At 71.8% G+C, this 56,251-nt stretch carries 54 protein-coding genes and 2 pseudogenes (1 of these 56 cut by a window edge); 33 read left to right on the plus strand and 23 right to left on the minus strand.

All coding sequences use genetic code 11. The features are described from left to right. Positions 1-861 precede the first annotated feature (861 nt). A pseudogene (locus ACGFXC_RS33495) lies at positions 862-2,553 on the plus strand (Helicase associated domain protein); the annotation flags it as partial. Positions 2,554-2,930: 377 nt separating this feature from the next. Next, positions 2,931-3,353: a hypothetical protein gene (locus tag ACGFXC_RS33500; RefSeq protein ID WP_393718664.1), complete on the plus strand. Its 423-nt coding sequence runs from the start codon at positions 2,931-2,933 to the stop codon at positions 3,351-3,353. Between the two features lie 48 nt (positions 3,354-3,401). Here the strand turns inward: ACGFXC_RS33500 and ACGFXC_RS33505 are convergent, their stop codons facing one another. Together ACGFXC_RS33505 and ACGFXC_RS33510 are read right to left on the minus strand one after the other, a co-directional pair. After that, positions 3,402-3,722, minus strand: coding sequence for a hypothetical protein (locus ACGFXC_RS33505; RefSeq protein WP_393718665.1), 321 nt, complete (start codon positions 3,720-3,722; stop codon positions 3,402-3,404). Positions 3,723-3,732: 10 nt separating this feature from the next. Then, positions 3,733-4,263: a hypothetical protein gene (locus tag ACGFXC_RS33510; protein ID WP_393718666.1), complete on the minus strand. Its 531-nt coding sequence runs from the start codon at positions 4,261-4,263 to the stop codon at positions 3,733-3,735. 330 nt (positions 4,264-4,593) lie between these two features. Between ACGFXC_RS33510 and ACGFXC_RS33515 the strand changes: the two genes are divergently transcribed. Next, positions 4,594-6,123, plus strand: coding sequence for a serine/threonine-protein kinase (locus ACGFXC_RS33515; protein ID WP_393718667.1), 1,530 nt, complete (start codon positions 4,594-4,596; stop codon positions 6,121-6,123). Positions 6,124-6,267: 144 nt separating this feature from the next. On the opposite strand, the gene ACGFXC_RS33520 is transcribed toward ACGFXC_RS33515, so the two are convergent. From ACGFXC_RS33520 to ACGFXC_RS33550, 7 genes are all read right to left on the minus strand, one after another. After that, on the minus strand, positions 6,268-6,717 hold the full coding sequence (locus tag ACGFXC_RS33520) for a hypothetical protein (protein ID WP_393718668.1): 450 nt from the start codon (positions 6,715-6,717) through the stop codon (positions 6,268-6,270). A 63-nt stretch (positions 6,718-6,780) separates the two neighbouring features. Further along, positions 6,781-8,184, minus strand: coding sequence for a hypothetical protein (locus tag ACGFXC_RS33525; RefSeq protein WP_393718669.1), 1,404 nt, complete (start codon positions 8,182-8,184; stop codon positions 6,781-6,783). Next, positions 8,097-8,450, minus strand: coding sequence for a hypothetical protein (locus ACGFXC_RS33530; protein WP_393718670.1), 354 nt, complete (start codon positions 8,448-8,450; stop codon positions 8,097-8,099). Before ACGFXC_RS33530 ends, ACGFXC_RS33525 begins: the two co-directional genes overlap by 88 nt. Positions 8,451-8,876: 426 nt before the next feature. After that, on the minus strand, positions 8,877-9,062 hold the full coding sequence (locus ACGFXC_RS33535; RefSeq protein ID WP_393718671.1) for a hypothetical protein: 186 nt from the start codon (positions 9,060-9,062) through the stop codon (positions 8,877-8,879). Positions 9,063-11,217: 2,155 nt separating this feature from the next. Then, on the minus strand, positions 11,218-11,808 hold the full coding sequence (locus ACGFXC_RS33540) for an SMI1/KNR4 family protein (RefSeq protein WP_393718672.1): 591 nt from the start codon (positions 11,806-11,808) through the stop codon (positions 11,218-11,220). 1,044 nt (positions 11,809-12,852) lie between these two features. Next, complete coding sequence (locus ACGFXC_RS33545) at positions 12,853-13,431, minus strand: hypothetical protein (protein ID WP_393718673.1); 579 nt, start codon at positions 13,429-13,431, stop codon at positions 12,853-12,855. Positions 13,432-13,463: 32 nt separating this feature from the next. Then, on the minus strand, positions 13,464-13,712 hold the full coding sequence (locus ACGFXC_RS33550; RefSeq protein ID WP_393718674.1) for a hypothetical protein: 249 nt from the start codon (positions 13,710-13,712) through the stop codon (positions 13,464-13,466). Between the two features lie 185 nt (positions 13,713-13,897). Between ACGFXC_RS33550 and ACGFXC_RS33555 the strand changes: the two genes are divergently transcribed. The 4 genes from ACGFXC_RS33555 (at position 13,898) to ACGFXC_RS33570 (ending at position 16,538) form a co-directional block, all read left to right on the plus strand. Beyond that, positions 13,898-14,419, plus strand: coding sequence for an SMI1/KNR4 family protein (locus ACGFXC_RS33555; protein WP_393718675.1), 522 nt, complete (start codon positions 13,898-13,900; stop codon positions 14,417-14,419). A gap of 146 nt (positions 14,420-14,565) precedes the next feature. Then, positions 14,566-15,414 (plus strand): IS5 family transposase, encoded by an 849-nt coding sequence (locus ACGFXC_RS33560; protein ID WP_393718676.1) that lies wholly within the window; start codon positions 14,566-14,568, stop codon positions 15,412-15,414. Beyond that, on the plus strand, positions 15,411-15,809 hold the full coding sequence (locus ACGFXC_RS33565) for a hypothetical protein (RefSeq protein WP_393718677.1): 399 nt from the start codon (positions 15,411-15,413) through the stop codon (positions 15,807-15,809). The genes ACGFXC_RS33560 and ACGFXC_RS33565 overlap by 4 nt, the downstream gene beginning before the upstream one ends. Before the next feature lie 171 nt (positions 15,810-15,980). Beyond that, the gene (locus tag ACGFXC_RS33570) at positions 15,981-16,538 is read left to right on the plus strand and encodes a helicase associated domain-containing protein (protein ID WP_393718678.1); all 558 of its coding nucleotides are present in this window, start codon (positions 15,981-15,983) and stop codon (positions 16,536-16,538) included. Between the two features lie 252 nt (positions 16,539-16,790). On the opposite strand, the gene ACGFXC_RS33575 is transcribed toward ACGFXC_RS33570, so the two are convergent. Beyond that, positions 16,791-16,952 carry a hydrophobic protein gene (locus ACGFXC_RS33575; RefSeq protein ID WP_393718679.1) on the minus strand — a complete coding sequence of 54 codons (162 nt, stop codon included), beginning with the start codon at positions 16,950-16,952 and terminating at the stop codon, positions 16,791-16,793. 212 nt (positions 16,953-17,164) lie between these two features. Between ACGFXC_RS33575 and ACGFXC_RS33580 the strand changes: the two genes are divergently transcribed. From ACGFXC_RS33580 to ACGFXC_RS33600, 5 genes are all read left to right on the plus strand, one after another. Beyond that, positions 17,165-17,338 carry a CsbD family protein gene (locus ACGFXC_RS33580; RefSeq protein ID WP_393718680.1) on the plus strand — a complete coding sequence of 58 codons (174 nt, stop codon included), beginning with the start codon at positions 17,165-17,167 and terminating at the stop codon, positions 17,336-17,338. Between the two features lie 478 nt (positions 17,339-17,816). Continuing rightward, positions 17,817-19,115, plus strand: a complete 1,299-nt coding sequence (locus ACGFXC_RS33585) for a glutathione-independent formaldehyde dehydrogenase (RefSeq protein ID WP_393718681.1) — start codon at positions 17,817-17,819, stop codon at positions 19,113-19,115. Positions 19,116-19,420: 305 nt separating this feature from the next. After that, complete coding sequence (locus tag ACGFXC_RS33590; protein WP_393718682.1) at positions 19,421-20,203, plus strand: PepSY domain-containing protein; 783 nt, start codon at positions 19,421-19,423, stop codon at positions 20,201-20,203. Positions 20,204-20,293: 90 nt separating this feature from the next. Next, complete coding sequence (locus ACGFXC_RS33595; protein WP_393718683.1) at positions 20,294-20,995, plus strand: response regulator transcription factor; 702 nt, start codon at positions 20,294-20,296, stop codon at positions 20,993-20,995. Next, complete coding sequence (locus ACGFXC_RS33600; protein WP_393718684.1) at positions 20,992-22,359, plus strand: sensor histidine kinase; 1,368 nt, start codon at positions 20,992-20,994, stop codon at positions 22,357-22,359. The genes ACGFXC_RS33595 and ACGFXC_RS33600 overlap by 4 nt, the downstream gene beginning before the upstream one ends. A gap of 589 nt (positions 22,360-22,948) precedes the next feature. Here the strand turns inward: ACGFXC_RS33600 and ACGFXC_RS33605 are convergent. Then, positions 22,949-23,503 (minus strand): GNAT family N-acetyltransferase, encoded by a 555-nt coding sequence (locus ACGFXC_RS33605; RefSeq protein ID WP_393718685.1) that lies wholly within the window; start codon positions 23,501-23,503, stop codon positions 22,949-22,951. 519 nt (positions 23,504-24,022) lie between these two features. Next, the gene (locus tag ACGFXC_RS33610; protein ID WP_393718686.1) at positions 24,023-24,793 is read right to left on the minus strand and encodes a transposase; all 771 of its coding nucleotides are present in this window, start codon (positions 24,791-24,793) and stop codon (positions 24,023-24,025) included. 105 nt (positions 24,794-24,898) lie between these two features. Between ACGFXC_RS33610 and ACGFXC_RS33615 the strand changes: the two genes are divergently transcribed. Both ACGFXC_RS33615 and ACGFXC_RS33620 read left to right on the plus strand, forming a co-directional pair. Continuing rightward, entirely contained in the window at positions 24,899-25,540 is a 642-nt protein-coding gene (locus tag ACGFXC_RS33615) for a hypothetical protein (RefSeq protein WP_393718687.1), read from the plus strand. Between the two features lie 499 nt (positions 25,541-26,039). After that, complete coding sequence (locus ACGFXC_RS33620; RefSeq protein ID WP_393718688.1) at positions 26,040-26,462, plus strand: hypothetical protein; 423 nt, start codon at positions 26,040-26,042, stop codon at positions 26,460-26,462. Positions 26,463-26,501: 39 nt separating this feature from the next. Here ACGFXC_RS33620 and ACGFXC_RS33625 read toward each other — a convergent pair whose 3' ends face one another. Beyond that, complete coding sequence (locus tag ACGFXC_RS33625; protein ID WP_393718755.1) at positions 26,502-27,038, minus strand: helix-turn-helix domain-containing protein; 537 nt, start codon at positions 27,036-27,038, stop codon at positions 26,502-26,504. A gap of 84 nt (positions 27,039-27,122) precedes the next feature. Between ACGFXC_RS33625 and ACGFXC_RS33630 the strand changes: the two genes are divergently transcribed. The 4 genes from ACGFXC_RS33630 to ACGFXC_RS33645 all read left to right on the plus strand — a co-directional run bounded on the left by ACGFXC_RS33630 (position 27,123) and on the right by ACGFXC_RS33645 (position 29,601). Then, a complete protein-coding gene (locus tag ACGFXC_RS33630; RefSeq protein WP_393718689.1) occupies positions 27,123-27,998 on the plus strand; it encodes a class I SAM-dependent methyltransferase in 876 nt (291 codons plus the stop codon). 165 nt (positions 27,999-28,163) lie between these two features. After that, a complete protein-coding gene (locus tag ACGFXC_RS33635; RefSeq protein WP_393718690.1) occupies positions 28,164-28,682 on the plus strand; it encodes a hypothetical protein in 519 nt (172 codons plus the stop codon). Positions 28,683-28,823: 141 nt separating this feature from the next. Next, a complete protein-coding gene (locus tag ACGFXC_RS33640) occupies positions 28,824-28,958 on the plus strand; it encodes a hypothetical protein (RefSeq protein WP_393718691.1) in 135 nt (44 codons plus the stop codon). 187 nt (positions 28,959-29,145) lie between these two features. Further along, positions 29,146-29,601, plus strand: coding sequence for a DUF6892 domain-containing protein (locus tag ACGFXC_RS33645; protein ID WP_393718692.1), 456 nt, complete (start codon positions 29,146-29,148; stop codon positions 29,599-29,601). A gap of 25 nt (positions 29,602-29,626) precedes the next feature. Here ACGFXC_RS33645 and ACGFXC_RS33650 read toward each other — a convergent pair whose 3' ends face one another. Then, a complete protein-coding gene (locus ACGFXC_RS33650) occupies positions 29,627-31,063 on the minus strand; it encodes an amidase (RefSeq protein ID WP_393718693.1) in 1,437 nt (478 codons plus the stop codon). A gap of 144 nt (positions 31,064-31,207) precedes the next feature. Between ACGFXC_RS33650 and ACGFXC_RS33655 the strand changes: the two genes are divergently transcribed. Further along, entirely contained in the window at positions 31,208-31,804 is a 597-nt protein-coding gene (locus ACGFXC_RS33655; protein WP_393718694.1) for a TetR/AcrR family transcriptional regulator, read from the plus strand. 709 nt (positions 31,805-32,513) lie between these two features. On the opposite strand, the gene ACGFXC_RS33660 is transcribed toward ACGFXC_RS33655, so the two are convergent. After that, positions 32,514-33,635, minus strand: a complete 1,122-nt coding sequence (locus tag ACGFXC_RS33660; protein ID WP_393718695.1) for a hypothetical protein — start codon at positions 33,633-33,635, stop codon at positions 32,514-32,516. A gap of 140 nt (positions 33,636-33,775) precedes the next feature. Continuing rightward, positions 33,776-34,549 carry an SDR family oxidoreductase gene (locus tag ACGFXC_RS33665; RefSeq protein WP_393718696.1) on the minus strand — a complete coding sequence of 258 codons (774 nt, stop codon included), beginning with the start codon at positions 34,547-34,549 and terminating at the stop codon, positions 33,776-33,778. A gap of 88 nt (positions 34,550-34,637) precedes the next feature. On the opposite strand from ACGFXC_RS33665, the gene ACGFXC_RS33670 reads away from it, so the two are divergent. Beyond that, positions 34,638-35,249: a TetR/AcrR family transcriptional regulator gene (locus ACGFXC_RS33670; protein ID WP_393718697.1), complete on the plus strand. Its 612-nt coding sequence runs from the start codon at positions 34,638-34,640 to the stop codon at positions 35,247-35,249. 454 nt (positions 35,250-35,703) lie between these two features. Here ACGFXC_RS33670 and ACGFXC_RS33675 read toward each other — a convergent pair whose 3' ends face one another. Both ACGFXC_RS33675 and ACGFXC_RS33680 read right to left on the minus strand, forming a co-directional pair. After that, the gene (locus tag ACGFXC_RS33675) at positions 35,704-35,964 is read right to left on the minus strand and encodes a hypothetical protein (protein ID WP_393718698.1); all 261 of its coding nucleotides are present in this window, start codon (positions 35,962-35,964) and stop codon (positions 35,704-35,706) included. A gap of 182 nt (positions 35,965-36,146) precedes the next feature. Next, positions 36,147-37,754 carry an MFS transporter gene (locus ACGFXC_RS33680; protein ID WP_393718699.1) on the minus strand — a complete coding sequence of 536 codons (1,608 nt, stop codon included), beginning with the start codon at positions 37,752-37,754 and terminating at the stop codon, positions 36,147-36,149. A gap of 471 nt (positions 37,755-38,225) precedes the next feature. Between ACGFXC_RS33680 and ACGFXC_RS33685 the strand changes: the two genes are divergently transcribed. Genes ACGFXC_RS33685 through ACGFXC_RS33695 form a run of 3 tightly spaced genes read left to right on the plus strand, consistent with a single transcriptional unit; the run spans position 38,226 to position 41,931 of the window. Next, a complete protein-coding gene (locus ACGFXC_RS33685) occupies positions 38,226-39,563 on the plus strand; it encodes a discoidin domain-containing protein (RefSeq protein WP_393718700.1) in 1,338 nt (445 codons plus the stop codon). After that, positions 39,563-40,843, plus strand: coding sequence for an MFS transporter (locus ACGFXC_RS33690; RefSeq protein ID WP_393718701.1), 1,281 nt, complete (start codon positions 39,563-39,565; stop codon positions 40,841-40,843). Before ACGFXC_RS33685 ends, ACGFXC_RS33690 begins: the two co-directional genes overlap by 1 nt. Then, complete coding sequence (locus ACGFXC_RS33695) at positions 40,840-41,931, plus strand: hypothetical protein (protein WP_393718702.1); 1,092 nt, start codon at positions 40,840-40,842, stop codon at positions 41,929-41,931. The genes ACGFXC_RS33690 and ACGFXC_RS33695 overlap by 4 nt, the downstream gene beginning before the upstream one ends. Before the next feature lie 69 nt (positions 41,932-42,000). On the opposite strand, the gene ACGFXC_RS33700 is transcribed toward ACGFXC_RS33695, so the two are convergent. The 3 genes from ACGFXC_RS33700 to ACGFXC_RS33710 form a co-directional block, all read right to left on the minus strand. Further along, positions 42,001-42,750 carry an anti-sigma factor gene (locus tag ACGFXC_RS33700; protein WP_393718703.1) on the minus strand — a complete coding sequence of 250 codons (750 nt, stop codon included), beginning with the start codon at positions 42,748-42,750 and terminating at the stop codon, positions 42,001-42,003. Then, the gene (sigK, locus tag ACGFXC_RS33705; RefSeq protein WP_393718704.1) at positions 42,747-43,334 is read right to left on the minus strand and encodes an ECF RNA polymerase sigma factor SigK; all 588 of its coding nucleotides are present in this window, start codon (positions 43,332-43,334) and stop codon (positions 42,747-42,749) included. The genes ACGFXC_RS33700 and sigK overlap by 4 nt, the downstream gene beginning before the upstream one ends. A 566-nt stretch (positions 43,335-43,900) precedes the next feature. Beyond that, entirely contained in the window at positions 43,901-44,311 is a 411-nt protein-coding gene (locus tag ACGFXC_RS33710; protein ID WP_393718705.1) for an ATP-binding protein, read from the minus strand. A 299-nt stretch (positions 44,312-44,610) separates the two neighbouring features. Here ACGFXC_RS33710 and ACGFXC_RS33715 point away from each other — a divergent pair, with 299 nt between their 5' ends. Both ACGFXC_RS33715 and ACGFXC_RS33720 read left to right on the plus strand, forming a co-directional pair. Further along, positions 44,611-46,194, plus strand: a complete 1,584-nt coding sequence (locus ACGFXC_RS33715; RefSeq protein WP_393718756.1) for a molybdopterin-dependent oxidoreductase — start codon at positions 44,611-44,613, stop codon at positions 46,192-46,194. 92 nt (positions 46,195-46,286) lie between these two features. Then, positions 46,287-46,937 carry a fasciclin domain-containing protein gene (locus tag ACGFXC_RS33720; protein ID WP_393718706.1) on the plus strand — a complete coding sequence of 217 codons (651 nt, stop codon included), beginning with the start codon at positions 46,287-46,289 and terminating at the stop codon, positions 46,935-46,937. Between the two features lie 112 nt (positions 46,938-47,049). On the opposite strand, the gene ACGFXC_RS33725 is transcribed toward ACGFXC_RS33720, so the two are convergent. Together ACGFXC_RS33725 and ACGFXC_RS33730 are read right to left on the minus strand one after the other, a co-directional pair. Continuing rightward, complete coding sequence (locus ACGFXC_RS33725; RefSeq protein ID WP_393718757.1) at positions 47,050-47,349, minus strand: putative quinol monooxygenase; 300 nt, start codon at positions 47,347-47,349, stop codon at positions 47,050-47,052. Between the two features lie 213 nt (positions 47,350-47,562). Continuing rightward, positions 47,563-48,180, minus strand: a pseudogene (locus ACGFXC_RS33730) (DUF4394 domain-containing protein); the annotation flags it as partial. Between the two features lie 529 nt (positions 48,181-48,709). Here ACGFXC_RS33730 and ACGFXC_RS33735 point away from each other — a divergent pair. From ACGFXC_RS33735 to ACGFXC_RS33770, 8 genes are all read left to right on the plus strand, one after another. Beyond that, the gene (locus ACGFXC_RS33735; protein ID WP_393718707.1) at positions 48,710-50,347 is read left to right on the plus strand and encodes a DUF4331 domain-containing protein; all 1,638 of its coding nucleotides are present in this window, start codon (positions 48,710-48,712) and stop codon (positions 50,345-50,347) included. A 106-nt stretch (positions 50,348-50,453) separates the two neighbouring features. Beyond that, on the plus strand, positions 50,454-51,806 hold the full coding sequence (locus tag ACGFXC_RS33740) for a tetratricopeptide repeat protein (protein WP_393718708.1): 1,353 nt from the start codon (positions 50,454-50,456) through the stop codon (positions 51,804-51,806). Continuing rightward, positions 51,803-53,512: a nickel transporter gene (locus tag ACGFXC_RS33745; protein ID WP_393718709.1), complete on the plus strand. Its 1,710-nt coding sequence runs from the start codon at positions 51,803-51,805 to the stop codon at positions 53,510-53,512. The genes ACGFXC_RS33740 and ACGFXC_RS33745 overlap by 4 nt, the downstream gene beginning before the upstream one ends. 77 nt (positions 53,513-53,589) lie before the next feature. Further along, the gene (locus tag ACGFXC_RS33750; protein ID WP_393718710.1) at positions 53,590-54,000 is read left to right on the plus strand and encodes a VOC family protein; all 411 of its coding nucleotides are present in this window, start codon (positions 53,590-53,592) and stop codon (positions 53,998-54,000) included. A 138-nt stretch (positions 54,001-54,138) separates the two neighbouring features. Further along, a complete protein-coding gene (locus tag ACGFXC_RS33755) occupies positions 54,139-54,639 on the plus strand; it encodes a helix-turn-helix transcriptional regulator (RefSeq protein ID WP_393718711.1) in 501 nt (166 codons plus the stop codon). Next, positions 54,639-55,307, plus strand: coding sequence for a glyoxalase (locus ACGFXC_RS33760; RefSeq protein WP_393718758.1), 669 nt, complete (start codon positions 54,639-54,641; stop codon positions 55,305-55,307). Before ACGFXC_RS33755 ends, ACGFXC_RS33760 begins: the two co-directional genes overlap by 1 nt. A gap of 94 nt (positions 55,308-55,401) precedes the next feature. After that, on the plus strand, positions 55,402-55,923 hold the full coding sequence (locus ACGFXC_RS33765) for a hypothetical protein (RefSeq protein ID WP_393718712.1): 522 nt from the start codon (positions 55,402-55,404) through the stop codon (positions 55,921-55,923). Positions 55,924-55,969: 46 nt separating this feature from the next. Further along, positions 55,970-56,251: the 5' end (the start) of an SWIM zinc finger family protein gene (locus ACGFXC_RS33770; protein WP_393718713.1), read on the plus strand. Its footprint extends 1,149 nt past the window's final position; the window shows 282 of its 1,431 coding nt (coding positions 1-282); the start codon lies at positions 55,970-55,972; its stop codon lies off the right edge, out of view.

Here is a 56,251-nt window from a genome sequence, read left to right on the forward strand (position 1 = left end):
CTTCGCTGACGCTGTAGTAGTGCACGCCCACCACCCTACTGCCGCGCCGTCCTGACCAGGCCTGCGCCGATCCGCAGGTAGGGGGGACGGCCCGACGAGTCGGCCTGCCCGCCGCGACAAAGGCTCCCACCGGCCGATCCCTGCCCCGAGCATCAACCCGCTTGCAAGCTCCAGCTCAACCACGAGCGCCACCCCGGGCGCGAGCCCCAGCCCGGGCGCGGGCCCGGACGGTACGGCCCGGCCGGGCCGGCGACGCCACAGGCGCAGCGGGAGCGGGCTCGGGGGCTTGAGCCTTCACCCCGCTCCCCGGCCGCCACCAGCTCAGGCCCGCGCGGACCCGCGCGCTGCCCCGCTCGACACAGCGGGGCATTTCGTCTTCCGGCACCGTTCGATGCTGCCCGGCAGACGCGGACGCCAGCCCTGGATCGGTCGATCCGGTCCCAGCCCGACAGCGCCCACCAGACGGCCCGTACCCGGTCCGCGAACGCCCGAACTCCCCGCCATCCAGGTGCGGAAGCCGCACCCGTCACCGCGTACGCCCCGTGCCCTTGGCCACTGCGGCCTGCCGCCGGTGGGCGAGGCACCGCAGCTTCCGCCAGGACCTGCTGGCCGGGGTCCCGGCGAGTGGGGGTGGTGGTGGAGCAGGAGCGGGCCGCCGCCGCGGACACCCCTCTCGCCACGGCCGCACGCTCGGCGCTCTGCGCGCGGGCGGCAGCCTCGGCGACAAGGTCCGGTGCGCCGGGCGCAGCGGCCCGTGCGAGCTCGTCGAGGTCGATGGCCAGGTCCGGCCGTGTGGACGGTGCGGCGGGGGCCGGATCGGCGAGGGCTGTGTAGACCAGGGCGGCCCGGCCGACGTCGCGCAGGGCCGCCGAGCTGTACGTCACCGATGCCCCGGACGCCGATCTGGTGGCCGCGGGAAAGCTGCCGAAGTCTTCGATCGACGCGGAGTTCTACGAGCTGGAGGCCGGCCGCCACGTGCCGCCGGACCGGGTGTGGTCGGCGTGGCTGTGCGGGGACTCGTCACCGAGCGGCGCGAGGTCCTACGGAAGTTCGCCAACGGCATCGACGCGAACAGCCGGCGCGTGCACCGGGCGTTCCTCGCCTCCGTGCGGGTGCTCGGGGAGGGTGTCGACATCACGGGCGAGCGGGACGTGGAGGCCATCTGCTTCGCCGACACCCACGGCTCCCAGGTCGAGATCGTCCAGAACATCAGCCGATCCCTCCGCCTCAACAAGGACGGCTCCACGAAGGTCGCGCGGATCATCGTGCCCGTCTTCCTGGGCCTCGGCGAGGACCCCAAGGACATGGTCGCCTCCGCCTCATATGCCGGCCTGGTCGCCTTGCTCCAGGGCCTGCGTAGTCACGACGAGCACCTGGTCGAGCAGCTCGCCTCCCGCGCCCTCACGAGCGGGAAGCGCAAGCTGCACGTCCGGCGCGACGAGGACGGGCGGATCGTCGGAGCCGGCGGCGGGGAGCGCGAGGACCAGGAGGACGGCGCCGACGCCGCGGCCGAGTCGGCGCTGCTGTACTTCTCCTCGCCCCGGGACGCCGCGACGGTCGCGGCGTCCCTGCGCACTCGGCTCTACCGGTCCGAGTCCCTGGTGCGGCTGGAGGGCTACCAGGCCCTCATCCCGTGGCGGGCCGAGAACGAGATCACTGGCCTGCACGCCGTCCCGTACGACACCGAGACCGAGGTCGGCGTCACCAAGGCGTTCCCGCTGGGACGGTGGGTGCACCAGCAGCGCAAGACCCTGCGCACCGGGGAGCTCGAGGACAGGCGCAAGGAGCTGTACGCCCCGGAGGCCGGGATGGTCTGGGAGCCCGGCGAGGAGGTGTGGGAGAACAAGCTCGCCGTGCTCCGCTCCTACCAGCGGACCACCGGACACCTCGCGCCCCGGCAGGACGCCGTGTGGGGCGAGGACGACGCCATGGTGCCCGTCGGCCAGTTCATGGCCAACCTCCGGTGCAAGGGCGCCAAGAACGGACTCGGGAAGGACGAGGACACCGCGACGACCCCGGGCCGCGCAGCTCGCCGCGATCGACAAGGACTGGAACTGCCCCTGGCCCTTGGACTGGCAGCGCCACTGCCGCGTCCTGGCGGACCTGGTCGACGCCGACGGCCAGCTGCCCGACATCGCCCCCGGCGTGCTGATGGACGGCGACGACATCGGATGGTGGATCCAGCAGCAGAGGCAGCCGGCTACCTGGGCGCGGCTGCTGCCTGAGCAGCAGGCACGGCTGACCGCGCTGGGCGTAGAGCCCGCCCAGGCGCTGCCCCCCTGCCCCCCGGCGGGCGCTCGTGGAGCGAAGGGGGCGGGCAAGGCGCAGCAGGCGTTCCAGCGGGAGCTGGCGGCCCTTGCACAGCGGGTCGAACGGGAAGGTACGGACCGGCCGGTGCCGCGCGCCCACGGCGAAGAGGTCACGGTCGAGGGCGAGGCGGAGCCGGTGGTGGTGAAGCTGGGCGTGTGGGTCTCCAACACCAAGTCCCGGCGCGACAAGCTCACCGCCGACCAGCTCGCCGCGCTCGCGCAGCTGGGGGTGGACTGGGCGTGACAGGTTGCCCGGCTCGTCGTTGAGCGGGAAGGTCAGCGAAGTGGAGGCCCCGGGACGTCGTGACCCCCGGGGCCTCCGTCTTGCCCGCCGGCACGGGACGGCGGTGCAACACGGAGCTGCAACGCGGGCCCCAGACCGGCTGTTGCCCGGTGTTCTCCCAGGTCAGATGTGCAACGTGCTCACGTGTTGCAGAGCTGGTGTTGCACGTCCGAGCGGGGGCGTTGCAGTCGCCGTTGCCGCGTCACCGCTTCGAGTGGCTTGTTCGTCACCGGCCCCGGGGAGCCTTGCCGGGAAGCACGCACCCCTGTGGTCCCCGTCGGCTATACCGGAGCGGGGCCGACGCCCTGCCTGCCGTAGGAGAAGGAGCCCACCGCCTCATGACCGACGCCGCGAACACCCCTCCCGCCACTCGCGCCGCCCGCGTGCTCACCACCATCTTCGTTGTCATCACCGTCGCCTACACGGGCTTAATGACCTTCATCTCGGTACCTGAGCTCACGGACTACATGAGCGGCCGGGACATCGACTTCCCGGTGTTCCTGGCCATCGCGGCCGTGGCCGGCCCCGCCCTGTTCTGGGCCTTCATCGGTCTCGGCATCGGGCTGAACAAGACGGGCTGGGCAGCCGGACTCGCCAGCACCGGCATCCTCGCCACCCTCACCTACGGGTGGCTTCTCGCCTCCTCCAACGGCCTCAGCTTCTCCTACTGGCTGTTCCTCACCCTAATCGTCGCCACCAACCTCGGCGCCTTCTGCGTCATGCCCTACGCCCTCGTCCGCGGCACCATCGGACGACGCTGACCTTCCAGGCCGTCCTGCTGCGCCTCGCCCCTCCGCGCAAGCCACCGCCTAGGACTGCTCACCGCTCTCCGCGTCCCACCTGCCGGCGAACTCCTCCAGGGCGCGGCGCTGCTGCTCCTCGCGGGCGATCTCCCGGGCGAAGCCGTCGCGGTCGATGTAGGGGTCGACGGCGGCGAGGACCAGGCGCTGGAGTTCGTCCGGCTCCAGAGCTTCGACCTCCCACTGGACCGGGTGCTCGATGTCGAAGCCGTGGCGGCGGGCGAAGGCCGGCCACCTCGGGTCGTCGCGCTTGCCCCCTCGGTCGCCGGGAGCCCGTACGCGCGGACCTGTTCGTGGGTGAGCAGCACCCGGGTCACCGAGCTCCAGCAACCCGTGCGCTCTACCCAGTCGCGTTCGATGTCCTCGCCCGAGCACTCGAAGTCGCCCACCACGACAAGGTGGGCTTGGCGTTGTTCGTGGGCGACGCGGGCGCGGACGACGTCGGCGTAGGACTGGGAGCTGAAGCGCGGACGATGAGGACGGGGATACCCGCGAACTCGAGCCAGCCGGTCAACTGCTGCCGCAGGGTGTCCTTCTCCGCAGCGACGTACAGGGCGTGCTCCTGGCCGGCGGTGCGGTCCAGGCGGAACCAGTCGGGCATCTCCCGCACGAAGGCGTCCGCGCTCGGCCAGGCCGGCGGGACATGGACTTCGCGGACGGTGTCGATCAGGTCGGGGAAGCGGCCCACGCGGCGGGCCTGGGCCAGCCGGGCGGACAGGCGGCGGTACATCGGCGGCGTGTGCGGCAGCACGCCCTCGGCGGCCAGGCGGTACATCACCTGCCTGAGCGTGACCTTCAGCGGCGCGTACCCGTCCACGATCTCCCTGGCGCGGTCCACGACGAGGGGCCACCGGATCCGTTCACGAGCCATACCGGTACATGTACCCCAGCGGCGGCGCCGACCCCCGAACACGGGACAGACCTCTTCGTCCGGCTATCGCAGACAATGAGGGGTCGTTTCCCGAAGGGGGCTTGCCCACGGCAACTGACCTGCACGAATGCAAGATCACCAGATTCGGGGGTCCCACTCCCAGTCACACCTGCGGTCCCCCGCTCCAGTCCAGTGACCCGCGCCGCCGGGTCCGGCGATCCGCACCGCCGGGCCCCAAGCTCCGCACCGCCGGAATCCGGCGGGTCGGCCATACTGGCGCACGAAGTCTCAACGGGGAGCGTGCGGCGCATGGGGTGGGGAGTGGACGGCATGAGCCTGCCGGAACGTATCGGCGGGTACGCCATCGAGCGGGAGCTGGGCTCGGGCGGAATGGGCACGGTGTATCTGGCACGGTCCCGTGGCGGACGTACCGTGGCCGTCAAGGTGGCCCGCTCGGAGCTGGCCGCCGACCCGCACTTCCGCGCGCGGTTCCGGGCCGAGGTCGAGGCCGCCCGCAAGGTTGGCGGGTTCCATACCGCGCCGGTCGTCGACGCCGACCCGGACGCGGAGACGCCCTGGCTGGCGACCGCCTACATCGCAGGGCCGACGCTGTCGGAGCTGATCGTCGAGCGCGGGCCGATGGACGAGCCCCAACTGCGGCTACTCGGCGCGGCGTTAGCGGAGGCCCTCCAGGCCATCCACGCCTGCGGCCTGGTCCACCGCGACCTGAAGCCGGGCAACATCATCATGGCCGACGACGGGCCGCGCGTCCTCGACTTCGGCATCGCCCGAGCCCTGGAGTCCTCCCGCCTTACCTCCACCGGAACGGCCTTCGGCACCCCCGGCTTCCTCGCCCCCGAACAGGCCCAGGGCCTGGAAGTGGGCAGCGCAGCCGATGTGTTCGCACTGGGTGCGGTGCTGGTGGCGGCGGCGGGCGGCAGCGCATTCGGGGCGGGCACTCCGATGGGGCTGATGTATCGCTCGGTGCACGAACAGCCGGACCTGTCCGCCCTGCCGCAGGGCATACGCCCTGCGGTCGCCGGATGCCTGGCCAAAAATCCGGCCCAACGGCCCACGCTGGAGGCGCTGTTGGACCTGTTCGCACCGGAGCCGATTCCGGAGCCTGGTCCGGAGCCGGCTCCGTACACACCGACCGTGCCCGCCCCGGCGGTGGCCGTCGCGAATGCCCCGACCGTGGGAGCCGTCCCGCACGCCGAGGCCCAGGAGGCGCTACCGGCACCCGTTCCGCCGGGGAATCCGGGGAAGAAGCGCACCGGGCTGCTCGCCGTCGGCGTCGCGGTCGCCCTGGTCGCGGTCGGCGGCGCGATCTACGGCGCGTACACCCTCACCGGCGACGACTCGGTAGGCCCCTTCCCACCAGCCACGCACAAGCTCGCTGCGAACCTCTCACTGGCGGACGGTGCGTACACACGCACTACGGAGAGCCTCCTGGAGCACGAGATCAAGGGCTCTGGGGGTGCGAAGGACTCGACGTACCTCGCCGCCTCCTATACCGGAGGCGAGAAGGCCCTGTTCCGGGAGATGCACTTCTCCGGCACATACGGCCGGTTCCAGCTCAAGCACCCGAAGCAGTACCGGGAATCCACGCTGAGGTCCATGACCGTGACCGGCAGTGAGACCGTCAACCAGCCGCCCAAGGACATCCGCCCGCCCGGCTCGGACGTCGACTTCACCTGCACGACGGTGACCGGCATGGCGACGCAAACCGTGTGCGCGTGGGTCGACGACAACACCGAGGGCGGCATCGCGTTCACATCGGGCAGCTCGTCGAACCTCGACGACGCGGCGGCGGAAGCCGCCAGGGTCCGGAAGAGCATGCGCGAACCCATCCACTCCTGACGGGTGCAGAGCCGAGCACGCGGCTCGCCACGACCCTGAGCCCGGGCCGCGCGAACGGCGCAGCCCGGGCATACGGAAGTGGCGCAAGGCGCGCCCGCCCAGTGAGCTAGACGCCCCTAGACCTGCAAGGCCCATGGCAACCGCTCACCCGGCGGCAGCGGACGGCCCCGTCCCGAACCGGGGCACGTCCTCCACTGTCACGTCCAGGCGCGGCCGTTGGAAGCGCAGCGGGTGGCGGAAGACGCCGCCGCGGTCCACGGCCCGGTCGGCGCTGACCTCCGCCACCAGGTCCGGTCGGACCAAGACCGGCTCCAGGACGTCACGGGACCCCCACGCTGCGGCGAAACGGGCCCCCGTCCATGAATGTCCGGAGCCGACGGCCGCCAGGTGCTCGGCGACGTGGCGGGCCTGCTCCAGGCGCAGCGGGACGGACCGGCCGACCGTGCGCAGTCGGCCCGCTGTGTCGTGGCGGACCAGGATGAGCAGCTGTGGGCGGGTAAGGGTGCCGGTGATGGCGCCGATGACCGTTTCGGTGGTGTCCCGTCTTCTGACCTTGGTCCACCCGCGGTATCCGGGGAGATACTTCTGGTTCATGCCCTTGCAGACCAGACCTTGTGCACAAGCGGTCATTGTCCGCGCCCGGGGAATCGGTCGGGCTCAGGCCCAGGGGTCCTCGCTCCCAAGGCCGAACGGCTCGTCGTTCAACATCTGCTCAACCGTGCGGTCAAGTCCGTTCCGGGCGACCTGCCTGATCCACGGAACATGGTCCATGGCGCCCGCCAAGGCATCCGTGAGCAGCGGGGCGAGCGTCGTCCGTAGTGTGTTCGTGACGGGTTCGTCCACGAGGCAGAGCCAGCCCAGCGCGGCGGACACTCGGATATCGGCGGGCTGCGTGGGATCGGTCCAGAGGGAGCGGGCCCAGGCGGCGGTGCCGGTGACGGCGTGTTCGCGGCCCAGCTCCGCGGTGGCGAGGACGAGGCTCGCGCGGACGCCTGGAATCGTCTCGATCGTCAGGCGGGTTCGAAGGGCGTCCGTGATGCGCTGTACGGCTCCCGAGGCGGTGGCCAGGGTGTAGCAGGTGTAGGTGCGTACGTCGGGATCCGTATCGTCGAGCAGGGGGAGGAGCAGGCCGACGTCGGCGGTTATCGCGTTGCGTGAGGCTTCGATAGACCAGTGCATCGGGTAGCCGCTGCAATCGGACCGCAGTTCCTTGGTGGCCACGGTGAGAAAGGTGTCACGTGCGGCGTGTCCCCAGTACTCATCTCGCGCCGCCGAGGCGGCCAGGCCGAGTACGCCCGCACGAGAATGCGTCGAAGGAACGGCAGCAATTCGTAGAAGGAACGGCACCGTCAGGGGAGCCACCGAGCCGACGGTACCCTGGTGAACGACGCTGCTCCTCAGCCGATCAAGGGCAAGCCCGGCCGTCTCGGCGTCCTGGGAGCGCAAGGCGGTCAGCCGTTGGGGCACATCGTGACCCGAACCGTAGGCATGGCCGAAGCGGCTCCAAGCCACCTCTTCGAAGAGGTATGCGTCCTTGACATCCTGCGCCATGCCCGAGACCACGCTACGCACGTCGAGGTTCGTGCCCTCGTACAGTTCGAATCCGTGGATCAGTACCGCCTCGTGATCGAAGACCAGACCTTCAGACGTCACGCTTGTCCCCCTGTTGTACCGGCGACCGTAAATTACCCTTGTCGTATCACGCCGCACCGACACCACCGGCGAGCATTCCCGACGCCCGACCGCGGTCAGATGGCCAACCCCAAAGTCTCTCCACAACAGACCCTCCACACCGGACACCTCGGTCCAGGTGGTCAGCCACTCCCGCGCCGTGGCAAGGTCGCGGGTGGCGGGGCAGAGGGTCCAGGGGGCGGTCAGGGCGTGGTCGGTGAACAACTTCTCCAGGACGGTCCTACGGTCCCTGTACGGGACGCGCAGCAACTCGCGGCCGTCCAGCTTTAGAACGTCGAACGCTACGAAGTAGGCGGGCAGCGCCGACGCGAGACCTGCGGCGGTGCGGGCGCCGGCGGCGGCCCGGCGCTGCAACCCATCGAACGACAAGCGGCCCTGCTCCGGCCATCGAGGACCAGGCCCTGCGGCAGCTGCCCGGCGGCGGCCGCGACGATGTCCGGGAACCGGTCCTGCACGAGCGCGCCGCGGCGGGCCTGGAGCAGTACCCGCCCACCCCCGGTGGTGGGGGTGAAGAGCAGGGCGCGGTGCCCGTCAAACTTCTGCTCGTAGGCCACCCCGGCGGCCAGGACGTGCGCGGGCGGGATGCTCTCGGCGGCCTGCGCGAGCATCGGCTCCACCGGTGGTTCGAGCACCACGTCGTCCCGCCTCTGCTCTGTCGGCAGGGCCCGGCCAGGGTGGTGGCTATCCGGGCACCGGCCGGGCCCCGTCCGCGTGGAAGTACCGGCACCTCGCCGTACCGGCACCCCGCACGCACCGTCCCACGCCCCCGCACAGCCGGCCCCGCACCGGCACAGACCGGGTGACACCCTTCACCCCACCAGCCCCGCCACATCCTGCACGTGCGTCAACCCGCAGCCGGGCCGAGCGTGACCAACCGGGACCGGCCGCGTTGACCCCCTGCCGCGCCGGGCGTCCATCCGCAGTCGCGCGGCGCTCCCGGGGGTGGACGCCCTGCCCGGACCGACACCCTCGGGAACACCCCCACCCCGCTGGGTGACCGGCACCCGAAGCCGGTCACCCCGCCGGGGCGTCCCGGACCTCGAACAAGTCCTTCGAGCCAGTCATCTCGAAGAGCCGCGCCAGCTGCCCGGGCCGGACACATCGATCACCACCGGCGGCCCGGCCAGGCACTCCGCGCTCGCGGCCGCCTCCGCCAGCAGGCCCGCCGAGTCCATGTCGAACTCCCCCGCGCACACGATCACGCACACGCCGTCCGCACCGGACACCACCGCCACCCTCGCTTCCACGACCAGCACCCGTTTTTCCACCCGTGAACCCCACTGGTCCACACCTCTAACCCCATCCTGCGCCGTCCCCAGCCCGCCCACACGCAGCCGGATGATCTACGGCGATTCCCCAGGCCCCGTACCAGGGCAGGAGAGCACCGGGCCGACCAGCTGGGAAAGCGGGGCAGCGTGCGAGGCATCACCCCAGCGTCCGGAACACACCCAGCCCGCCGTGCGAGCCCCCACCCCCGAACACCGACACCAGCCCGGGCCCGAGTACGGCCTCCAGGCCGCACGCAGCACTCCCCCGGGCGCGGGTTCCAGCCCGGGCGCGAGTACGAGCGCCAGACCGCACGACTACGAGCGCAAACCCGGCCGCGAGCAGGGACTCCAGCCCGGGTGCAGTGCAGACTCCCGCCCGAACACGGGCCCGGGGGTACGGACTCCAGCCCGAGCACGGACTCCAGCTCCAGACCGGGCACGAGCGCCAGCACGAGCGCGGACTCCAGCCCAAGCACGAGCCCGAGCTCCAGACCAGACGCGAGCCGAACGGACCGCCAACCCACACACCAGCCCCGCCCCCAGCTCGGGTCCGGACCCCAGCCCCGAGCCAAGTGCGGGCTCCAGCCCGGACACGGCCTGCGCGGAGGCAGCCGGAACCGTCGAAGGGGCACGGGAGCCTGGAGCCCGCACCCCGCTCCACCGACCACCTCCAAGCCCGAACCCGACCGCGCACTGACCCCCCATCACCACGGCGCAACCGCAACCCGCCCGACTCCCGCCCGCTCCGCCCGGGCCATCAGCCGGGCGGAGCGGGCCCAGCAGGACTGGGAGATGGACCCCGTACGAGCAACAGGCAGCGGACGTCGGGTAGCAGCCCTGGCCCGACCGGAAGAACGCCGAGCAACCGCGGGCGCGAACCGGACTCGGTGCCGGGCTGGGCCGGGGCCCCTTCCGGAACACACCCAACCCGCCGTGCGAGCCCCCGCCCCGAGCACACCGGCTCCAGCCCGGGCCCGAGTACGAGCTCCAGCCCGGGCACGAGCGCTCCCCCACGGGCTCCAGCCCGGGCATCAACCCGCCGGGTTCCCGCGCCCACGCTCGGGCCCGCGCCCGGGCTGGGGCCCGGGCCGGGCATCAACCCGCTTACGAGCTCCAGCTCAACCACGAGCACCAGCCCGGGCCCGGGCCCGGACGCTGCGGGCGCCCGGCCGGTCCAGCCGCAGCAAGAGCGGGCTCGGAGCGTTGGGCCCTCACCCCGCTCCCCCGGCCGCCGCCAGCTGGGCGCGGGCGCGGACCCGCCCGCGCGCTGATCCCTCGTCACCGCGGCGCAGCCGCAACCCGCCCGACTCCCGCCCGCTCGGCCCGGGCCGTCAGCCGGGCGGGAGCGGGCCCAGCAGGAGTGGAAATGGGGCCCCGTACGGGCAACAGGCGGCGAGCGGGCGGCAGCGGACGGCCCTGGATCGGTCGACAAGGACGCCGAGCAACTGCGGGCCCGGACCGGACTCGGCCGGCTGGGCGGGGCCGGCTGTGTGAGGTCCCGGGATCGGGGGGGGCGGGCCGCCTCGGTGGGCACCCTCTGGCCTCGGCCCCGCGTCCGGCGCTCGGCGCGCGGGCAGCTGCCTCCGCGCAGAGACCGCCCACGCCTAACCCGCCCACTCACACGGCGGCCGACCCCACCACAGGCCAGCTGCCTTGCCACGCCCACACCGAATTCCGCGAACGGCTACCCGACGCAGCCCGGCCTCCGCGCGAGAGCCCCCAGCTCGAACCGCGCGCCGACCACGAGCCCGGTCAGCACAACGCCCCACGCCAGACCCCCACCGCACCCGCCCCCGGCGCACCACCCGCCAGCCCACCGGCAGAGCGCGAGCCCCAGCTCCGCCAGACCCCACCCGAGTACGAGCTCCCTCCCGGGCGCGAGCTCCAGCCCGCGCAGTAACTCCAGCTCGCGTCAGCACGGGCAGCAGAGCGTTTCTTCGCGGGCGCGGGGGCCTGAGCCCTCACCCCGCTGCCCGGCCGGCACCAGCCCAAGCCCGACCACGCACTGACCCCTTATCACTGCGGCGCAGCCACCCGCCCGGCTACGGCAGCACGGCCGAACTGCAACACACCCGCTCCGCCTGGCCGGCAGCCGGACCGAGCGGGCCCAGCGGGTCACAGCGCGTCCCTCTGCTCACCAGTCGATCTCTCCGTCCTCGTCTACGGAGGGATGGGCGACCGAGTCGAGGCGGTCGGTCCGATCGTGGTGTTCCATGGCGTCGGCCACCTCGTGGAGCCAGGTTCCAAGGCTCGGCCACCCCAGGAAGTAGGCATGGTCGTCGTGCGGGGCGCGACCGAGATGGTCCTGCCACAAGCCCGGGCCCGCGTCGACGAAGTGCTCATCGCCATCACCGCCTGCGAAGGGAATCCACTCCCTTCCCCACCACGGAGTCTCCTGCTCGTCCGGGTCGTCCTCGCCCTCCCAGGTCCTCATACGCCTTTGTCTCACGTCGGCGATTGCGTCCGTGGAATACAGCGGGCCGCACGGCAGAATGCCAAGACAGGACGAATCCCCGTTGTGGCACAGGAGCGATGCGCGCAGGTCGGTGGGAAGACGTATGCCCAACGCGACTTCGAGTTGGGCGATGGCCTGGGGCGAAGCCGGAGGAGCAAGCTCTGCGAGTCGAGCGGGCGCATGCCGGGCCAGCCATGCGTCGATGCGCTGCCAGGAGGCGGCGACGGGCGGAATCACGGGCGTGATGCCGATCAGAGGCGGTTCGATCATGAGCTGTAGCATCTCAGCCCGAGACCAGCCGCAGGCTCAGAGGTGCAGGTCAAGGGGCGCGCTGTGCCTGGGCAGACTGGTAGGTAAAGAACAGAACAGGCTTAGCGCGGGGCGGAAACGTCCGGCCGCCGGTCGCGGCCTGCCCGCCCACACGCACGGCGAGCACCAGGGCCCCGCGACATCCCCGGCCATGCGCCACCGCGCCACCTTCACAAACCGCTCCGCGAGCGTGTGACCTCGTTCAGGGGGAGGGTGTTTCAGTCTGTCTCGGAGGGGGTGTCCTCAGGGGACTCCTCAGCAGCGGCTACCTGCCCGCGAAGGGCGGCGACCTCCTGGAGGTAATCCGCGCCGATCTCCCGCAGCTTCTCCTCCGTCTCCCACACCTTCCCGTGCACCCTCATACACACCCCCCGAACCCCAGGCCAAAGGTGAACACCCCGGCGGCCCCATCATCCCTCCCAGCCACAAACCCAGCCAAGACCACAACCCAACCGGCCCGAAACCTCCACCAATCCGGCCGAGAAGCCGCTAGAAACCGCCGCCGGGCACCTGGGCGCGCCGGCAGACGACCTTCCGGAACACACCCAGCCCGCGCGAACCCCCACCCCCCGAGCACCGGCTCAAGCCCGGGCCCGAGTACGAGCTCCAGGCCGGGCACGGACTCCTACCCGAGCTGGGCTGAATCAACGAGGCCGCCGCGGCTGCCTCGCCGCGGCCACCATCGGGTCCTGGGCCCGATAGAAGTCAGCGAGGCCCATGCCGACCGGGTACTTGCCCCGCCGCTGCCGGGCGGCAGGCCCGCCACCACCGTACGGCCCCCGGCGTGGAACTCGACCTTGCACCTTCCAAGCACGCACGTGCCGACCGTATGCATCCCCCAGCGGCATGGAGGGTAAGCCCGATGACGTCAGAGAATGCGTATGCTGCGCCCATCGTGAAACTGTGCGCGGCATACACGGTCATTACCTGACCTTGTGCCCCAGCAGCACTGGGGCACAAGGTCAGGGCGTCTGCTCCAGACCGTCCGTACGTCGATCCAGAGCCCTATTCATCACACTCCCAGGGGTCGACACCCGATTCGTACAATGCCTTCTCGTCACGGAAGTTTAGAAACCGGGCCTCTCCCCACCCGAGCAGCGATTCATCCGAGAGCGGCGAATCGAGCAGGTCACCACTCAGGACCTGGGCGAGGAATCCGGACATTCCGCAGTGGTGTACGGACCACATCAAACTGGCGCGGCTGAATACCGCGACGGGCCACGCATCAGGGTCCGGATCCTCCGCGAACCAGCACAGCGTGTCCGCCCCCACGGTGTCACCCCAGATCAGCATCTTCGCCAGCGGGTAGCGCTGGGCGAGTTGGGGCGAACTCCATCCGTCATTGCGGTCCGCCTCGACGATGACAGGCCGATTGAACCTCGAGACCGAATTCTGCGGATGCTCATCCGGGCACGGGGCAAGAACCACGAGCTGGTCTTCGATCGATCCGCCGCCGACCTGTTCAATGAACTCCCGAAAGTCGCTGGGGAACGCTGTTCCGTAAGCGCGCGAGACTGATTCCCAGTCGACGGTCTCGCCTACGGTCTCGCCGATAGGGCTAAGCAGGCTTCTGATCTCTGGCATCCATGAGATGTATCTCGATGATTCACTCACAGTTACCTCAACGGTCCTTCCGGGGCTCGGCGTCCGAGGTTGTGCCATTTACCGTCATTGACGCTCTTGATGACGTTCGGAACGTTCTTTTCAAAGAACAGTATGGCGCTGCCGTCCTGCGTGTAGCCGGTCGCCTGCATTCGATAGGCGTACGGTACAACCTTGGACCCCATGTACAGCGGCGTCACCTTGTAACTCACCACCTGGCCTGAGCAGACCGCAGCGAGCACCTGCGTCTCGTAGTCCGCCATGTTGCCCACCGGATGTCTCTCAGAGGGCGGTTCGTGAGTTTTTGTGTGTCTCTGTCATCGCCTGAAGGCGTGGGTGCGCGGCGGAACCCGCCGGTCCGCAGGCGCTCACCTGCTGGTGTGATGATGTTCCCAACCGGTTCCCATGCGAGGCCACGACTGGCTGGACTACGAAGATGAGAGAGACCATGACCGCCCTCGAGCGACTTCGACACCTCATGCAGCCGACGAGTATGGGGCTCTTCATCGACTGGGACGATATCGCGACGGCGTACGGCACCCGATTCCCGTCCGATTACAAGGACTTCCTGTCCGTCTACGGCAGCGGTGAAGTTGACGGAATGCTGTCCGTCTTCGCTCCGAGCACGGATCCTCATCTTCCTTCGCGTCACACCTCAAGGCTTCCGCCGGATGTTCTCGACCTACCGGAGGTTGACGAGTGGAACGACCTGCTGCACGCCGAGCTCTATGGCCCGGCGGACATCATGGTCTGGGGGGAGACAGTCGAAGCGGACGTACTAGGCTGGATCACGAGCAGCGACGAACCCGGCACGTGGCCTGTGGCTGTCTATACGCACGGAGGTGAGTGGACAGTCTACGACTGCACCATGACGGAATTCCTGCTGCAGCTCCTCACTGGAGAATTCGACGGGAACCCGACAGGGACGCGTCTGTTCGGAAAGGGCGGCGCGGAGTTCACCACCGACTGACAGGTCAGGGCGCCGGAGTAGGGCAGTGTCTCCAGTGCCCCTCAGCGGGCGGTTCGTGACTTTCGAGTGGCTCTGTCGTCGCCTGATGGTGTGGGTGAGTGACGGAATCGGCAGGTCCGCAGGCGCTCGTCTGCTGGTGTGCTGATGTGAGTGAACGAATGCCCTACCCCAGCGACTTATCCGAGGCGCAGTGGGCTCTGATCGAGCCGGTGATCACGGCGTGGAAGGACCGGCACCGCTCGGTCAGCGGCCATCAGGGCACCTACGCCATGCGGGAGATCGTGAACGCGATCCTCTACCAGGGTCGGACCGGCTGCCAGTGGGCCTACCTCCCGCACGACCTGCCGCCGAAGAGCGCGACGTACTACTACTTTGCGGCCTGGCGGGACGACGGAACGGACCAGGTCATTCACGAACTCCTGCGCTGCCAGGTCCGTGGGAAGGCCGGTCGAGTAGAGGACCCGACCCTGGTGGTCCTGGACACCCAGAGTGTCCACGCTGCCGCCGGGGTCCCCGCCTCCACGACCGGCCGGGATCCGGCGAAGAGGGTCCCAGGCCGCAAGCGCGGACTGGCCGTGGACGTGCTCGGCCTGGTCATCGCGGTGGTCGTTCTCGCCGCGAGCGCGCACGACAACACCGCGGGCGTCGCTTTGCTGGACCAGGTCGCCGACCACACCGACGGAACCGTCGAGAAGGCCCTGGCCGACCAGGGCTTCAAGAACCAGGTCACCGCGCACGGAGCAGGCCTGGGCATCGACGTCGAGACCGTTCAACGCAATCCACAGGAGAAGGGGTTCGTTCCGCAGACGAAGCGGTGGAAGGTCGAGCAGACCTACGGGATCCTGATATTGCACCGGCGTCTGGTCCGCGACTACGAGCACCACCCGGCCTCGTCCGCCTCCCGGGTCTACTGGGCCATGACCCAGGTCATGGCCCGCCGCCTTACCGGCGGGAACACGCCCACATGGCGCGAGCGGCAGGCGGTGAGCGCGTGAACCTCCAGCACCTGCTCGACGCGCTCGACATCCATGAGAACGCCGCCCGGGGCCTGGCCGACGACCTCCGCACTCGCATCGGCGAACTACACGCCCGGTTGCGGGAGGCCGAGACCCACCTCGAACACCTCGCGATCACACGGAGAACCGTCACCGGCCTTGCCGACCGGCTCCCGGCCGCCCCGCCAGACATGCCCGAGCACCCGGACTATCCCCGCATCCTGGGCGTCTTCAACGACGCGACCGGCCCCCTGCGGGCCCGGGACGTCTGCGAAGCCCTGGACCACGAACTGCTGCCGAAGAACATCGAGGGCACCCGCGCCGAACTGAAACGCCTGGTCAAGCTCGACATCCTCACCGAAGTCGACACCGGCAGCTTCGCCAGGAAGCAGTAACCGGCCGAGCACCGTGACTAGCAGCCCTGCCCCATCCCACACGGAAACGGACATCAGCTTACGAACCGCCCTCTCAGCACCTGCGATGTTGGGTGTGGAGTTGGCAGTCCGGGAGCAGGTCGAGATGTTCCGGTAGTCGAGCCCGTCGCCGCTGGGCAGTGGCTCACCAACGTGCGCCGGCCGGGCGGGCTCGGGAAGGATCCCGTACGCGCCGAGCGGCGGGCCGCGGAACTGGCCGCCATCGACCCGGACTGGAACCCCGCCGCGTACGGGGCGACGGTGGACTGGCAGCGGCAGTACGCCTACCTCGCCCAGTTCCTCGACGACGGCGCGCTTCTCCCCGCGATCCTGCCCGGGGTCACCCGGCACGGCGAGGACGTCGGCCGGTGGCTGCCCGCGCAGCGCCGGCACTTCGGCCGGCTGAACGCCGAGCAGCAGCGGCTTGCGCGGCTCGGCGTGACTGCTGCTGCAGAGCCGCGTACGACGGCCGCCAGGGCGACCGCGACCACCGGGCGGAGCGCGGCGGCGCTCCAGACCGAGCTGGACGCGCTCGCCCAGTACCTGGAGGCGGAAGGCCGGATGCCCAGCCTCAGCGTGGTGCAGACCCTGCCCGACGGCAGCATCCACCGCACCGGCGTATGGCTCACGAACCAACGGGGCCGCCGTGACCGGCTCGACGCCGAGCAGCTCGCCGCGCTCGGCGAACTCGGGTTGGGCTGGGCGCGGTAGGGCGGGGCTGTGACCCGAGCCCGGGACGGCCGGGCCCGGGCGGCCGCCGCTCGTTGGAGGCGAGCAGGTTCCCTGCTACAGCACGGCGGCCACCCCGACACTGACCAGGTACCCCGCTTCCCCGACCCCATCCCTTATCTGCCCATACGGGTGTCTGCGCGAGGCAGCCGCTCCGGCGTCGGGGACGCGGACATGCCTGTGGCCCGCCCCGGGAACGGGACGGGCCACCGGCGTGCAGCGCGGGCTGCCGGGCTACCAGCGGTACCAGCGGCCGCTACTGCTCTTGGGTTTGGCCACGAAGCCGATGAGCCACAGGACCAGCACCGCGATCGCGACCCACCAGAGGATCTTCACCGCGAAACCGGCACCGAAAAGGATCAGAGCGAGCAGAAGAACGAGAAGCAGGGGAACCATAGTTATCAACCTCCGAAGCAGCAGTTGCCCGGCCGTTCGGAACCCATGCGCATGATCTTTATTTGTTTCTTATCGGTGCAGGCGGGCATACGTGCGCGCCCGGCTCCTCACCAGCTCTCGAACTCGTCGCGGACACGAAGGGGGTTTGCGCCCGGGGATCGGGAGCAGGCGGGTCGTTACGACCAACCCGGTACCAACGCGAGGAGGTCCCCATGTCGGGCACCGAGAAGACCAAGGCGCAGGCCGAGCAGGCCAAGGGCAAGGCCAAGGAGACCCTGGGCCGTGCGGTCGGCAACGAGCGGATGACCGCCGAGGGCCACGCCGACCAGGCCAAGGGCAACGCCCGCCAGGCCAAGGAAGACATCAAGGACACCTTCCGCCACTGAACCACACCCCGTGCCGCGGCCCTGACCCGCGGCACCCGCTGGGCCCCGACCCCCTCCCCCCGGGTCGGGGCCCAGCCCTGTGTCCCGGCCCGCGGCCGGGGGGGGCAGGACCCTACCGGCCAGCCGCCGTAGCGAGCCGGCAGGCTCTGGACCGCGTCCGCCGACCCTCCCAGTCCCGCATCCACCGCCCCGGGTTCCTTCGTGAGGCGGGGCGTGGTCGGTGCACCAGCACGGGGGCGGAAACCTCCGGCCGCCGGCCGCACCCGATGGAGCCCTTGCGCGTGGCGGTGGGGAGGGACTGTCCGCCGGGATGGCCGGATTATCACGCAATGCGTGGTGTGTGCCCGTTATGGGGGTAGGGGCTGAGGGATCCGTCCTGCTCCGGGCTGGTGTTGCCCGGCCTGTCGGGTGGGCCGGCCCTGTCGAGAGGCGTTCCCCGGCCAGGTACGGGGCCGGTGGCAGCCACGAAGGAGTGGTCATGAAAGCGGCCGTGTACGAGGGTCCCCGGACGGTGTCGGTGAAGGACGTCCCGGACGCAGCGATCGAGCACCCCTGCGACATCATCGTCAAGATCACCACGACGAACATCTGCGGTTCCGATCTCCACATGTACGAGGGCAGGACCTCCTTCGAGACCGGCCGGGCCATGGGGCACGAGAACCTCGGTGAGGTCGTCGAGGTCGGTCCGGCCGTCAGCAAGGTGAAGGTCGGCGACTGGGTGGTGCTGCCGTTCAACATCGCCTGCGGGTTCTGCAAGCAGTGCGAGCAGGGCCTGACGAACTACTGCCTGACCATGCAGCCCAAGGCGGACATGGCGGGCGCCGCGTACGGGTTCGCCGAGATGGGGCCCTACCAGGGCGGGCAGGCCGAGCTGCTGCGCGTCCCCTACGGCGACTTCAACGCGCTGCGACTGGGTGAGGACGCAGCCGAGCGGCAGCTTGACTACGTGATGCTCGCCGACATCTTCCCCACCGGCTACCACGCCACCGAGATGGCCGGGGTCAAGCCGGGCGACCAGACCCTGGTGTACGGGGCCGGCCCCGTCGGGCTCATGGCGGCCTACTCCGCTGTGCTCAAGGGCGCCGGACGGGTGTGGGTGGCCGACCACCAGGGCGACCGCCTGCGTCTCGCCGAGCAGATCGGTGCGATCCCGATCAACACGGCCGAACAGGATCCTGCCGAGGTGGTCAAGGAGGCCACATTGGGGCTGGGCGCGGACAACGGCTGCGAATGCGTCGGCTACCAGGCCCACGACCCTCAAGGCCAAGAGGACGCTGCCTTGACCATGAACGGGCTCATCGACGCGGTCCGCTTCACCGGTGGCCTCGGTGTCGTCGGTGTGTTCATCCCCGAGGACCCAGGAGCGAAGGAGACGCAAGGGGCACTCGAAGCCCAGGGGAAGATCCCCATCGACTTCGGAATGCTCTGGTTCAAGGGCCAGCGCATGGGCACCGGCCAGGCACCGGTCAAGCGCTACAACCGGGCGCTGCGCGACCTCATCGCCGGAGGCAGGGCCGAACCGGGCTTCCTCGTGTCCCACGAGCTCACCCTCGACGAGGCACCGGCCGCCTACGAGCACTTCGACAACCGGGACGACGGCTGGACCAAGGTCGTCCTGCACCCCGACCGCCGCAACGGCCGCAGTTCCGCGAAGAAGCACGCCGGCCGCGGCAACGCCGAACCGAGCCTGCAGGAGCTGAAGCAAGCCGCCCGCGACCGGGACGTCCCCGGCCGCTCCCACATGACCAAGCAGCAGCTGAAGCAAGCCCTCGCCTGAATGCCACCACAAAGGCCCCGCCTGCCGCGGCCGGTCAGGAGGGCGGGTGGGCGGCGTACTGCAGCCGTCGGGCCAGGTGGGCGCCCGGGTCTGCTCTCTGTTCGAGGCCGGGCAGGCACGATCCGCGACCGGCGGGACGGCGTCGGCCCGTTCCTGAACAGTTCTTCAGCCGGCTTCAGGGACGGTTCAGGAACGGGATCAAGGATTGGGGCCATCGCCGCCGGAACCGCCCGACGGCCCACCCCCCGGAGGTACCCGTGTCCGTCCCGCGCCCTGTCACCGTTCGCCGCCCCAGGTCCGTCACCGTGACGGCGCTGTGCGCCGGTGCGCTCACGCTGGCCCTGACCGCCTGCGGCCAGGACTCCGATCGCGGCGTCGACACGGATCGGGCCGACAGCGCCCCCGTCGCCGCCTCGGCCCCGTCCACCGTGTCCTCCTCGCGCTCCGCCGAGTCCCCGTCCCCGTCCACCGCCGGCGTCCCCGTCGAGCGGGGCGGTCCGAAGGTCCCTCGTACTCAGGCCATGGCCACGGCCGAGCGGTCCGTGGCCGGCGGTCGGGTCACCGACGTCCGCCTGGAGAACGACAACGGGAACCAGGTCTGGAAGATCGACGTGATGACGGGCGACCCCCGGGTCCACAACGTGAAGGTCGACGCCGCCACCGGCGCCCTCCTGGGCGACCGCGCCGACCGGATGCCCGACCGGGCCCGCGAGTACCTGCGGATCCCGTTGGCCAAGCTCGACGCCGCCACCGTCGACCGGGAGGCCGCGGCCGCCTCCGCCCTCCGCAAGGCGGGCACCGGGTTCGTCTCCCGCTTGTCCATCCAGGGGACCGAGTCCCGCCCGCTGTGGCGGCTGCGGGTGACCGACGGCGCCACTCATCACCGCGTCGAGGTGGACGCCAAGAGCGGCGAGGTCACCCGTCACGTGGACCGGGACTCCGACGACGACCGCCCCGACCGCACGGCGTCCGCCGATACCGATCGCGGTGATGAGAAGTCCGGGCGTCCGTCCGCCGAGGAGATCCGCGAACGGTCCGGCAACTTCGGGCGGGACCACTACGACTGGTCCCGCCACGTCCCGCGCTGACCACACCAAACCGCCCACCACCACGCATTACCCGTCACCTCGCCAAGCCCCCAACAGGGAGAAATGCCCCAAAAGGGTAGAGTGACTGCAATGGATCGGCTCCTAATCATCGAGGACGAGGTCTCCCTCGCCTCCGTCCTGCGACGCGGCCTGGAGGCCGAGGGCTTCACGGTCGACGTGACCCACGACGGCGCCGCGGGCCTTGACCTGGTGCTCTCCGACGCCTACGACGCGATCCTCCTCGACGTCATGCTGCCCGGCATCGACGGCCACCGCATCTGCCGTGCGGCCCGAGCCGCCGGCCTGTGGACCCCGATCCTCATGCTCACCGCCCGCGACGGCGAGTACGACGAGGCCGAGGGCCTGGACGTGGGAGCCGACGACTACCTCGCCAAACCCTTCTCCTACCTGATCCTGCGCGCCCGGCTGCGCGCCCTGCTGCGCCGCCGGGCCGCCGGTCGCCCCGCCCCCCTCACCCTCGGCGACCTCCTCATCGAAACCCCCATCCGACGCTGCGTCCGCGCCGGCGTCACCATCCCCCTCACCGCCAAGGAATTCGACCTCCTCGCCGTCCTCGCCCGCCGCCCCGGCATCGCCGTGTCCAAGGGCGCCCTCCTCGAAGAGGTCTGGGACCTCCCCGCCGACAGCGACCCCAACATCGTCGAGGTCCACATCAGCGCCCTGCGCCGAAAACTCGACCAGCCCTTCCCCACCCGGCTCCTGCACACCGTGCGCGGCATCGGCTACCGCCTCACCCCCACGACCGACGCCGACCACACCGCCGCGCCGTGAAACGCCCGGCCCTCGGATCCGTCCGCGTCAAGACCACCCTCACCGCCGTCGCCGTCGTCACCCTCGCCCTCCTCGCCGCCTGCGCCGGCCTCCTCGGCGTCATCCACCACGGCCTCGTCGGCTCCGCCGAGGACACCGCCCTCACCCGCGCCCGAGCCGTGGCCGACAAGACCGCCCGAGGCCGACTCGTCGAACGCCTCTCCGTCCCCGACGGAGAGGACAGCCTCCTCCAGGTCGTCACCCACGACGGCCGCATCCTGGCCGCCGGCGACAACCTCACCGGACGCGGCCCCGTCGCCGACTTCGCCCCCACCGAAGACCACACCCACGCCGCCCGCGACATCGACCTCGCCCTGCCCCCCGACCCCACCCCCCGGCCCTTCCGCCTCGTCGCCCTCGCCGCCCGCGACATGGACGGCCGCGACGTCACTGTCTACGCCGGCACCAGCCTCAGCACCGCCCGCCACACGGAATCCCTCCTCCTGACCGCCATGGCCCCCGGCATCCCCCTGCTTCTCCTCCTGGTCGCCGCCGTCACCTGGCACTCCACCGGCCGCTCCCTGCGCCCCGTGGAAGCCATCCGCGCCGAGGTCGCCGAGATCACCGAACGCGACCTCGGCCGCCGCGTGCCCGTCCCGGCCACCCGCGACGAGATCGCCCGACTCGCCGGCACCATGAACGCCACCCTGGACCGCCTGGAACAGTCCATGGACCGCCAACGCCGCTTCGTCGCCGATGCCTCCCACGAACTCCGCAACCCCATCGCAGCCCTCCGCGCCCACGTCGAGATCGCCATCGCCCACCCCGACCTCCTGCAACCCCCAGACCTCCTCGACGACGTCATCCGCGTCCAACGCCTTGCCGACGACCTGCTCCTCCTCGCCCGCCTCGACGCCGGCGAACACACCCGACCCCAGCCCCTCGACCTCGCCGCCCGAGCCCGCGCCGTCGTCCGACGCCGCCCCGCGGGACGGGTGCCCATCACCCTGCAAGCCCCCGACCCCGCCCCCGTGCTCGGCCACCGCGACCGACTCGACCGGATCCTCGACAACCTGCTCGACAACGCACAACGCCACGCCCGCTCCACCGTGACGCTCACCGTGGAGACGACCCCGGACCAACGAACGGTGGTCCTGACCGTCCACGACGACGGCGCCGGCATCCCGGCCGCCGACCTGGAACAGGTCTTCACCCGCTTCACCCGACTCGACGCCGCACGCAGCCGCGACGCCGGCGGCGCCGGCCTCGGCCTGCCCATCGCCCGCGACATCGCCACCGCCCACGGCGGCACCCTCACCGCCCACCCCGGCCCCGGCGCCACCCTGGAACTCCGCCTCCCCCTCACCCCCCACCCCACCGACTGACCCCCTGCCAACCAGCCACCACCACAGGAAACCCCCGGCAACGCAGCGATCCCCGAGGGGCCGGCCCCGTCCGCCGGCTTGTGCCCGCTCCTCCACGACCGGGCACAAGCCGCCTGCGGCACAACCGACTTCGCGAGCAGCCCAGAGCCCCACGCCTGACACCCCCCACCATCGGCAGGCAGGACCCGGCCGGGTGACACAGCCCAGCCGGATCCGGTCCACGCGGGGGCACCGAAGTCGTCGTCGCACAGCACCCCCCAGCACCGTCCTACCCCCGGCCCCACCACAGCACCGGCAGGGCCCCGGCCCGCAGCAAGGAACGTGAGCGCCGAGGCGCGCCGCCTGCCAGTGTGGGTCGGCTATGCGCCGAGGTCGGCGTCCTCGTAGCGCTCGACGCAGCCGCCGCGCTCCGGGCACCAACTCACCGGGACCAGCCCGCCACAGGGCTGCCGCTCGCGCCCACCTCTCGCCCGGCACGGGAGGCACGCGGTGGCGCATCACCCCGCCCTCCGACCGGGCCGGTGGGGTGATGCCACTCAGGGCGGCGCGTTCGGGTCATGCCTCTGGACTCCGGGCGTTGACGCTACGGTCATTGCTCCCACTGGGTGCGGGTGATTTCGTATTCGACTTCGCCGTGCTCGGAGCCTTCGATCGGCTCCGGCCAGTCTCCGGTGAAGGTGCGGAGGAACGACAGGCCCGCCTTCTCCATCACACGCCGGGATCCCGCGTTGACCGTCATCGTGTTCGCGGTCACCTGCTCCACACCGAGGTCTGTGAATCCCTTGCGGATCAGGGCCCGTGATCCCTCGGTCGCGTAGCCCCTGCCCCACGCGGCTCTGTTCAGCCGGTAGCCGAGTTCCACCACCGCAGGGCTGTGGTCGTCCAGGGGGCGGAATTCGAACCACCCCAGGAAGACCCCGGTGTCCTTGGCCTGTGCGGCCCAGTATCCGCGGGTCCCGAAGCACGGGTAGTCGTGGAGAAGCCTCGGCAAGGTCTGGGCCCGAATCACTTCGCGGCTGGTGGGCTGGCCGCCGTTGATGAAGCGCATGACCTCCGGGTCGTTGTCCAGCGCGACCAGGGGATCGGCGTCGGTCTCGGTGAACGCGCGCAGCACGAGCCGAGTGGTCTCCAGAAAGATGTTCATGCCGCGATCTTCACCACCGGCGCCAGAGCCCGCCACCGGATATCCGCACCGGCCGGTGACGGGACGGTCGTTCACGCCGCTGGGACTTGCGGCTCAAGCTCGCCGCATACGGAACGGGCCCCGGCCCACACGAGGGCAATGAACCCTCGGGCACGGTCAGCAGCGCGCACCCGTTCCCTGCCCGGCTGCCAGGGCGGTGCAGCGGAGCCCGCTGCCGGGGTGCCACTCCGTCACCGGCTCAACGCGGTGGCCGTGTTCCGGACACCAGCTCACCGGACTCAGGCCGGCACAGTCGCACCGTTCGCACCCGCACCCGGGGGTGTCGCTGGCCGAGGCGACGGAGGCGGTTCCGAGGGTGAGAGCTGCCGCGCTGATGGAGACGGCAAAGCTACTTACCAAACGCTTGCACAACGTTCCCGTTCTGCCCAGATATGCCCTCGATCTCGGCGAGCTAAGGGCTGTCCCGTAAATGATCTTCGGGTCGCTCGGGCATGGTTGATCGCGGTGGAGCCCATTGGTCTATCCGGCGAGAGCGAGGTTGTGCATCCGGGCGATGCCGAGCATCGCGTGGTGGACGCCGTCGCCCTTGAGGCGGCAGTCGCGGAGGATCTTCCAGGTCTTCATACGGGCGAAGACGTGCTCGACCCGGGCCCGAACCTGCTTGTGGGATCGGTTGTGCTCGTCTTTCCAGTCCGGCAGTTCGGTCTGGCCGCGCTCGCGTCGGTGCGGGATGACGAGTCCGGTGCCCGGGTAGCCGCCGTCGGCGATCACGAGAGTCTTGCCGACGGCAGCCTTCACGCCGGATTCCGCCCATGCCTTGCAGTCGTTGCGGTTCCCGGCGAGGGGTCGGCCGACCACGACGATCCGCCGGGTGTCGGCGTCGATGACGACCTGGTGGTTGGTGGAGTATCGGTAGTTCTTCGAACGTTCGGCGATGGTGTGGTCCCGGGTGGGAACCAGGGTCCCATCCACGATGAGTACGGCGTCCCTGGCGAAACGCTGACGAGGCTGGAGCGCGAGCATCGGCCCGCGGTGGTCGATGATCCGGTCCGCCGACGACTTGGACACCCCGAACAGCGGGGCGAGCTGGCGCATGGTCAGGTTCGTGCGCCAGTACGCGACCACCAGCAAGGCACGGTCCTCCAGTGGGAGGCTCCACGGCCGGCCCTTGCGGACCACATCCACACCCTCACGTCGCAGCACGGTCACCAGCTTCCCGAAGGCGCGAGGGCTCAACCCTGAGAACGGGGCCATCCAGGGCGGCTCCGACGCCGTGATCACACCAGTCACACCGTGATCGTTCCACCCGCGGGAGGCCGCGCGCGTCCTCTTCCACCCCAGTGCCAGCGGCCATTGGGCCTGTGCCTGCCGAGGCGGCCGGTCCAGAATGCTGCCGTGGCTGAAGACGAGCAGAACACCAAAGAAACGCGGTCATTCCTGACGTGCGTGACAGAGCTGGCCCAGCTCCTGGGCGTCGAAGACGTCGGTATGGAGCCGGGGGACCGGCATGCCCGCCACCTTGCCCATGCGATGCGTAAGCCCCTGCTCGAACGTCCAAGCCTGCCCAACGAGTGGTTCGCCCCACTGATGGCGGCAGCCGTATACGACCCGGATCCCAGCTTCTGCCGCTGGTTCATCGAGCCGGCTGTCTACGCATTCGGACGCCGCCGTGCGATGGCGGCGTTGGTCGACTACCTGCAGGTCGGCACGGATGCCGAGCGATCCGGTGCCGTGCGGGCCTGGTACAGCGCCCATGTGCCGTTGCGTGCAGATCGGTCTCCGGCGTACGGACCTGGCGGGGTACGTGATCCCGCACTGGACGAGTCGCAGGATGTCAAGACCGACTGGCTGGAGGCATCCCTGCGGGTGTTCGCCGAATCCACCGACCTGCTGATGCGCCATCGTGTCCTGCTGAACCTACCTACGTCCCGCACGGCATACCCAGCACAGCTACGCGAACTGCTTGAAACCACAGTCGCATCCGCCCGAGTCCATCCCGACCCGTACATCCGGCGCTGGGCCGCAGCAGCAGATTAGGAGGGAGGCTACGGCCGACTTCTGCCTCTCCTGGCAGTTGCGGGACAGCCCTTAGGCGAGCTCGGCCGAAGTGAGCGGGACGGCGGGCGCAGATAGTGCTGCGGAGGCGAGCGGCGCGGCAGCCACGAGAGAGACCGCGGCCACTACGGTGATTGCGCAGGTTCGCACACGAATATGCATTGAATTTTTCCTTGTGTAGAATTCCGGGGAAGGAGAATTGGGTACGAGTGGCATTCAGGCATGAATTCGGATATCCGAATCATCTCCCCCGCCCGAAAATAATGTTCGCTAAACCAGCCGGTCCTTCACTGCCCGCCATCCGGCCGCCCCCAGCCAGCCGGGTGGCTGCGCCCTCCGTCCACCCGGTGCGGTGACGCGTACCGCGATACCCGGAGCCGCCCGGGCGCGGCGTGGCCGAAGTCCTGCCTGGCGGGACCGGACGCCGCACCGGGATCTGGATCGGGTGCCCGCTGGTTGGGTCGCCTGGCACGATGTGGCTGTGCATGCTGATGATCAGGTTGGCGAGGGTGTCTCTGCGGACCTCGCGGTGCTTCTCAGGAGCGTTGACGACGGCCGTCCGGTGAAGATCGTCCCCTCCGTCTGCGGCGGATGTGGCGGGCGGGTGTTCCTCGTGCTCTTCGACGACGTCGAGGGCGGAGCCGCGCGGATGTGCGTTGCCTGCGGCGGTCGCGCGTTCATCGCGGACAGCGAGGAGTTCTGGGAGGACGCGGATCCCGGTGAGGCTGGGTGTCCGTGCGGAAGCCGTGAGTTCGAGACGGCCGTCGCGTTCTCGCTCGGCAACGATGGGATGGTCCGCTGGGTGACGGTGGCGCTGCGGTGTCGCAGGGATGGGGCTGTGGGGGTGTGTGCCGACTGGAAGATCGACTACGGCCCCACGGACCACCTCCTGACCATGGCCTAGGCGCGTTGACCACGAGCGTTGTTGCCGGCGGTGGTCGGTTCAGGTGTGGAGGTGGTTGCGTTCGCCGTTGTGGTCGAGGATGACCAGGATTTCGGCGGGGCCGCGGTCGCTGCGCAGGGCGTGGGGGGTCATGGTGGAGAAGGACGCGGCCTGGCCGGTCTCGACGCGGATGACGCGCTCGCCCAGGTAGAGGACGACCGTGCCGGACAGGACGGTGAACCAGTCCCGTCCCGGGTGGACGCCCAGGTCGTCGGGGGTGACGTCGCCCGCCTGGTCCGTGATGCGCATTTTGGCGACGGTCAGCCCCTGGGGGCCGGCGTCCTTGGTGAGGAGCCAGGTCGTCAGGCCCCGGGCTTCATCGCGGTCGGGGCGGATGACGACATCGGAGTCGTCGGGGGACTCGACGAGCTCGTCGAGGGACCTGTCCAGCGCCGCGGAGATGGCGGTGAGATGGTCGAGGCTGATGCGGCGGTGGCCGGTCTCGATGCGGCTGAGCTGCGAGGGACTGATACCCGCACGCTCCGCGAGGCTGCCCAGTGACCAGCCGCGCGCCTTGCGCAGGGACCTGATCCGCATCCTGACGGTGGCATCCAATGTCGATTCTTGCTCCACCGGCAAGAGTCTATGACGTGAAGGCAATGGTCGTCTTACCGTCGACTCATGAACACACACCATCACCATCACGGCGATATCGGACACGAGCCGGCGAGTGGTTCCGACATCGCGATGGCACAGCTGCTGGAACTGGACGCCGAAGTGCTGGCCTCCTACCTCGCGGAGCTGACCGGCAGGCTCGCCGCGCTCGCCCACTCCGCCCCGGCCCGGATCCTGGACCTGGGCAGCGGTCCCGGCACCGGCAGCCTCGCCCTCGCCCTCGCCCACCGGTTCCCCACGGCGGCGGTGACGGCGGTGGACATCTCCGCGACGATGCTGCACCGCCTGCTCGAGCAGGCCGCCGCACGCGGTCTCGCGGACCGGATCACCACCCTGGAGGCGAACCTCGACGAACCCTGGGACGGGATCGCGGACCGAGGCCCCTACGACCTGGTCTGGGCCGCCGCGTTCCTGCACCACGTGGTCGACCCGGCTCGAACCCTCGCCCAGGCGTTCGAGCAGCTGCGGCCGGGCGGACTCCTCGCGGTGGCCGAGATGGACTTCTTCCCCCTGTTCCTGCCCGAGGACACCGGTATCGGCCGACCCGGCCTGGAGGCCCGCCTGCACGCCGCTACGAACACCCAGCCGCCCCACGCAGATCCGTCTCGACCCCGCCCGGGCGGGACCGGCCCTGAACGACTACGCCCGGATCTGCCTGGCCAAGCTGCGCTCCCACGCCACCGACGCCCTCGACGCGGACGATCTGGCCGCCTGGGACACCCTGCTGGACGAAGCGCAGCCGCTCGCCCTCGCGCACCGCGACGACTTGACCGTGGGCACCACCCGCACCACCTGGATCGCCCGCCGCCCCTGAGCCGCAGGGAAGCCGCGCCTGGCCCGGCCCCCGCCACCGCCACCGCGCCCCTGGCACGTCCTCGTTGATCCGGAGTTCGTCGTGAGTGCCGCATCCGGGACGGCTCCGCGTGCACACGGACCACCGGGCGGAGCAGGCGGCCGTGTGCCTTCCCGCTCGGGTGCCGCAGTGCGGAGCGTCGTCGTGCGGGCGTGCGAGAATCGCCCTTTGATCCGGGAGCCGGGGGGGCCGTGATGTACGTACGCACGAGGTGGTCGGCGGTGGTGACGGTGGCGGCTGTCGCGGCGGCGCTGGCGCTCGCGGGGTGCTCCACCAAGGACGGGGCGGCCCCGGCCTCGTCATCGGGATCCGGTGCGGCCGCCGGGAAGACGGCACCCGGGGTGGCTGGCTCGGTCCTCGGCCGGGACGTCGTGGACGGGGATGTCCGCAAGGCCATCGTCGAGGCGGGCCTGGATCCCGCGAAGGGGATGACCACTACCACGCGCAATGGTCGGAAGCGCCCGGACGCGGTCGACTGGCTGGCGGTCGTGAGTACGGCCGAAGCCGGGCAGGTGCTCCCCAAGACGGGGGCGGCGTTGGAGCGCGCCGGCTGGAAGCCGGACCGTGTGGAGGGGACCCTCCTGACCTACCGCAAGGCGGGCTGGAGCCTGTTGGCCTCATGCGTGCCCGGCGGCGGGGAGATGCCCCATGTCCCCGAGGACAGCAGCATGATCCAGCTGTACGCCCACCGGCTCGACGGGGCCGAGGGCTGACACCAGTCGACCGGTCGCGAATTGCCTAGCGGCGCGGGGAAGGGGCGGGATGGAGGAGCGTACGGTGCCCGAAGCGAAGGACGGACCGTTCCTCCCGATGACCGACATCGCCCGGACCGCGGGATCGAGCAGGGACCGGGCATGCCATCTTCCACCCTGGACGGAGCGGATCTGGCGGTCCGCTTCCTGACCGGTCACGGAGTGCCGCCGGACCGGACGGCGATCGTGTGGGACGCGATCGCCCTGCGGGCTTCGGCCTGGGGGGGGCGGACCTGATGCGCTGCCGGACGGCTACACGCGGAACGCGTCCATCGCTTCCTGCCACGGCGCCAGGCGCCGGCCAAGCCGGCCAAGGCACCGCCCTTCACGATGGCGGGCGCCCAGCTGGCCGGAAGTGGCGCGCTCGTCGGGTTGGAACGACCACGACGGCTCGGCTGTCGGTGTTCGTTGATACAAGTGGGTGATGCATGACTTCAGCGACTCCAGCGACTTCCGTGATCTCAACTTCAAGCTCCTCGTCGTCGAGAAGCTCATGTACGGGGACCGGACGCTCGCCCCCGCGTTCCGCCTGCGGGAGCACATGCGGGCGCGCGGCGTCGAGGACCTCGACGCCCACGTCGAGGCACACGACCTGGAGTACACGGTGCTGGACGAGGCCCGCGCCTACTTCGAGGCGTTGGAGATCCCGGCCGCCCTGCTGGCCACGGTGGAGGAGCTGGCCTTCGACGGCGGGCACCAGGTCTACATGGAGTGCGCCCCGGTGTGGGACGGCGAGGACGACCTCTTCGACGTCCGCTCCCTCGCGGACCTGGACCTCGTCCCGAACCTCAGGCTCTTCACGGGCGGCCAGGCCCTGGAGTTCATGCTTCCCGGCGCCCTGGAAACCCTGTCGGCCAGAGGCATCGCCACCCGCCACTAGAACGCGTCCCACGGACCCGTCGGGGTCAGGCACGCGTACGGGCGGCCTGCGGGCGGGGGTCGATCGGGGTGAGGACGCCGAGCCGGTCCTCGACGGCCTGCGCGGCTGCCAGGCACAGGTCCTCGCGGAACGCCCGCCCGACGATCTGGACTCCGGACGGCAGCCCGCCGGCCACCCCCGTCGGCACGGCCACGGCGGGCACGCCGACGAAGCTGGTCACCGAACACAGGCGCATGGCGTTGGCGACGAGATCACGGCCCGCCCGGTCGCGGGACTCCAGGCCCGGTTCGACCTGCGGTTCGGTGAACACCGGGCCGAGCAGCAGCGGGTACGCCTCCAGGAACTCGGCCCACGAGCGGCGGATGTTCAGCCAGGTGCCCATCAGCCGCACCAGCTCGTCGGCGTTCGCGGGCGGGGTCTTTTCCATGGCCATCGCGATGTAGCGGTCCCCGCCCGGGCCGAGCAGCCGGCGCACCAGCGGCCAGGCCGGTGCGAACTCGGTGACCGTGAGCCGCTCGTAGGCTTCGAGTGCCTCGTCCGGGCGCGGGACGTCGGCGACCTCCCGTACGTCGTACCCAGCGTCCCGCAGGGCGGCGGCCGCGCTCTCGACGGCCGCGCGGACCGTGGGATGGACGCCGTGTCCGCCGGGGTCCGCCACGACCGCGACCTTCACCGGTCCGGTGAGGCGTTCTCCGTAGAGGGGCACGGGCACGGCCGCCGGGTCGCGCGGATCGGTCCCGGCCAGTACCTCGTACGCGCACCGCAGGTCCGCGACGCTGCGGGCCAGCGGGCCGTCGGTGACCAGCATCTGGGACGCCGGGCCCGGGTCGTCCGGGCCGAGGACGCGGCGGTCCGCCGGGAAGCGCCCGGTGGTCGGCTTCAGCGCGGCCACCCCGCAGAACTGGGCGGGGATGCGCACCGATCCCCCGGAGTCGTTGCCGAGCCCGAACGCCGCCATGCCGGTGGCGACGGCCACCCCGTCGCCCCCGCTGCTGCCGCCGGGGGTCCGGGCGGGGTCCCAGGGGTTGACGGTGTCGCCGTACAGATCGCTGCGGGTGTGCATCCCGGCGAGGATGAGGGTGGGGAGGTTGCTGTGGCCGATGGGGATGGCCCCGGCGGCGCGTAGCCGCGCCACCGGGAGCGCGTCTGCCGGTGCGACGACATCCCGGAAGCGTGCGACCCCGAAGGTGGTCGCGACACCTTCGACGGGGGTGCTCTCCTTCACCGTGAACGGCACGCCCGCGAGCGGCCCGAGCAGTTCTCCGGCGGCTCGGCGGCGGTCCGTCAGCGCGGCGGCCGTTCGTGCGCGCTCCGCCATGAGCTGGGTGATGGCGTTCACCCGTGGGTTGACCTCGGCGATGCGCTCCAGGTGGCTGTCGACCAGTTCGGCGGCCGAGATCTCCCCGGCGCGCACCGCCTCGGCCTGGGCTCCGGCCGGCATCCTCCACAGGGCGTCCCGCACGGCACGCCTCCTTCCTCTCGGGCATCACGTTCCGATGCGACTGCATCGGAACTCTAACCCGGAAACCGATGCGCCCGCATCGGATAAACTCCGCATCCAGATCCGGCACCCGACGAGGGACCGGCCCCAGGGAGGCGGACGGGCATGCCCCGACAGGTGGATCACGCGAACCGGCGCCGGCTGATCGCCGAGGCCGTCTGCGAACTCGCGGACGAGCACGGGCTGGAGGGCGTGAGCCTGCGCGACGTCGCCGTCCGCGCGCAGGTGTCGATGGGCGCGGTGCAGCGCTGCTTCCGCACCAAGGAAGAGATGCTCGTGTTCGCGCTCGCGCACATCGGCGAGCGGATCGGCCGCCGGGTCCAGGCCCGCCTCGTCAGAAGCCCCGCGCAGTCGGCCGCCAGCGCCCTGGGGCACGCGGCCACGGAAGTCGCCCTCCTGCGGGAGGAGCACCGCGCCGAGGCCCGGGTCTGGCTCGCGTTCCTCGCCCAGGCCGCGGTCAGCGAGGCCCTGGCCAGCCCGCTGAAGGCGAGCTACGCCGCGCTGGAGGAGGCCTTCGCCCGGCTCGTCGAAGAGGTCGGCGCAGGCGCTGCCCGCGCCGTCCCCCTGGACCCGCGGCGGGAGGCCCGTACCCTCCTCGCCCTCGCGGACGGCCTCACGGCGCACGTGCTGATCGGGCACCTCACCGCCGACGCCGCGCAGGACGTCCTCGATGCCCACCTGACCGCCCTCTTCGAGGGCTAGGCCGTTCTTGGCGAATGCTGCCTGGCTGACCAGGTGGAGATGGCGGCGAGGTGGAGTCCGGCCAGGTAGATCGTAGATCGTGGCGGTCTTGTCGTAGCGGGTGGCGAGGCCCAGATCTGTTTGAGCTTGTTGGTGCGCCGTGACCCGAACTCGGGCAATCCGTCAAGGCCCGCAAGCCGGAGCCCCGTTCGGCGGGCCCGGACGGCGTGCCGGTGGGCGCGGACGAGGTGCCCTTCCACGAGCCGAAGTGTTCGGGCAGGTCCATCCACGGGGTGCGGTGCGGTACTTGAACGCGATCGCGTCGATCACCTGGCGGTGATCCCGGCACTGCACACCACACCGGTACGAACGGCTGGGGTACGGGTTGGTCGGACCCGGCCTTGGGACGCTCAATCGTCAGGTGTTCCGGCCGCGCAGGCTTCCGCCTCCTGCGCAAACGCGTTCTGCTCGCGCGAAAGGGCCGGGAGCCAGTGGGGTCTACTCAGGACTCCGATCGCGAGCCACGCATACGGCTGCCGCCTGGCCGCCTCTTACTCCCACTGGTTCGGCCCTGGGGCCTCGGGTGCCCCGGCGACACCTGTTGAAGCGACCGGGCGAGCATGACACGTCCTGGGCGACATGCCGAGCGCCACGGTCAGCCGTAACGCACAGTTCACGATGCACAGAGCCTGGGCCGAGGTTCCGGGAGTGAGCAGTCCCTGTCGGTCGGCTAGAAGATGCCGGTGATGAGGTGATGCGTGAGGCTTTCGACGATCTCGCGCAGCCACGGGCTGCGGACGGCCGGCAGTCGGACCAAGGCGCGCCGGAACGCTTCCGGGTCGGCGCGGAACAGATGACGGGGGTGCGGCGCCGGCGGGTCGAAGTCGTCGCGGAGGGCTCCGTCGGGCATCGTGCCGGATGTGGGGACGGGCAGCTCCGCCCCGGGGTTGGCCAGCCGTAGCCATATTCCGAACGGCAGCGGCACCAGGTACCGTGCCGGGCCGGCCGGGGCCCAGGTCTCCCCCGTCTGCGGATGGGACGGCACGAGGAGCATGGAGGCGCCTGCGCTGGGAGCCGGCAGCCCCGGTCCGGCCAGGACGGCGTACCGCGCCGGCGGACCCGCGGGCAACAGGGCGTCGAGCGCGCGCTGGAAGACCTGCCCGGCCAAGCCCTGCGGGACGATCACTGGTTGGCCGTCCGAAGCCGCCAGCAGGTGGGCGAGTGCCTGCCCCGCGGCGGCCTCCCACCGGGGGCTCCACGACCACGCGTAGTGGGTCCACTGGGCCACCGCCGTCCGTGACCCCCAGTCGGCGGTCGGCTCGAAGGGGGGCGTGCCCTTTCCGTCCGCCATCAGCTCTGACCAGGAGGGCGGCGCGGCGCCGGCGCCGTCGAGGGGAAGGCGGCGTACGGCGTTCGGGGCGAGCCACATCGCCTGCCAGAGCGAGCAGTCGTCGATCCGGCTCGCTACGGGCAGGGCGCATGCGCCGCAGGCCACGTTCGGGCCGGCCTCGCCGTCCAGGCCACAGCAGTAGCCGCCTCCGCCGTTTCCCGGGATCAGCACCGTGCCGCAGGCGTCGCCCGGCGCGATGACGACCGCGCCGGGCGCGCCGTCGGAGAGGCCGCGCACCGGCGCGTAGACACCGCGGGCGGCCGCCTCGTCGGGAGGGATCTCCTCCCACCTCCGCCACGGTGGCCCCCAGGGTTCCGGTTCCACGGCGAACGTGCCCGACTCCATGAGCACCGGGAGTTGGACCCCGTTCCCGTACTTCTGGTGAGCGTGGACCGGCAGCGCGACCTGGGACAGCGGGATGGTCAGCCCGGCGTCACAGTTAGCGCAGACGAAGACGAACAAGCATCCTCCGTAAGCCAAACGGAGAGCATCGTCGCAGCTCAGCGGCGCACCCGCCAACGTGTTTTGCACCTCCGCGCGCTCGCCTGCCTCGGAGTGGACCGGGCGCGGCAGGGCGGGCCGGGGCGCGCGTGGGGGTGGGTTTACAGGCCGGAGCCGCCTGTTGCGTCGATGACCCGGCCGGTCACCCAGCGGGCGTCGTGCGAGGCGAGGAAGGCCACGACGTCGGCCACGTCGTGGGGTTGTCCGACCCGGCCCAGTGCCGCAAGGGAGGCCGCGTGGGCCTCGGCCTGCGCATTGCCGCGCAGCCAGCCCGCGTTGACATCGGTGTCGATGATTCCGGGCGCGACCGAGTTGGCCGTGATGCCGCGGGGGCCCAGGCTCTTGGCGAGGTTGAGCGTGAAGTTGTCGAGGGCGCTCTTGGTGGCGCCGTAGGCGATGGCTTCCGGCATGGCGAGGTGGGCCGCGCCGCTGGAGACGTTGATGATCCGCCCGCCGTCGCGCAGCCGCTTCAGGCCTTCCTGGACGATGAAGAACGGTGCCCTGACGTTCACCGCGAAGACCTCGTCGAAGCCTTCCTCCGTCAAAGCGGGCAGGTCCGCGCTGCGGGCGATGCCGGCGTTGTTGACGATGATGTCGACCCCACCGCCCGGGGCGTGCTCGACGACGCGTGCGTCGAACGCCTCCCACAGGTGGGCCGCGTCGCCGTGCCGGCCCAGCCCGGCGCGCAGTGCGAGCGCCCGGCCGCCGTCCTTCCCGATGCGCTCGACCACCTCGCGTGCGGCCGTCTCGTCACTCGCGTAGGTGAGGACGACGAGGGCACCGTCCGCGGCGAGGCGCTCCGCGATGGCGCGGCCGATACCCCTGCTGCCGCCGGTGACCAGCGCGGTCTTGTCCTGAAGTCGCTGCGTTCCCATGGTGGTTGCCCGCCCTCTTATTTGTTGGTGGATCGATCAAGAAAGAACGTAGCACAATTTGTTGAGCGACCGCTCTAGAATTGCGGGTATGAGTGAGACACCCGCGAAGCGAGGACGACCGCGTACCTTCGACCGCGCCGCCGCCCTGGCCGCGGCCACCCTGCTGTTCTGGGAACGCGGCTACGAAGGAACCTCCATTGGCGAGCTGACGGAGGTGATGGGGATCAGGTCCGGAAGCCTCTACGCGGCGTTCGGGGACAAGACGTCCCTGTTCAGGGAGGTCGTGAGCAGTTACGGTGAGTCCCCCTACGGCGCCTTCGCCGGCGTCGCCCTGGCGCAGGAACCCACGGCCTACGGCGCGTGCGCCCGCCTCCTGCGCGAAGCCGCCGTCGTCTTCCCCGACCCGTCCCACCCCGCCGGATGCCTGACGATCTGCGCGGCTGCCAACGTCGCACCGCAGGACACCGAGGTGGCGGAGTTCCTCCGCGTGCTGCGCAACGACAACCTGGCGGCGCTGGAAGAGCGCCTGCGCCGGGCGCAGGAGGAGGGCGAGCTCCCGCCAGGCGCCAGCCCCGCCGCGCTGGCCGCGTACGTGGCCACCGTCTTCCAGGGCATGTCGCAACGCGCGCGGGACGGCGCCACCGCGGTCGAGCTGACGGAGACGGCCGAACTGGCGCTCACGGCGTGGCCGACACGCTGAACGCCGCGGCCACGTAAGGCCCGAGGCGGGGCGGCCGGCCGGCAGGAGCTCTCATCGGGCGGATCGAGCGCTCCCGGTCCGCCCGAGCGCGCGGCGAGTGCCCGCGGCCGGCGGGTGCGCAATGCGGCGGGGCAGCCCTGCGGCCACGCGGTCCCCCGGTGGTGGGCACACCGGTTCCGGTCCCGGCCCCTCGCCCGGCTCACCGACGAGGTGACGACAACAGACGCACAGGCCCGCCCGTACCGGCAAGCGCGCGGTCGGGCGGCAGTACGCCGGCCAACAGCACGGTGGACGCGCTCCCACGAAGGGCCGCCGGACGGGCTGATCCGTTCATGGGACACGACTTGCCGCGATGACGCAGGTCCACCGAGCCGGTGTCGCGGGCTCTGTCTTCTCCCCACCGTGCACGCCTCAGCGCGGAGAGCGACGGGTGTGCGGTACGGGGTCGTCCCGATCAGCAGCCGTACCAGTTGGTCCACGTTCCTTCGCCATCGAAGGAGTTGCACCAGTGGCCGCCGTCCCCGCCGAGGACCTGCACGGTGGGATTCCCGCCGGCGAACCGACCCCAGACTCCGTCCTGGACGTCGTGGCTGTTGCTCAGGGTCCCCCAGGTGGACCAGGGCCCGTCTGCCCGGGACCGGTGGCTGTGCCGGATCTGGCGGTCGCTACCGATCAGCGCGAACTCGTACCGCCCCGCGGGCCAGTCCGGGCGCATTGCCTCGGAACCGGACAGCTTCACCGCGGTGGCAGGGCCGTTCCCCGTGAAGTGGACGGTGCGGCCCGCGCTGGCAACTCCGTGAGACCGGTGCTCCGGCGTGCGCCGGTCGCGCCCTTCTTCCCCGAGCGGGGCCCGCGCCGCCGTCGGCTTCCGGTGGCACCGGGCTCGACGCGCGCGGCTCACTCCCCCGGTGCGCCGGGCCGGGGGGAGTCCTCGGTGGAGTAGCCGCGCAGGAGCTCCCGCTCGGCGTCCCGGTGCGGGAACTTGAGGAAGACCAGCAGCGCGCCCAGGCCGATGGCGGCCAGGCCCACGGTGTACGCCCGGTCGTCGCCGTGCAGGAACGACTGGCGTGCTGCCGCGACGATCTGGTGGGCGTACTGGGGGTGCTGCTGGGCGACCTGCTCGGCTGAGGAGAACGACTTCGTCAGCTCGCTCTGGACCTGGTCCGACACGGCCCTGCTCTCGGCGGAGGAGGCGATCGCCGCGCTGAAGGCGGAGGCGTAGCCGGCGGTGAGGAGCACGCCCATGAAGGACTGCATGACGGCTCCGCCGAGGTCGCGTTGCAGGTCGGCGGTTCCCGAGGCCATGCCGGCCCGCCGCACGGGCACCGAGCCGGTCAGCGAGTGGGACGCGGGTGTCCCGGCGAGGCCGGCGCCGATGCCGATGAGCACGTAGGCGAGGCCGATCTGCCAGTAGCCGCTGTGCTCGCCCCAGAACAGCAGCATCCAGGCGAAGGCGAGGAAGAGGAACGCGTAGCCGATCAGCAGGGTGGTGCGGGCGCCGCGCGTCTCGACGAGCTTCGCGGACCGCGGTGCCACGAGCACGATCATCACGACGAGGGGGAGGATGGCGGCGCCGGCCTCGACGGGGTTGTAGCCGAGCACGTTCTGCAGGTACTGCTGGCTGATGAACGCCGACCCCATCATCGAGCCGTACACGATGATTCCCGCGCAGGCGGCGACCCAGAACGTGCGCCGGCCCGCGATGTGGAGGTCGTACAGCGGGTTGGGGGCCCGGCGCTGGCGCCGGAAGAACGCCGCTCCGGAGGCCAGGGCGATCACGCCGAGGCCGACGGCCACGGTCCCCTGGCGGGGGACGGCGGCGAAATTGATCGCCAGCACCAGCCCCGCGATCAGGAGGACGGACAGGACGCCGCCGAGGTCGTCCACCGGTTCGGCCGACTCGTTGGCGTGCGCGGGGACGAACAGCAGGGCCATGACCAGCGCGACCACCGCGAGGGGCAGGGTGACCAGGAACACCGAGCCCCAGTAGAAGCGTTCGAGCAGCGCGCCCGCGACCACCGGCCCGAGCATGGAGATCCCGCCGCCCAGGGCCGACCACAGGGCGATCGACTTGGTCCGCCCGGGCCCCGACCACAGGGCGGTGATCAGGGCCAGGGTGGTCGGGTAGGCCATCCCGGCCGACAGCCCGCCGAGGACCCGGGCCGCCACGAGGACGGCGTCGCTCGGCGCGTAGGCGGCGAGCAGGCAGGCGGGGACGGACAGGGCGATGCCGAGGAGCAGCAGGAGCTTGCGCCCGTGACGGTCGCCGACGGCACCCAGGTAGAGGACCGAAGCGGCCAGGCCGAGGGAGTACCCCACGGCGACCATGTTCAGCGCGGTCTGGGAGGAGTCGAAGGCCTTCCCGATCGCGGGCAGCGCCACGTTGGCCACCGACAGGTTCAGGTTGGCCACTGCGGCGACGATGATCAGGGATGCCAGGACGAGCGACGCACGCGCCGGGGCCTCGGGCGGAACGTCGAGGTGGGGCGCGCCGCTTGTCGACATGGAACCTCCGGGGCGGGTTGGGGCTTGGCGAGAGTCTTGCCCGACGCGCCGTGCCGAACGGTGCCCCACGGCGGTGACACGCCCACCGGCTCGCCCGGCTGCATCACCCGCCGCCGTGGGATCGCCGTACGGAGACGAGACGCGCCGCTTGACGGCATGCCCCGGGCCGGGGATGCGCGGTGTGCTGCCGGGTGACGCACCGTCTGCGGCTGGTGGCCGGGGGCACGGGGGCGGGCCGGGGTGGTGGCGACACGTCAGAAGAGGCGCTCCGAGGACTGGTAGGAAACTTTCCTGTTCGCTAGCATTCCCGGCGGCGGCTCGGCGCGGCGCCCGTGTGGTTCGGGCGTGACGCGCTCAGCGAGAGCTCTGACCCGGCCGCTGTGCCGCCGCTCCCCGCCCGCGTCCGGGCCGGTGGGCGGCGCACGTCACGGTGCCAAGCTCTCACTCCTCCCAGTGCAGGAGCCCCACAGGATGCGCCTGAACGCCTCAGTACCCGCACCCGCCCGGCGCGGCACGGTGACCCTGGTCGCCGCCGTGCTCCTCCTCGTCGGCGGCCTGCTGCTCGCCCTGCCCGAACGGGCCGGGGCGGCCGCCGACCCCCTCATCTCGCGCGGCAAACCCGCCACCGCGTCCTCCTCCGAAACCTCCTCCCTCGGCCCGCAGAACGCCTTCGACGGGGACCCGGCCACCCGCTGGGCGAGCGCCGAGGGCAAGGACCCCCAGTGGATCCGCGTCGACCTCGGCGCGAACTCCAACGTCACCCGCGTATCGGTGACGTGGGAAGCCGCGTACGCCAAGGCCTACCGCGTCGAGATATCCGCCGACGGCACGGCGTGGACACGTCTCGCCAACGAGACCGCGGGCAACGGCGGCACCGACGAATGGACCGGCCTGGCCGGCAAGGGCCGCTACCTGCGCGTCTACGGAACCGCGCGGGGCACCTCGTACGGCTACTCCCTGCACGAGGTGGAGGTGTACGGCAGCACCGACGGCGGAACCCCGCCCACCGGCGCCTTCAGCGTGGTCGCCGCCGGCGACATCGCCGCCCAGTGCACCGCCTCCGACAGCACCTGCGCCCACCCGAAGACGGCGGCGCTGGCCCGCGGACTGGACCCGAAGTTCTACCTGACGATGGGTGACAACCAGTACGACGACGCCCGCATCGCGGACTACAAGGCGTACTACGACAAGACGTGGGGCGCCTTCAAGGACAAGACGCACCCGGTGCCCGGCAACCACGAGACCTACGACCCGGCCGGCTCCCTCGCGGGATACAAGTCCTACTTCGGGTCGATCGCCTACCCCCAGGGCAAGAGCTACTACAGCTTCGACGAAGGCAACTGGCACTTCATCGCCCTCGACTCCAACTCCTTCGACCAGAGCGCCCAGATCGACTGGCTGAAGACCGACCTCGCCAAGAACGGCAAGCAGTGCATCGCCGCCTACTGGCACCACCCGCTGTACTCCTCGGGCGGCCACGGCAACGATCCCGTCAGCAAGCCGGTCTGGAAGATCCTCTACGCGGCCAAGGCCGACCTGGTCCTGAACGGACACGACCACCACTACGAGCGGTTCGCCCCGCAGGACCCGAACGGCAAGGCCACCGCCGACGGCATCACCGAAGTCGTCGGCGGGATGGGCGGCGCCGAGCCGTACCCCATCGAGAACGTCCAGCCCAACAGCCAGAAGCGGATCAGCGGCCAGTACGGCGTGCTGAAGCTCGACTTCACCGACACCGGTTACAGCTTCAGCTACGTCGGCACCGACGGCAAGGCCAAGGACACCAGCCCGAAGTACACCTGCCACTGATGTACCTGGCGACCTCAGGCCGCCGGGACGCGCCGGCCCCTCCCCTCACCCCGGGGGCGGGCCGGCGGGTCCCCGGCGCCGTCCTGGCACTCGGCGCGGTCAGCCTCGTCACCGACATCTCCTCCGAGATGGTCACGGCGGTACTGCCCCTCTACCTGGTCCTCGGACTGGGTCTGTCCCCCCTCCAGTTCGGCTTCCTCGACGGCCTCTTCAACGGGGCCACCTCCTTCGTCCGGCTGCTCGGCGCGCACGCCGCCGACCGCGGCCACCGCCACAAGCGCGTCGCCGGGCTCGGCTACGCCCTGTCCGCCTGCTCCCGGCTCGGCCTGCTCCTCGCGGGCGGCGCCACCGCCGGGATCACCGCGGCCCTCGCCGCCGACCGCATCGGCAAGGGCATCCGTACGGCGCCCCGCGACGCCCTCATCACCCTGAGCAGTCCGCCCGACGCCCTGGGCCGGTCCTTCGGCGTGCACCGGGCGATGGACACCACCGGCGCGCTGCTCGGCCCGCTCGCGGCGTTCGCCCTGCTGGGGGCCACGGCCGGCGCCTACGACGCGGTGTTCGTCGTCAGCTTCTGCGTCGGCCTGCTCGGGGTGCTGCTCCTCGTCCTGTACGTGCCCGGGCACCCCGCGGAGCCGGCCGGGCGCCCGGCCGTGCGCCCGGCCCGCCGCACCGGCCGGACCTTCGCGGCGCTCCGCGACCCCGCCTTCCGGCGGATCCTGGCGGCCGCCGCGCTGCTCGGCGCCGCCACCGTCGGCGACGCCTTCGTCTACCTCCTGCTCCAGCGCCGGCTGGACCTGCCCGTCGGCTGGTTCCCGCTGCTGCCGCTCGGCGGAGCCGCCGCCTATCTGCTGCTCGCGGTCCCGGCGGGGCGGATCGCCGACCGGGTCGGGCGCCGACTGCCCTTCCTGTACGGCCACTTCGCCCTGCTCGGCGTGTACGCCGCCCTGCTGGTCCCGGCCGGTGACGCTCCGGCCCTGCTCCTGCTGCTGCCCGTCCTCATCCTGCTCGGCACCTTCTACGCCACCACCGACGGGGTGCTGATGGCGCTCACCGGGCCCGTTCTGCCCGCCGGCGGCACGACGGGCGGGCTCGCACTGCTCCAGACCGGGCAGGCGCTCGCCAAGATGCTGGCCGGGGTGGGCTTCGGCGCGCTGTGGACGGTGTGGGGGCCCGGGCCCGCACTGTGGGCGGCGGTCCTCCTCCTGTGCGCCGCGCTCGCGGGCGGCTGGCTGCTGCTGCCGCGCACTCCGTCCGACCCCGAGAGGCGAACCACATGAGCGACGACCCCACCGAGGCGCCCGCGCCCGGAACCCGGCCGGGCCCGCGGGCCCGGATCGCCATCCTGGTGACCGCGGTGCTGCTGCTCATGGGCGGCGCCACCGGGTACGTCCTGCACACCGGGCAGCGCCCCGCGGCCCGCGGCGCCGACGCCTCGTTCGTCCTCGAAGGACCCGCCCTGTACTTCCGGGACCCCGCCACCGGCCGCATCGCGCACCGGCCTCTTCCCGGGGACGCCGACACGGGTGCGACCGGGTCCCCGGCCGTGTCCTCCGCCGCCGCGCGGGCGCCCGGTCGACCCGGTCCACCCGACGCCCGCGTGCCCGAAGGTCCCTCCTGTGACCGCTTCTACGCCGCCGGGAACACGGCGCTCTGTCTGCGGGCCGAGCCCGGGGTGCTGCCCAAGACCCACGCCATCGTGCTCGACCGGCAGTTGCGCGAGGTCCGCCGGGTCACCGTGCCGGGCATCCCCAACCGGGCCCGGGTCTCCGCCTCGGGGCGGATGCTGTCGTGGACGGTGTTCGCGAGCGGGGACTCGTACGCCACCAGCGCCTTCTCCACCCGGACCGCGATCCTCGACCTGCGCACCGGATATCTCGTCACCTCCATGGAGCAGATCCCCCTCACGATCGACGGGGCCCGCTACTTCGCGCCCGACGTCAACTTCTGGGGGGTGACCTTCGCCCGCGACGACAACCGCTTCTACGCGACCGTCTCCTCCAAGGGCCGTACCTACCTGGTGGAGGGCAACACGGAGGAGTGGTCGGCGCGCGCGCTGCGGGAGAACGCCGAATGCCCCTCGCTCTCGCCCGACAACACCAGGATCGCCTTCAAGAAGAAGGTGTCCGAGGACCCGGCCGCGCCGTGGCGCCCGTACGTCCTGGACCTCGGGACCATGCGCGAGACCCCGCTCGCCGAGACGCGCAGCGTCGACGACCAGGCGGCCTGGCTGGACGACGCCACCCTGGCCTACGCCCTGCCGGGCGCCGACGGCCGGGCGAGCGACATCTGGACCGTCCCCGCGGACGGCGGCGGAAGCCCGCGCCTGAGCGTACCGGGCGGCTCGTCACCGACGGCGCTGCACTGACCGGCCCGCTTGCGGCAGAGCGGTGGGCCGGGCGGGGGAAGGTGCCGCCCGGCCGTCCTGCCGTCGGGGTCAGGCGGGCAGTGCCAGCAGGATCAGCGGGGCGGTCGTGGGCCGGGGGGATCCTCCGGTGGGTTCGAGGGTGAGACCGACCGCGCCCGCGTCGGCCGGGTTGCCGGTGAGGACGACGGTCCCGTCGTGGTCGATGAATCCGGCCGGCCGCATGGTGCCGTCGTGGTCGAGCCACAGCTGGTAGGTCTTCCCCGCTCCGGGGGCGGGCAGGCCGCCGGCGGTGAAGACCGCCTTGTTCTGCCGTGCGGAGGCGACGACGGTCGTCACGGCTCCGTTGGCGGTCCGTCCGTGGGCGGTGCGGGCGTCGGGCGCCGCCAGGACGGTGCTGACCTCGTCCAGCCGCTGCTGGGCCTGACGGGCCTGCTGCTGGAGGTCCCGTCCGGTCCGTTCCTGCCACACGGCGACGCCGCCGAGCATGGCGGCCACCACACTGGCGGCCAGCGCCAGCGGCAGGGCCCGGCGGCGCAGCAGGCCGCCGAGTACGGGTGCGGAAGCGGCGCTGGGGATGCGGGGAGGCAGCTGGCGGACGCCCTCGATGGCGGCCATGACCTGTGCTTTGACCGCGGGGGGCGGCGGTTGGGCGACCGCTGCCGCCAGGCGTGCCGCGGTCGCCTCGAATTCGGCGGCTTCCTGACGGCAGGCCTCGCACGTCCGGATGTGGGCGTCGAAGTCCTTGCGTTCGCCGTCCTCCAGCGCACCGAGGGCGTAGGCGGCGGCGAGGGTGTGGGCGTCGGATGCGTGGTGTTTCATGTGGTCACCCCCATGCAGTCGCGGAGCCGGATCAGGCCGTCGCGCATGCGTGTCTTGATGGTAGGAAGCGGTGTGCGCAGGGTTTCGGCGACTTCGCGGTAGGTCAGCCCCCGGTAGTAGGCCAGGGTCACCGCCTGGCGCTGGAGCTCGCTCAGGCCGCGCAGGCAGCGGCGGACCTGTTCGCTGTCCAGACGGGTCTCGACCTGTTCGGCGACTTCGTCGAAGGCGGTGGTGTGCTCGCGTGCCGCCCGGGCGTGCTCGCGGTCGGCGGCCGCCTGGGCGGAGCGGACCCGGTCCACCGCGCGGCGGTGCGCGATGGTGGCGGCCCAGCTGGTGACGCTGCCGGCGTCCGGGCGGTAGCGGGCGGCCTGCCGCCACAGGTCGATCATGGCTTCCTGGGCGACCTCCTCGGACTGGGCCCGGTCGCGTACGACCTTGATCACGATGCCGAAGACCATGGGGGCGAGGGCGTCGTAGAGCGCGGAGAAGGCCTCTTTGTCGCCCTGCGCGACCGCTTCCATGGCCCCGGTCAGGTCGCCCGGTCCCGTACCGGGGCTCGTCCTGAGGGGAAGCGGCCGGTTCACCGCGCGGTCTCCGGCCGTGGCCAGGAGGCGTAGGGGCGGCCGCGGGGGGCCGTCGGGGGGCGGGGCGTCCATCGCATGCCGGTCCTTTGGTCCTGGTCGCTCCAGCGGGGCCGGACCGCCGTGGAGGGGCGGTCCGGTGGCCGGAACGTGGGGGTGTGTCAGCAGTTCTTCGGAGCGGACGGGCGTGCGGATGGGTGTGCGGTCGGGCGGGCGGTCCGTCACCCGCGCGGCCGCGATTGGCCCGTACGGGGGAACCGGGGCCCTTCGGCCCAGCCGGCCGGCTAGTGGCGGCGAATGCACGGTGAGGGAGCCGGCGGGCACCGCGGCTTCTGCGGTTCTGCGGTTTCTGCGGTTCTACGGTTCTGCGGTTCCCTCAACCCGCCGCGCGGGTCTTCCGCGGGGCGGCCACGCTCCGGTCCGACGCCGATGACGGGGTGGCGCGGACCGGTGACCTGCCCGGCATCGGGCGAAGACGGCCCTGAAGGTGTCTTGGCCCAGGGCGGTCGGGCAGGTCGGCTGCGGGCGGCTGTCGGCACGGCCGCCCGCAGCACCCCGGGTGACCCGTGTCACCAGGCGAGAACGGCGATGACCTGCTTGCCGCTGCCGGACGGGCTGACGAAGAGGTCCGCCCCCAGACCCCGGATGATCTCCAGTCCCCGCCCGCCCTGCCGGTCCCCCGCGTGCCCGGCGCACCGGCGGGGCAGTGCGGACGAGGCGTCGCTGACGGCGACGCCGACACGCCCCTCGTCGACGCTCAGCGTCAGCGCGTAGGGCCCCTCGGCGTGCAGGACGGCATTGGTGACCAGCTCGGAGGCGATGAGCACGACGTCCTCGGCGATGAGGCGCGGGCATCCCGCGGGGTGCGCGGCGAGCAAGAGTGCGACCCGCCGGCGGGCCAGCCCCGCCGCTTCGGCATCCGGTGGCAGTTCGAGGTGCACCGTTGCCGGACGTCCGCCCCGGGCGATCGTGGTGTTCATGGCGGTTCCTCCCTGATGCACGGCCCCCCCACGGCTGCTGAGGGGCGGGTCCCCCGATCCGGTGCGGCAGGACCGCGGCCACCACGTGGCGTGGCGGTTCCAGTGGCCCGCTGACCGGTGGCCGGCGACCGGCGTCCAGTGCCCGGTCCGGTGGCCCGGCTCCCGTCATCGGGAGCCTCGCGAGGGATTCGTCACCAAGGGTGTGATGGATTGCGAAACGCCCGTTTCCCTCCCGTCCGTGGGGGGCGGCGGCCGACTCTTTTCACCAACGGACCAATCCGCCGGGCGGGCGCCGCCGAATCCGGGGTGTGAGCAGCTCCCGCAGCACCCTCTCCCGCATCGCCCTCGGCGCCCTGGCCGGGCTTCTGGCCGGCTTCACGGCGCTCGCCGTGGCCGAGCTCGTCGCCGGTCTCGTCCGGCCCGCCGCCGGACCGGTCACGGTCGTGGGCGGCGCGGTGATCGACCGGACCCCCGCCGCCGTGAAGGACTTCGCGATCCGCACCTTCGGGGAGAACGACAAGGCCGTTCTCCAGCTGGGCATCCTCGGTGTCCTCGTACTCCTGGCCCTCGCCCTGGGGGTCCTGGCCCTGAGATGGCGGCGTACGGGCGCCGCCGGGGTGCTGCTGTTCGGGATCGTCGGCACGGCCGCGGCCCTCAGCAGGCCCGACTCGGCGGGCCTCGCCGACGCGCTGCCCTCCGTCGCCGGCGCCGCGACGGGCGCGCTCGTGCTCTACGTCCTCGCCGGAAGGGCGGACCGCCCCTCCACCGCGCCGGACGTGCGGCCCACGGGCGTCTGGAACCGGCGCGGGTTCCTCGCCGCGGCGGCCGTCACGACGGCCGGCGCCGCGTCGGCCGGGGTGCTGGGCCGCTACCTCACGGGCCGGCGGGGGCAGGGCGCCGTCGCCTCCCGCGGCAGCCTCGCCCTGCCCGCGCCGGCCTCCCCGGCACCTGCCGTCCCCGCGTCAGCCCAGCTGAAGGTGGCCGGGATCAGCCCGTTCACCACGCCCAACCGGGACTTCTACCGGGTGGACACCGCCCTCGTCGTCCCGAAGGTCGATGCCGGGACCTGGCGGCTGCGGATCCACGGCAAGGGCGTCGCCCGCCCCCGTACCTACACCCTCGACGAGCTCCTCGCCCGGCCCCTCGTCGAACGCGACATCACGCTGACCTGCGTCTCCAACGAGGTCGGCGGACCCTACACGGGGACCGCCCGCTGGCTCGGCGTCCCCCTGGCCGCGCTCCTGCGCGAAGCCGGGGTCCGGCCCCCGTCCAAGGGCGGCGCGGCGGACCAGCTGGTGGCCCGCTCGGTGGACGGCATGACCCTCGGATCCCCCGTCGAGGACGTGATGGACGGACGGGACGCGATGCTCGCCGTCGGCATGAACGGCGAACCCCTGCCCTTCGAGCACGGCTTCCCCGTCCGCATGCTCGTCCCCGGCCTGTACGGCTACGTCTCGGCCTGCAAGTGGATCACCGACATCGAGCTGACCACCTTCGACGCCTACGACCCGTACTGGGTGAAGCGCAAGTGGGCCCGCCGCGCGCCGATCAAGACGCAGACCCGGATCGACACCCCCAAGCCGTTCGGCCGTCCCGATTCCGGCACCGTCACGGTCGCCGGTGTCGCCTGGGCCCAGCGGCGCGGCATCACCCGCGTCGAGGTCCGCATCGACGAGGGCCCCTGGCAGGACGCCGACCTCGCCGCGCAGGACAGCGTCGACACCTGGCGCCAGTGGAGCTACCGCTGGAACGCCGCCCCCGGCGGACACAACATCACAGTCCGCGCCACCGACGGGACGGGCGCCGTACAGACCGAGGAGCGCGCCCGGACCGTCCCGGACGGGGCGAGCGGCCGGCACAGCGTCTTCGTCACCGTCCCCTAGACCCCGGCACCCCGGCAGAACCCCACCGGCCCCCAGCGGTACGTCCGCGAACCCCCCGAATCCCGGAACACCTCTACAAGGAGCAACCGATCATGAACAGCATCCGCATCCGCCGTACCGCGCTCGCCGTCGCCGCGGCGGCCGTCCTCCCCTTCGCGCTGGCCGCCTGCTCCGACTCCGGCAGCGACGCCAAGGCCGCACCGGCCTCGTCCTCCGCGGACACCGGCACGGCCGGCGGGAGCAGCCCGGCCGCCGACCCGATGACGGGCGACAAGCCCTTCGGCCCGGCCTGCTCCGGCGTGCCCAAGGAGGGCGCGGGCTCCTTCGACGGCATGGCCAAGGACCCGGTCGCCACCGCCGCGTCCAACAACCCGGCCCTGTCGACGCTGGTCGCCGCGGTCAAGCAGGCCGGCCTCGTCGACACGCTCAACAACGCCAAGGACATCACCGTGTTCGCGCCCACCAACGATGCCTTCGCCAAGATCCCGAAGGCCGACCTGGACAAGGTCCTCGCCGACAAGGAGCAGCTCACCAAGATCCTCACCTACCACGTCGTCGGGCAGACGCTCACCCCCAAGCAGCTGGAGAACGGCTCCTTCGAGACCCTGGAGAAGGGGATGGTCACCACCGCCGGCTCGGGCGAGTCCTACAAGGTCGACAACACCGCTTCGGTGGTGTGCGGCAACGTCAAGACCGCCAACGCGACCGTGTACATCGTCGACAGCGTCCTGATGCCCAAGTAGCCGTTGCGCGCGGTGGGGAGCGCGACACGGTCCGGCGCCGGGGACGTACCTCCCCGGCGCCGGTCGCCGTACGGGTCCGGCGGGGTGGTGCATCAGCCGCTGCGGAGCCGGTTCACGGCAGCTTGGCCGCCAGGACGTCGACCTGGCGGATGTCGGGGGACCCGGCGAGCAGGGTGGGCGTGATCTCCATCAGGGCGGCCGCGATGGGGCCGTTCAGATGGGCCTGGCGTCCGGCTTCGTCCTCGAAGGTGTCGAAGACGCCGAAGCTCGTGGGCCCGAGCCTGAAGGAGTACCAGGTCACGGTCCCGGTTTCCTGACGGGCGAGTTCCAGGGCGTTCTCCAGGAGTTCCTGGACCTGCGCCGCGTACTCGGGCTTGGCCTCGATGCGGACCAGAAGGCCGGTCTGGGTCATGGGCTGCTCTCCGTGGTGACTTGTGTGTGTGCGTGGGGGGCGAGGGGCCGGTCCGGGTGCCGGCCTGCTGCCGTTGCCGGGCGACCCGCGGCCGAGGGTACGTGCCCGCGCGGGGGCGCGCCGGGCCGGTCCGCCGAACGGCCCAGCGCGCGGACTGCCTCGCCTCAGGTCGATGCCGTACAGGCGGGAGCCGCCGGCGGTGTTGAGGGCGGCGAAGCCGTGGTTGGTGCCGTGCTTGGCGTCGAAATTGATGTCGAAGCCGGCGTCCGGGCCCGCGTCGACGCCGAAGTCGCCCGTCGGGGCGAGGGTGCCGGCGTTGGCCGGTGACTGGAGCGAGACCCGGTCGGCCTGGGTGTCGAGGTCGAACAGGGTGGTCCCGGTCGCGGTGTTCAGGTCGTTGTCGGTGTGGGCGGCGCCGGTGAGACCCCTCGCGGTGGATGGCGCAGTGGTGGGGTTGGTGAGCATGCCGTCGGCGGTGGTGCCGAGCGGGGCGGAGGCGTCGTCCAGGTTGTGACGCAGGTTCTGGCCGGACTGTCGACGGTGAACTCCACCAGGCGTTGGTCCGGTGTCAGGGCGACGGCGGTCAGCGACGTGCGCTCCCCGTGACCCGTGCGGTGCATGTCGCCGGGGTCGCTGCCGTCGGCAGCCGCCAGGGCGGGTGCGGCCAGGGCGGCGGCCACGGCGACGGACGGGGCGGAGACGGTCGTGCGCGTGCGCATGCTGCTCCCCGAGGAAGGTTGAGGGCGGTGCTTCCCGCCCGCCGTTGCGGGCGGGTTCACGTCTGCTTCGGCGGCGGTCCGCGATCGGATGGGCGCCGTCCCGGAAAGCCACTCTGATGGCGGCACGGGCCCGTCGGCGGACGTCCCGGACGGAGCGGCCGGTCCCCCATGGGGACCCGTGAAAATCAGCGGCCCGGCTTCCCCGAGGTGTTTTGCCTGGTCAGCGCGCCTCTCTCACGATTTCTCGGCTGACGGGACGAACAGGTTCGCCAAGTTCCCGCAATTGCACAGGTGTTGCAGCAATGGGGTTCGGACTCGTTCGGCGTAACCGCCGGAGGGTGTGTCGCGCTCCGGTTTCGAGGAGGGCTCTGCGCTGCTCCCTGCCCGTCCCACCGGCCCTTTCTCCCACCACGGCCCCGAACGGGCGGCTCCGTTCCGGTTCGTGGTGTGCACGGGACGGTGTTCCGGCGTGCTTTTCTACCGCTGCGCAGATCCTGCGTGGTGGCATGCCCAAGCTTCCGGCCCACCCCGTCGATCCACCCCTTTCAGCCTGCCCGGGCAGTGCGAGACCTCTCGCTGCGGTGCCGACCGCCTCCCGCGCCATCAGCCCACGTCTGTCTTCCGCACGCCCCCACGCGCGGATGCGGAAGACTCCGCCAACAGCAAGGAATGCCGTGAAGCTTCCCCAGGCCAGGCCTCGTTCGCGACGTGCTCTGGACCAGTCCCTGCTCGTACTCGGTGCCACCACCCTGGCCGCCGGGCTGGGCGCGATGACCCTCGCGCCCGGCATCAGCGCGGCCTCCAGCCACCGTGAGGCACCCCTGATCGCGGGGGATCCGCGCGCGGACAACACCGACGTGTACGCGTTCACCAGCCCCGACAAGGCCGACACCGTCACGATGGTGGCCAACTGGATCCCGATGGAGGAGCCGAACGGCGGTCCGAACTTCTACGCGTTCGGTGACGACCTGCGCTACAACATCAAGATCGACAACGACGGCGACGGGAACTCCGACGTCACCTACACCTGGCGCTTCCGCAACAGCTACCGCGACGCCGCGGGCCAGTTCCTGTACAACACCGGCCAGGTCACCTCGCTCAACGACCCGGACCTGAACTTCCGACAGTTCTACGACCTGGTCGTGACCTCCGGCGGCCGGAGCAGGACCGTCCTGGAGGGCGTGCCCGCCGCCCCGTCGCGCACCGGCAAGGCGTCCATGCCGAACTACGCGGCGCTGCGCAACCAGGCGACCCTGAACATTCCCGGTGGCGGCAAGACGTACGCCGGGCAGGCCGAGGACCCGTTCTTCGCCGACCTGCGCGTCTTCGACCTCCTGTACGGCGGCGACCTCAGCGAGCGCGGGCAGGACACCCTGGCCGGCTACAACGTCAACACCATCGCCATCCAGGTCCCCAAGCGGCAGCTCGCCCTGAACGGGAACAGCTCCCGCAACCCGGTGATCGGCATCTGGTCGACCACCGAGCGCGAGGGCGTCACCCTCAGCGACTCCCGCGACAAGGCGCACCAGAGGGACTGGAAGCAGGTCTCCCGCCTGGGCAACCCCCTGGTCAACGAGGTCGTCGTCCCGATCAAGTACAAGGACGCCTTCAACACCCTCAACCCGTCGCAGGACCGTACGGTCAAGGCCGTCGTCGACAAGGTGTACGACCCGATCCTGCCCAAGCTGATCCAGCGGGTCTACAACGTGCCGGCCCCGGCGACCCCGCGCAACGACCTCGCCGAGATCTACCTGACCGGCATCTGCAAGGTCTGCGGGCCCATCAAGGCCGACCTGAACGCGCACCGCCTCAACAAGGACGCGAACCTCAAGAGGATCGTCCCCGCCGAGGAACTCCGCCTGAACACGGCGGTACCGCCGACCGCGTCGCCCAACCGCCTCGGTGTCCTCGCGGGCGACCTGGCGGGCTTCCCGAACGGACGCCGCCTCGCGGACGACGTCATCGACATCTCCCTCCAGGCCGTCGAGGGCGCCGCCCAGACCGGCGTCCTCGTCCCGGCGCTCGCCGACGGCGACAGGGTCGATGCCAACGAGGTCCCGTTCGGCACGGTCTTCCCGTACGTGGCGCTGCCGCACACCAAGAACGTCAACCGGGGCCCGGGCGGCGCCGAGCGCAACGCCGAGCAGTCCTCGGTGAAGGGCTCCGCCGCCCAGGCGCCGGCCCTGACGGCTTCGCGCGCCGCCGCCGTCGGCGCGGTCGGCGCACTGCTCCTGGGCGTCGGCGGCTTCCGCCTGCGCCGCCGCAACGGCAACAGCTGAACCGGGTGCGGCCCGGGGACGGGCCGCGCCCCACGGCGCCGGGGCCGGAGCACGACCGTGTTCCGGTCCCGGCACCGGCACCATCAGGAACCGGGGAGGACCCTTCGTGCCGTACGACGCCACCGCATCCGAGACCACGCCACCAGCTCCGTCGAGGGGCCGCAGACGGCTGCGCGGCGCCGCGGTCGCGCTGGCCCTGGGCGCGGTCATGTTCACCGTGGGCGCCGTCGTCCTGGACCCCGGCGAAGGAGGGGCCGCCCGCCCGCCGGGGAGCACCGCGGCGGCCGGACCGGCGGCCGGTTCCGTCGAGGCCCTCCAGGCGCGGGTGACCCGCCTGCCGAAGGATCCCGGCGGGTGGGCGGCCCTGGGCATGGCCTACGTCCAGCTCGGGCGCACGAACGCCGACCCGGCCGCCTACGCCCGCGCGGAGCGGGCGCTGCGCACCTCGCTGAAGGTGCGGGGCAGCGACAACACGGACGCGGAGACGGGGATGGGGGCCCTCGCGGCGGCCCGCCACGACTTCCCCACCGCGCTGGACTGGGCCCTCAGGGCCACGGCCGACGGACCCTACAGCGCCTCCGCCCACGGGGTCCTCGCCGACGCGTACACCCAGCTGGGCAGGTACGACGAAGCCGACGCGGCGGTCCAGAAGATGACGGACCTGCGCCCCGACGCCGCCTCCCTGGCCCGGGCCTCCTACGCCTTCGAGCTCAGGGGCGACACGGCGACGGCCCGCGAGGTCATGCGCCGCTCCCGCACGGCCGCCGCCACACCGGGTGAATCCGCCTTCGCCCACGCGGTCCTGGTCTCGCTGGCACTGCAGGACGGTGACGTCGAGGACGCCCTGGGCGAGGCCCGGGACGGTCTCCTCGCCGCCCCCGGCGACTCGGCGCTCCTGGAGGCCCGGGCCCGCGCGCATGAGGCACGGGGCGATGCGGACGGGGCGCTGGCCGACTACCGGGCGGCCGTGGCCGTCGCCCCCCTGCCGCACCACCTGCTGGGCTTGGGCGAGCTGGAACAGTCCCTCGGCCACCGCGACCAGGCCGAAGCCCAGTACGCGCTGCTGCGTGCCCAGGAGCGGATCCGGGCCACCACCGCGACGGCCGCCGACACCGACGCGATCCTCTTCGAAGCCGACCACGGCAGCCCCGCGCATGCCGTCACCATGGCCGAAGAGGCCCTGCGCACACGGCCCTTCATCGCCGTCCAGGACGCCTACGCCTGGGCGCTGCACCGGGCCGGCCGCGACACCGAGGCCCTCGTCCAGGCCGACCGGGCGCTCGCCCTGAGCACGCGCAGCGCGGTCTTCCACTACCACCGCGCCGCCATCCACCAGGCCCTCGGCGATCACGACGCCGCCCGCAACGACCTCCGCCGCGCACTGCGCCAGCCCGGCTTCCACCCCTTGTACGAACCGGCCGCCCGTGCCCTGCTCCAGCGAATCGACGCCACCCCATGACCCATGACGCCCCACGCCGCACCCTGACCACCGCGGCCACCCTGGCCACCGCGGCCGCCACCGTGCTGACCGCCACCGCCCTGGCCACGGCCGCGTGCCTGGCCGCCGCGCCCGCCGCGAGTGCCCATCCCCTGGGCAACTTCACGGTCAACTACCACACCGGCCTCACCCTGCACCCCGACCGCATCGATGCCCGCATCGTCGTCGACCGCGCGGAGATCTCCTCCGTCCAGGAACGCGCCCGCGTCGACGCCGACCACGACGGCGGCGTCAGCGACGCCGAAGCCCGTGCGTACGCACGGGCATCCTGCGCCACCCTGATGGGGCAACTGCACGTCAACACGGGGAGCGGGGAGGCGGGCTGGACGGCGGGGCCGGCCTCCCTGGCCTACGAGGCCGGCGAGGCGGGCCTGCGGACCAGCAGGCTCACCTGCGACCTGACGGCCCCGGCCGCGCTCTCGACGGCGAGCGACATCGCCGTGAGGACCGGCTACGACACCCAGCGCATCGGCTGGCGCGAGATCACCGCCGCCGCGCAGGGCATCAGGATCACGCGGTCGGACGTGCCGGCCGTCTCGGGCACCCGCGAGCTGCGCACCTACCCCCAGGACCCGCTCGCCTCCCCCCTCGACCAGCGCTCCGCGCACCTGCGCACCGGACCGGGGCGGGCGGACCTCGCGGTGCCGGCCGTCGCCGACCTGCCCGGCGCGGGTCTGGTCACCGGCCTCCTCGCCGAGGTCACGGGCGCCTTCAACTCCCTGGTCGGCGCCCGGGAGATCACCGTCCCGGTGGGGATCCTGGCCCTGCTCCTGGCCCTCGTCCTGGGTGCCTCCCACGCGGCGATGCCCGGTCACGGGAAGACCATCATGGCCGCCTACCTCGCGGGCCGCCGCGGCACCCGGCGCGACGCCGTGACCGTCGGCGCGACCGTCACCCTCACCCACACCGCCGGCGTCCTCGTGCTCGGTCTCGCCCTGCCCGCCGCCACCCACCTGGCCGGAGAAACCGTCCTCGGCCTGCTCGGCGCCGCCAGTGGCCTCCTGGTCACCGGTATCGGGCTGTGGCTCCTCACGGGCGCGCTGCGAGGCAGGACGCCGCACCACCACCATCACCACGGCGGCCACACCCACGGGCACGGGCACGGGCACGGCCATGACCACACCCATGGCCTCCCGCACGGCGACCACCACGGGCACGGCCACAGCCATGACCACGGACACGGGCACGGCCACGATCACGGGGCGGTGGGCGGGCCGGCCCACCGGACGGGCAGCGTGGCCACGCTCGCTCCCGCCCCCCACGCCCCTCCCGCCGCCGCCCCGGCACCGGCACCGGCACCGGCACCGGCACCCGAGCCGTCCCGGCGCGGCGGGAAGGCCGGGCTCATCGGCATGGGCATCGCGGGCGGACTCGTCCCCAGCCCCTCCGCGCTCGTCGTCCTCCTCGGAGCCGTGGCCCTGGGCCGTACCGCCTTCGGCGTCCTGCTCGTCATCGGCTACGGCCTCGGCATGGCCGCCACCCTCACCCTCGCCGGACTCCTCCTCGTACGCCTGCGCGAACGCATCGAAACCCACCACCGGATCCGCGCCCTGCGCGGCAACGCGCTGCTGCGCGCCCTGGCCCGCACCGGGCCGGCCGCCACCGCCCTCCTGGTCATCCTGGTCGGTCTCGGCCTCACCCTGCGCTCCGTTTCGGGTGCGGGGTGACCCGGACCCCGGGGCGCGTCCCGAACCGGTCAGGAATCGAGAAGCGCGGACGCCGGGGCGCCTCTAGCCTGCTCACCATGGACCTCACCATTCACACGGCCTCGCTCCCGCACGACGACCCGGACGCCTCGCTCGCCTTCTACCGCGACGTCCTCGGCTTCGAGGTGCGCAGCGATGTCGGGCAGGGCAGGATGCGCTGGATCACGGTCGGGCCGGCCGGGCAGCCGGGCACGTCGATCCTCCTGGCGCCGCCCGCGGCCGATCCCGGCATCACCGAGGACGAGCGCCGCACGATCACCGAGATGATGGCCAAGGGCACCTACGGCTGGATCCTGCTGGCCACCGCGGACCTCGACGCCACGTTCGAGAAGGTGCAGGCGGGTGATACGGAGGTCGTCCAAGAGCCGACGGAGCAGCCGTACGGCGTCCGGGACTGCGCGTTCCGCGATCCGGCGGGCAACCTGATCCGCATTCAGGAACTGCGCTGAGCCGTGCGGTTGCGGGCCCGCCCGGCCGGCCCGCCGGTCCACATCACCGAGCGTCCGGGGTACCCGCCGAAGCGGGTACCCCGGACGCTCGACGACGTTGGGGGAAAGAGAAGATGAAACACCACGGGGAGGGTTTCCATGTGTAAGCCCGAATGGCGGCGGGCGCGCGTCGAGGCGCAGCGCCTGGCCGATCTCGCGCGGCTGCGCCGCGTCCGCGACAGGATCGACAGGCAGTACGCGGAGCCGCTGAACGTCGAGGCGCTCGCCCGGGACGTGAACATGTCCGCCGGGCACCTGAGCCGGCAATTCCGCGCCGCCTACGGGGAATCGCCGTACTCGTACCTGATGACGCGCCGCATCGAACGGGCGGCGGCGCTGCTGCGGCGGGGCGACCTCAGCGTCACCGAGGTCTGCTTCGCCGTCGGCTGCGCGTCGCTGGGTACGTTCACCACCCGCTTCACCGAGCTGGTCGGCCTGCCGCCCGGGGCCTTCCGGCGGCAGGCGGCGGACGAGGCGGGGACAGCCCCCGACACGGGGTCGGCGATCAGCGTGGAGGGGATGCCGGCCTGCGTGGCGAAGCAGGTGTCGAGACCGGTCAGGAATCGAGAAGCCCCCGCCGCCGGACAGCCCCTAGCGTGATGGTCATGGCAACCAGCGCTTCCACCGCAGCCCGCACGTCCCTCGCGTCCGTCACCCTCGAGGTGGCCGACCCCGGGGACGCCCGCCGCTTCTACAGCGCCTTCGGCGTCGACGCGTACGTCGGCCTGCGGGCGACGTCCGAGGCCCCCTCCACCGGATTCCGCGGCTTCACACTGGGGCTCACGGTGTCCGGGCCGGCCACCGTCGACGGCTTCTTCGGCGCAGCCGTGGACGCCGGCGCCACGGTCTTGAAGCCCGCCGCGAAGTCCCTGTGGGGCTACAGCGGCGTCGTGCGGGCTCCGGACGGGACGATCTGGAAGATCGCGACCTCGGCGAAGAAGGACACCGGCCCCGACACCCGCGAGATCGACGAGGTCGTCCTGCTGCTCGGCGTCGAGGCCGTGAAGGTCACCAGGCAGTTCTACGCCGACCGGGGCCTGACCGTGGCCAAGAGCTTCGGCGGCAAGTACGTCGAGTTCGCCGCCGGTCCGTCCAGCGCCGTCAAGCTGGCCCTGTACAAGCGCCGCGCCCTGGCCAAGGACCTCGGCGTCCCCGTCGACGGCTCCGGCTCGCACCGCATCGTCCTCGGCGGCACCGCCGACGCCTTCACCGACCCGGACGGCTTCGCCTGGGAGGCCGCCGCGCCGCCCGCCCCCGCATCGTCCTGACGCGCGCCTCACCCCGTCCCTTGGCGCCCGCATACGGCGACTCCGTGGGGGGCCTCGGGGCCGGTGGTCCCGGGGCGTCGTCTACGGTCGCACCATGAGCAGCAGCAGCGGCGTGGTGGTGGACGGGGCGATCCGTGCGGCCTGGGACTCGTACCGGGTCCTGGAGCGACGGACGCCCGCGGAGGACCGTCAGGAGGCGCGGCGGCGGGTCGGCGCCGCGGTGGAGGCGTACGGGCGGGAGGAGGTGTCGCGGGGCACGGTCTTCCTGGTGGGTGTGCTGACCGGATACCTGATCGCCGAGCGGGCCGGTCGCGCGGACCCCCTGGACCCGCTCAGCGATCTGATCCCCGCCGTGATCCGCAGGCTCCCCGCCTTCGAGGCGGCCGATCCGGCTCAGGTGCCGATGGTCACCGGTGTCCTCATGGCCGCCGCGATGGGCATGGACACCGTGGCGTGGCGCGACCGGTTCGGCCGGATCACGGACGAGGAAGCGCTGGTGCACGGTTTCGTGCTCTGCCTGCTCGCCGACCTCTTCGATTCCCTGGCCGGGCGGCCCGGGGTCATCGACCGGATGATGCGGGAGACGTTCGACTCGATGGCGGCCGGCCACGGCTGACGGCGCCGGAACACCGTTGTCAGTGGGGCCTCGTAGCGTCTTGGGCATGACGCGAACCGCACACACCTTCGCCTACGCGGGCTCCTCCACGCTGGCCGGATCCGGCACCGGCCGCAGTCTCGGCCTGGAGACCTCCGGCGGCCTGACCCCGACCGGTCTGGAGGCCCACCCGCACTTCTTCTCGGGGTTCCTGAGCGCGCCTCAGGCCGCCGCGCGCGGCCTGCTGGCCGTCGCGGACGTGGCCGGCGCCCGCTACTTCCGGCGGAGCGAGCGGGCGTCCCTCGACCCCGTGGTCACCGCCAACGGCGACCGGCTGCGCTTCGAGTCC

This window comes from Streptomyces sp. NPDC048507 (genome assembly GCF_043199995.1).
GTDB lineage: Bacteria > Actinomycetota > Actinomycetes > Streptomycetales > Streptomycetaceae > Streptomyces.

Bases quoted from the DNA above. Each gene is read 5' to 3' on its own strand.
- ACGFXC_RS33500 (WP_393718664.1), top strand. From the start codon at position 2,931: ATGACCGACGCCGCGAACACCCCTCCCGCCACTCGCGCCGCCCGCGTG.
- ACGFXC_RS33510 (WP_393718666.1), bottom strand. From the start codon at position 4,263: ATGGCTCGTGAACGGATCCGGTGGCCCCTCGTCGTGGACCGCGCCAGG.
- ACGFXC_RS33515 (WP_393718667.1), top strand. From the start codon at position 4,594: ATGAGCCTGCCGGAACGTATCGGCGGGTACGCCATCGAGCGGGAGCTG.
- ACGFXC_RS33520 (WP_393718668.1), bottom strand. From the start codon at position 6,717: ATGAACCAGAAGTATCTCCCCGGATACCGCGGGTGGACCAAGGTCAGA.
- ACGFXC_RS33540 (WP_393718672.1), bottom strand. From the start codon at position 11,808: ATGATCGAACCGCCTCTGATCGGCATCACGCCCGTGATTCCGCCCGTC.
- ACGFXC_RS33545 (WP_393718673.1), bottom strand. From the start codon at position 13,431: ATGCCAGAGATCAGAAGCCTGCTTAGCCCTATCGGCGAGACCGTAGGC.
- ACGFXC_RS33550 (WP_393718674.1), bottom strand. From the start codon at position 13,712: ATGGCGGACTACGAGACGCAGGTGCTCGCTGCGGTCTGCTCAGGCCAG.
- ACGFXC_RS33555 (WP_393718675.1), top strand. From the start codon at position 13,898: ATGACCGCCCTCGAGCGACTTCGACACCTCATGCAGCCGACGAGTATG.
- ACGFXC_RS33575 (WP_393718679.1), bottom strand. From the start codon at position 16,952: ATGGTTCCCCTGCTTCTCGTTCTTCTGCTCGCTCTGATCCTTTTCGGT.
- ACGFXC_RS33580 (WP_393718680.1), top strand. From the start codon at position 17,165: ATGTCGGGCACCGAGAAGACCAAGGCGCAGGCCGAGCAGGCCAAGGGC.
- ACGFXC_RS33585 (WP_393718681.1), top strand. From the start codon at position 17,817: ATGAAAGCGGCCGTGTACGAGGGTCCCCGGACGGTGTCGGTGAAGGAC.
- ACGFXC_RS33595 (WP_393718683.1), top strand. From the start codon at position 20,294: ATGGATCGGCTCCTAATCATCGAGGACGAGGTCTCCCTCGCCTCCGTC.
- ACGFXC_RS33605 (WP_393718685.1), bottom strand. From the start codon at position 23,503: ATGAACATCTTTCTGGAGACCACTCGGCTCGTGCTGCGCGCGTTCACC.
- ACGFXC_RS33625 (WP_393718755.1), bottom strand. From the start codon at position 27,038: ATGCGGATCAGGTCCCTGCGCAAGGCGCGCGGCTGGTCACTGGGCAGC.
- ACGFXC_RS33630 (WP_393718689.1), top strand. From the start codon at position 27,123: ATGAACACACACCATCACCATCACGGCGATATCGGACACGAGCCGGCG.
- ACGFXC_RS33635 (WP_393718690.1), top strand. From the start codon at position 28,164: ATGTACGTACGCACGAGGTGGTCGGCGGTGGTGACGGTGGCGGCTGTC.
- ACGFXC_RS33640 (WP_393718691.1), top strand. From the start codon at position 28,824: ATGCCATCTTCCACCCTGGACGGAGCGGATCTGGCGGTCCGCTTCCTG.
- ACGFXC_RS33645 (WP_393718692.1), top strand. From the start codon at position 29,146: ATGCATGACTTCAGCGACTCCAGCGACTTCCGTGATCTCAACTTCAAG.
- ACGFXC_RS33655 (WP_393718694.1), top strand. From the start codon at position 31,208: ATGCCCCGACAGGTGGATCACGCGAACCGGCGCCGGCTGATCGCCGAG.
- ACGFXC_RS33665 (WP_393718696.1), bottom strand. From the start codon at position 34,549: ATGGGAACGCAGCGACTTCAGGACAAGACCGCGCTGGTCACCGGCGGC.
- ACGFXC_RS33670 (WP_393718697.1), top strand. From the start codon at position 34,638: ATGAGTGAGACACCCGCGAAGCGAGGACGACCGCGTACCTTCGACCGC.
- ACGFXC_RS33675 (WP_393718698.1), bottom strand. From the start codon at position 35,964: ATGCGCCCGGACTGGCCCGCGGGGCGGTACGAGTTCGCGCTGATCGGT.
- ACGFXC_RS33680 (WP_393718699.1), bottom strand. From the start codon at position 37,754: ATGTCGACAAGCGGCGCGCCCCACCTCGACGTTCCGCCCGAGGCCCCG.
- ACGFXC_RS33685 (WP_393718700.1), top strand. From the start codon at position 38,226: ATGCGCCTGAACGCCTCAGTACCCGCACCCGCCCGGCGCGGCACGGTG.
- ACGFXC_RS33690 (WP_393718701.1), top strand. From the start codon at position 39,563: ATGTACCTGGCGACCTCAGGCCGCCGGGACGCGCCGGCCCCTCCCCTC.
- ACGFXC_RS33695 (WP_393718702.1), top strand. From the start codon at position 40,840: ATGAGCGACGACCCCACCGAGGCGCCCGCGCCCGGAACCCGGCCGGGC.
- ACGFXC_RS33700 (WP_393718703.1), bottom strand. From the start codon at position 42,750: ATGAAACACCACGCATCCGACGCCCACACCCTCGCCGCCGCCTACGCC.
- ACGFXC_RS33710 (WP_393718705.1), bottom strand. From the start codon at position 44,311: ATGAACACCACGATCGCCCGGGGCGGACGTCCGGCAACGGTGCACCTC.
- ACGFXC_RS33720 (WP_393718706.1), top strand. From the start codon at position 46,287: ATGAACAGCATCCGCATCCGCCGTACCGCGCTCGCCGTCGCCGCGGCG.
- ACGFXC_RS33725 (WP_393718757.1), bottom strand. From the start codon at position 47,349: ATGACCCAGACCGGCCTTCTGGTCCGCATCGAGGCCAAGCCCGAGTAC.
- ACGFXC_RS33735 (WP_393718707.1), top strand. From the start codon at position 48,710: ATGCGGAAGACTCCGCCAACAGCAAGGAATGCCGTGAAGCTTCCCCAG.
- ACGFXC_RS33745 (WP_393718709.1), top strand. From the start codon at position 51,803: ATGACCCATGACGCCCCACGCCGCACCCTGACCACCGCGGCCACCCTG.
- ACGFXC_RS33750 (WP_393718710.1), top strand. From the start codon at position 53,590: ATGGACCTCACCATTCACACGGCCTCGCTCCCGCACGACGACCCGGAC.
- ACGFXC_RS33755 (WP_393718711.1), top strand. From the start codon at position 54,139: ATGTGTAAGCCCGAATGGCGGCGGGCGCGCGTCGAGGCGCAGCGCCTG.
- ACGFXC_RS33760 (WP_393718758.1), top strand. From the start codon at position 54,639: ATGGTCATGGCAACCAGCGCTTCCACCGCAGCCCGCACGTCCCTCGCG.
- ACGFXC_RS33765 (WP_393718712.1), top strand. From the start codon at position 55,402: ATGAGCAGCAGCAGCGGCGTGGTGGTGGACGGGGCGATCCGTGCGGCC.